The organism is Pseudacidovorax sp., assembly GCF_017991995.1.
In the GTDB taxonomy this organism is placed as follows: domain Bacteria; phylum Pseudomonadota; class Gammaproteobacteria; order Burkholderiales; family Burkholderiaceae_C; genus Xenophilus.
Genome location: NZ_JAGOPN010000031.1, coordinates 1 through 45926, shown reverse-complemented (window position 1 = coordinate 45926; position 45926 = coordinate 1). Strand labels below are relative to the sequence as shown.

Sequence of the window (45926 nt, the reverse complement as noted above, 5' to 3'; positions counted from 1 at the left end):
CGATGAGGGCGCTGTCGCCGATGTCGCCCTGCACGAAGACATGGCGCTTGTCGCCATCGAGCGAGGCGAGCGTCTGGAGGTTGCCTGCGTAGGTCAGCTTGTCGAGGTTGACGACCGGCTCGTCGGCACCAGCCAGCCAGTCGAGCACGAAGTTGGCGCCGATGAAGCCGGCGCCGCCTGTCACAAGGATCATGGAAGTAAGACGAAGGGTTGAGAGATGCGGGCCAGCACCCTGCGCCTTTGCACCGACTGCCGGAATGTTGAACATTATGAGGCAGGGTTTGCACTTACTCCAACTTACATGTGATTGTTGTTTTCCGAGGACGGTGGGTTGAAGGCGGTGCTTTCGTTTGTGACGCCGTATCGTTTTTATTTTTTATAAGTTTCGTTGTCCGTCCTGTCGTCAAAACGCCTGCTTTTTAAAAGCAGTGCGCATAGTGGTTGACGCATTATTCGTCTAGGATTACAAGTGAATGGCCCGTGAAGCCCGGCAGTGGCAAACCCCGTCAGGGAAGTGCCAAAAACCTGCAGGAATTTTTTTCGCACACTTGTTGGCAGCTACTGTATTCCTCGGGAAAGAAGATCACGAGAGCTTTGCTCGGCTTGGTTCTGCTTATATATTCTAGATATTCTCCCTGCCTGATTCCGGCTCATGTCCTCACCTCCAGGTATTCTCCTGTTATTTTTCCGTTGATAATTTCGACCCTCTTGATTTCATAGTTGCCTAGTTCTTCCTCCTGATCCGGAATCACCTTGGATTGCCAGACCGCAGGTATGTAGCTCCCTTCCTTGTACTGAACATTTGCAAAAAGTTCTTGCCCGGTCTTCGCGTCCCGATAGATGTGGAGCTTTAGCGCATATTGCTTTTCTCCCGGATTTCTAATTTGGTAGGGGTAGCAGCGCTTCTCTTCCAGCACTTCTGCGTGGGTTGCGCCGAGCGCGGCGCGCTGCCCTCTACTCGTTGGGTTGATGGAGCTTGCTCCGGCGCGGCTGGAGCGGAATGAAAATCTGCGATTACCTTGAATATCTTAGAAATGACTGACCCTTGAACTCGGGGCATTCTTCGTATTTCCCTTCAGTATCGAAATAGTAGTCATAGTTGATTTCAGAAGCTGTTCGAAGATCAATCACGACACCGTTTCCGGATTCGATATTGAGGCGTTGTCCATCCTTCAAAAAGCCAGCGCCGAAAATACCACTGCTTAGGCCAAATGTTCTGACAATCTTGTTTTTCTCCAGATCTATCAATGTCGCCTCACTGTCCTGGGGGTGATTGGCATTGAATTTAATTGGTTTTCCCCAAACCAGCGCCTTGGTTCTATCGCACTTGATCTGGTAGCCGTCTACCGTGTGTGTGTATTTGATGGCGCGGATCTGCCGTAATAATTGAGAAACAGATATTGGGTGCTGCGCTTCCGGCCTTCTCGCATCTGCGTGCGAATTGAGGGCAACGACAACCACGCATAGAGGCAGTAATATTCTAGTCATGCCGATATTCGCCAGCGCCACCTTGATTATTCGACAAGTTTATCTGCGCCAAGCACATATTTGAAAATCGGTTCCATTCCAGCAGCCCGTGTCCGCCTTGGAGCGAATTGCATCTCCCCAACCATTCTGTATACCGTCAGTGGTCATGCCACTTACCTTGGCTCTACCTCTGTCTATGACGAAGACGGTAATGGTTGACATGTCCTCAAATATTGGTGGATGGCTCTCAGGATGTGGCGCCCATAAGGTGAAGGTTCCACCGCCCTCACGGTGAATTTCGCAATCTCCCTTGTAAAGTGCGCGCTCTGGGGCCGTTATTTCGATTCTGCAGGCCACTGCTTTTTCATCGGGGAAACAGAAGAAAGACAAGCAATATAGAGAAAAGAAGAGGAGGGTCTTTGATTTATTGATCATTCCAACATTTTTAGCTTGAAACTTCGGATCGAGTGGCCTGAAAACCGTGCTTACCTATGAGCGGCAATCAGTTATCTACACTAAGCGAGTGGATAACGTTCATGATTGTTTGCTTATTAACTTCCTTGTTCCTGAATTCGCCCCCTCCTACAACTGTATGATCTGCCTTTGTAACGCAGAATCCTAAATAAGATGGGCCGGCGTTTTTGCGGGTTTGAGCAAAGAATATTCGACCCTTCATACCATCTCGACTGAACGAAGATTGAAGCGTATAAGTGGAAGGAATTCTCCAGTTTTTACGGCTACATGAGTCTCCTCCAATTGGGACGGGCAGACCCAAGGGATCGTCCGGCGGATCGCAAGAAATCCAGAGCCAATAAGAACGAAAATTTTTTGGCGATTCGATGGACCACGAAACTCGACTTTGCACAACAGTCGCATCCGCGGCTGAGATCTTCTTGCTTTTCTTCTGATCCATAAATATCGTCCAGCGCCCATCGAACCATAGGCGGGCGCTGTCAGGATTGCGGACCGACATCCTGCAACCGTCGAAACTTGCTTGCATTCTGTGAATTCCTACTTCAAAAGACGGTTGATATGCCTTCAAATCGAAGGCTTGCTGCCCGTATATCTGGTCGACAAGAGCAACACCCGTGATGAAACTCAGAACCAATCTAGGCGAACGTCGCGGTATATGGGGCTTCATGAATCAAAGATGATGTCGTATTTCGCCTCGATCCTGGACGTGATCGGCGGATTGGAGATTTGTGAGTTCAGCTATTTGTTTATTTCGAGATGGCGATTATTAATCGTTTTATAGAATCGTGATCTTTCTTCAAAAGGAAAGCATTCAGAAATGCTCATCGAAAATTCCTTTCCTTTTTTGAAGGAAGTTGCGCACATTAAAACGTATCCGGGGCCGTGGCGGGCGGAGCGGTACTGCACCTGATTTATTCCAGTGAGCCATCCATTCATAACAACGGTGCGTTGTTGGTAAGTTCTATATATTTCTTCCGGGAACGGAGGTTTGTTCACCGCCGACTCAATGGCATGATATTGATCTTTTCCACTAAAGCCGTTGATCTTTTTAATCCAGATGGGGTCTGGACCGCGTACCACTGCCAGTTTTCTGCGATCAAAATTAGTTACGTACGGTTCATTCGGAATGACCGCGCTTTGATAAATCTCAACGAAGGCCGTCCCGACAAGCTCACAACTTTCTATGGTCAGTCCTAGTTCTCTAACGCTTGGAGCTTCTCGGCACTCCGAGGCTGCAGCAGTTGCAGCCATGCTTAAAGACAATCCCGGAATTATCAGAATCGATAGAACGATAAGTCTCATTGCTTAGCGGCGTCCATGGCGGCGAAGAGAAATTGATGGTTTTCGACAAAGGCAACGTGGGGCGGATGCGTCCTATGGTGACTCCTAAATTCGCGTATCAAGCGCGGCTGTGGGATATGTTGCTCAGAATGATTTTCCTAATATTTTTCAAAGGTCTGCCAACGTGCTTTGCGACATTCCTCCCGGGGAAACCTTTCTAAGTTTCTATCTTCCGGGACGTATTCAAGTTTCCCATTCTCAAGATTGATCACTTCGCCTGAATTCGATGCTATAAAAGCATATTTTTTGTTTTTCAAGAACTCTATGTCCATAACTCCTTGCGCGAGGATCTTTCTTTTGGCGCCGAGCGGATTTTTACTGTCCACAATCGTTACAAATCCAATTTGTGGAGCATTGAAATTTAATTCATCGGGTACGCCCCAAGCCACTAGTTTTGTTTTTGAACAGTTGACCTTGTAGCCAATAATCGTTCCTCTAGTATTTACGGAAATAGCCGTTTCGGCAGTATCGGTCTGTATTTTCAGTCTTTTGCCGTCAATTGTTGCACCCAGTATTTCTGCTTTTGCGGTGCAAATGTAGACTGTAACTAAAGCGCATGCTATTCGGCTAAAATTTTCCCGAAGATATTTATACTTTGATTTTTTGCGGTTACCTTCAAGGCTTTGGGCGTAATTCATATGGACATTCTAGGACGACCCGATTGCGCGTCTTCTTAGATTGCGAGCGCAGAGTTGGCAGTCTGAGGAAAAAGCAATGAATGTGCAAAAACTAAATTTCTCAGCTTTTACAGATGTATTTCAGATGCTTTTGATATTTCAGGGGTATTTTTTTTATCTGTGACTCGCAATCCTCGTCGCCATTCCGTTCCATTAAAAAAGTGAAAGCTGGACGGGATTTAATTGAAGTTAGTTGATCATATAAGTTGATTCCCTCTAAGCAGCATCCAGATGACTCTCGCAGAATGTAGTAGCCGTCTTTGAATGTTATCGACATGTAGGTGCCCGAAAAAACAAGTTTATACTTGCCATTTATCATTTTGTAGATTTCGTGCTCGCAAGTTTGTGCGCAAAGACCTGTAGTTTCAATTTCGGGATACCCATCTTTTTCTAAATCGAGCAACGTAATGTCGGCAAATGGTTTTTCGTATCGACTGATTTTGAGAGAATATATTTTTGCGCCGTCCCGTTCGATGATTCCATAGATGAAGTTCGGAGTTCGCTTCGTCTTAAGATGGAACTCGGAAATGAAGCCGTCCTTTGATAATGAATTTGTTGAAGCACAGAATGCCAGAAGCGCAATAAATAATTTTTTCACGGCATATCATTGAAAAACTTGTAGATACTGTCAGAGTAGTTCTGTCGTCTATCCAGTGCGAGGATGCCTCCGTTTATCGCTAGTGTTACCTTCTCCACCAACGTGGAGGAGTATGAGGAGTTTTCGAGACAATTGATTGTGCTTCTGTCGCGTCCCTGCCTTTTTGCGCCCATACCGCGGTGAGGTGAGACTGTCCAATACCAACCGCCCGCATCCATTGAAGTCAAGGGGTCAGATGCAACAAACTGCGGATTGGTGATTTCCGGAGCTCTAGGCTTCCCATGGGGTAACCACCACGGATCATCGAAGCTTGAAAGCGAAATCCATCCTCGAAAAACCCAGTAGTATGCATAATTAAAACGCCCTGTTAGCTGCTTAAGTCCTCTACCTCGGAACTTTATGTGATCCCTACTATCTTTGTTTCCATTTTTTCTTATGTATTGATCGAAGTAATGCTCATTGGAATCGTCAAACCAATGACTGCTTTCGGGCTGATAACTGCCTTTGGTCTGGCCGCCTTCAACTATTAGGTTTAACTCCTGTGATTCAACCGCACCTTGTCCTAAAAAGAGCGTTAGTCGAAGGGGTGAGATAATTCCATATTTGCGTAAAGTCAAATTTAGTGGGATTAGATACATCGCCAAGTTCTGGCTTTTTATTCGAGAGTAGATCCGGCGCATTTCTGTAGCACCTAACCAGTGTCCGCCCCGCGCGTGTGAAATGAGGCGCTTAGGATGCAGGTGCCACTGTGCCTCCTTGTACTCCTGCGGCAGGTCATCGCAGCCGAGCGCTTCGCAGTGCGCCGCAAACTCTTCCCAGCCCTGGCCTTCAGACATCCGGAATTCCTCATCCGTCTTCAGCCATTCATAGCGCTGGGTGATCGTGGCCTTGTCCCATTCGGTCGGAAATCGGCAGATCGCGTACTCGAGCTTGGCGCGGACTTCCGGTACGTTCAGCCGTTTGGCCAGCGCGTCCCGATCTTTGAGGGTTTCGCGTTGCGCGGGGTCGCGGATCAGGCGCTTGAGTTCGACCGAATCGCAGCGCTGGTCCAACGGGTTGGTGTCGTCGTCAAAGCACTGCCAGCCGCGGAATGCCGGAAAGTCCGCATCGCTGAACTTGTAGGTGCCCGGCGCATTGAGGTCGGCCCACACATGGCCGCTGTCGGTGGGTATGGGCCGCCAGTGGGCGGCGTTGGCGGGCAGGGGGTCGGGCCCCAGGTTGCGGCCAAAGCGCAGTAGTTCGTACCAGCCGCTCGGGCTGCTGCGCGCCTGGTCGGCGGCGCTCAGGTCGTTGTGCCGGCGGTTGGCCTCCTTGTACATGTCGTACTCGAAGTCCTTTTCCACATGCGGCTGCCCGATGCGCTGGCCCACCAGCAGGCCGCCGGCCCCGGCGGTGGCGCGGTAGCTGGTGAGCGTGGCATCGCCGCCCTGGGCCGCTGAGCCTGAGGCGCCGTAGCGGATTTCGACCCACTGCGCCTCGTGCAGCGTGTCGGGCACGAAATGGTCTGTCGCGGCACTGGCGCCGGCCGTCGGCTTTTCATACAGATGCGACTTCGGCGCGCTGGTGCGCACGGGTGTGCCGGCGGGCAGGTAGACGTAGATGCTGCCGAACACGGCATCGGTTCTGCCGTTGTCCTTGGGTGGGGCGCCGGGGTCCGTCCAGCGCATCGGTCGGGCGGGGCCCAGCAGTTGCTGCAGGTTGCGGGCGTCCAGGCAGATCTCGAAGTGCAGCCGTCCTTCCTGACCGAACAGGCGCCCGGCGGTGCCGATGGCGTCCTTGCGCCAGATGGGTTTGCCCGGCCGCACGGCGGCCTCGATGCGGGCCAGGTGCATATACACGCTGTAGAAGGTGATCTGCGTCGGGGTGTCGCCTGTGGCGCCGATGTCGGTGGTGTGGCGCACGATCACGAGGCCGATGTCGGTCCAGGCCGCGTGTTCGCCGTAGGGGTTGTAGTTGAGTGGGTGCTTCGGATCGTCGCTGTGGGGCGCGCTGTCGCGCCGGTAGATCACGGTGCCGTCGGCAATCGCCCGCACGGGCAGCCGTTGCTTCTGGGCGTCGCACGGCGCGTCCAGGTGCATGCCGTTGTGCCAGGTGAGCTTGCTCACCAGCGGAAAGGAGCCTTGGGGTGCGCCCCGGGTGCCGTGGGAGGCATCGGTGCATTCGGGCATGGATGCATCGAGGAAGGCGGCTTCGTTGGCTTGCGGCGGCGGCAAAAAGGGCGGGCTGATGAGCATGGTGGGCGGCGACTGGAATGGCGGCTAAGCGGGCACGGAGGGGCGCGACGAAAGTGCGAAAAGAAGGCGCGTGGAGCGCGGCGCTGCGGCGATCGCCGCCGCGTCAGCTGGAGGGGCCGAAGCGGCGCCCCTGTCGCCGCTCGGGTGGGTAGTCGCCCTGCGCAAAGTCCTGGCTCTGCACGGGCCGGCTCATCGGCCCCACCTGCGCATGCAGCGCCGCATGCTCCTGCCAGGTGCCGGCGGTGCCGTGGCGGATGCCTTGGGCGCTCCACTCGGTGTAGCTGCCGCCGCCGATGACCACGACCTTCTTGCGTGCCTGGATGCGGATGCGTCCTTCGATGCTGGTGATGCGCACGTCCTTGTGCGCCAGCAGCACCATCTCGCCCTGGTGGGCCTGCACCTGGATGGGTCCGCGACTGGCGATCCAGCGCAGGCCGCCTTTGCGCACAAAGGCGCGCACGCCCTGGGCCGCGCTGGCCAGCCAGCGTTGCGCGGTGCTGATCGACAGGTGCTGGCCGGTGGTGACAGCGGTGTGCGTGCCGCTGTGCAGGTGAGCGCTCTCGGGCACGCTGGCCACGATGCCGGCCGGGCTGGCCAGCACCATGTGCGGGGCCTGGAGCGGATCGGGGTTCGGGCGCTCGCCGGTGTCGCCGGCGATCTGGTCGTTCTGCGTGCGTAGGGCTTTCTGGACCTCGTCCTGGTCCTCGCCGGCCTGCTGGGCGCCGTGCACCTGTGCGGCCTCGGCCAGCGCATCGTGCTGCTCATGCGCGCCGCGCAGGCGCTGCACCGTCTCGTCCATGTCGCGCATCGCGCCGAGCGCTTCGGGTCGTCCCTCAGTGGTGATGAGCATCCCGTCCTTGGCGCGCAGTACGCCGTGCCCATCGGTGCGCAGCTCGAAGCCCTCGCCGCGCGCGTCCTTTCGGCCCTGGTGGTCCTCGATGCGGGTGATCGCCCCCAGGCTCAGGCTGGAGTGCTGGTGGTCGCTCTTGAGTTGCGTCTGGATCTGCCCGGCCGTGTCGTCCATCACCAGGTGGTTGCTGCGTCCGGCCGCGCTATTGCCGCCGCCGTCGGTCAGCTCGCGGCTGCGAAAGCCGCTGAGTGCGGCTTGCTGCGGCAGTTGCCAGGGCGGCAGGTTCAGTTGGTTGTGCACCCGGCCTGTGCAGATGGGCAGGTCCGGATCGCCGCCGAGGAAGTCCACGACCACCTCCTGCCCGATGCGCGGGAGGTGCACGCCGCCCAGCTGGTTGCCCGCCCACGGGCTGGAGACGCGCAGCCAGCAGCTGCTGTGCGGGTTCTCCTGGCCTTGCCGGTCCCAGGGAAACTGCACCTTGATGCGGCCGAGTTCGTCGGTCCACAGTTCCTGGCCCGCGGGGCCGACCACGCGGGCGGTCTGCGGGCCGTGGGTGTGGGGCTTGGTGCGGGTGAGTGCCGGGCGCAGGGGCTCGGTGATCGGATGGGCGAGCAGGTCCACCTGCGCCCGCCAGCGTTGCTGGGCCTGGGGTTGAGTCACCGCGTTTAGCGCCGCCTGGCTGTCCTGCCCCACGTCCTCGATGAGGAATTCGGTTTCCAGGACCAGATATTCCGCATTGGCTGCCTCCCTTGGATGGCCCTGCAGCACGAAGCTGAAGCCAGGCACCATGCCGCGCAGGTTGCCGCTGGCCCGTGCGCGTGCACCCGCTGTGCGCAGCTGCTGCATGCGAAGCCGGGCGATCAGGTCGCCCTCGGCCAGCGGGTCGTTGGCCCCCGCGGTGCCGGCGCGTGGCTGGGCGTAGTGGCTGCCACCGAGGCTGGCATGCCAGGCGTAGACCTCCGCCTCCGCAAAGCCCGTCGGCCGGGGATCGCTGCGGCTGACCGTCAGGTCGGCCCGGGGGCGGGTGTAGTCGTGGTCGCGGCTGCTGTAGCGCCCGCTGGCGAGGCGGCTGGCGGGCATGAAGGCATGCAGATACTCGGCGTCGAGCTTCCAGCCGGGCGGGTGATAGCTCACCTGTCGGTAGGCCTCGCTGGGGTTGGGTGCAAAGGCGCCCAGATGGTCCGAGAGCACCAGCCGGTGGGCGCCCGCGTCGTGCTCGAAGTGGTAGCTGATGCCCCACTCCTGGCACAGGCGCTCGAAGAAGGCGAAGTCGCTTTCGTTGAACTGGGTCTGGTAGTCGCGCAGGGGGAAGGACTCGGCCAGGCGCTTGTCGACGGGGAAGGGGTAGTTCGCCAGGAGGGCGTCGAGGATGTCGACGACGGTGGCGTTCTGGAAGATGCGGCAATCGGCGTTGAGGGTGGCCAGGTGCAGCCAGGGGCGCAGCACGAGGCGGTAGCGCAGGTGTCGGCCATGCTCGCCCAGCAACTCTGCTTCGGTGATGAGGGCGTTGATCTGGCGGACGCCGGCGCCGAGGTGGTCCACGGCATCGCCGACACCGCCGGGCACGAAGGTGCCGGCACCATCGAGGTCGATCTCGCAATGGATCTCGCGGCCGATCAGCGCGTCCAGGTCGATGTCGGCGCAGGCATCGGCCAGGGCGCCGGGGTCCAGCGCATCGGGGGTCTGCAGGAGCAGCTCATAGGTGAAGAGGGCATTGACGCCCTCGTGGCCCGACAGCCGCACGGGCTGCAGCAGGGGCGTGCCGGCAAAGACCGGCAATGCGGGCGAATGCACCCGCAGCGTGTGTGACAGCGTGGACATGGAAGCCTCTCCCTTTGCGCCGCGCTTTCGCTTGCTTTGTTATGGGTGCGAAGGCGGCGCGGGGGAGGGTAAATGCGGGTCTTGGCGGTCCGCGGCACTCGGCGCGGACCACCGCAACTTTTGCCGCGATCCGTGGAATAGTTCCCCGGCTCAAACCTCCGCATCTGCGGATGGTCGGTCCTCACGCGGCCGGCAGAAAAAAGTTGTCCATTTGGAAAAAACGCGGCGATGCCCGAGGCATCCGGGCAATGTGCACGCTCCTTGCATCGCATGCCGGATCGCGCACAGGAGTCGGCATGAGTCACGCATCAGAACAGGTCCCCGTTCCCCAACCCGATCTGGCCGCACGGCTGGATGCGATTCACGCATTCCTGCGTTTGACTTCTTTTTTCGTATCCCGCGTGACGCTGGGCAATGCCATCGAGGGCTATGCGCGGGTGCACAAGCTGACGCCGCTCCAGGCGGCGTGCGAGGTGGAAGAGCGGCTGTCCGAATCCAGCCTGGCGCCTGCCCAACTGGTGGGCTATGCGGGGCAGGCGTGAGGACGGGGCGGTGCGCGGAGCCCCGTCGCGGTGCGGCTAACGGTGCCTGCGACGGGCGCGCCAGGCCAGCGTGGCGTAGTCCTTGAACAGCAGGTCGCGGTACAGCATGTGCAGGCCGCGCAGCAGGAACACCACGCAGAGCAACGCAGCGGACACCGTGACGACGATGTAGCCGCCGCTGCCCGCGCTGGCCGGTGCCGCCACAAAGATCGCGAGAAATACGACCAGAAAAAGCAGGATGGAATAAAGCAAAAGAACCAGCCCGCGCCATTTCCCAAGCCGGCGGGCCGCGTATTCGGGACTGAAAATGAATTTAAGCATTCGTCTTGCGCACCGGACCGGCAAAGCAATGGCAGATCACGCCCATTTGGGCTTCTTGTAATTGGCCGCGGCGCCAGGGTCCTTGCCCGCCTGCTGCTGTTGCTGCTGGTACAGTTTTCTCAGCGATTCCTGCGTTTCTCCAAAAAGGGTGTCGTATTCGTCGGATTCTTCCAATTGAATCGAATCGCCGCTTCTGCGCAATTGGCCGCGCTGCTCCAGGTCGTTGATGACCTTGTTGACGACGCCGCGCGACAGGCCGGTGTAGGAGGCGATGAGCGCCTGGGAGATGCGCTTGCTGAAGGCCCGGGTGCCCTGCGGTGCGAGTTGCGTCAATTCGTGCAAGACGCGTGCCACCATCTTCTCGGCCGACAGGGTGCTTCGGCGGCGCAACTGGCGCCGGAGCATGTTGGCGCGTTCCAGGCTGATGTCCACCAAAGCCATCGAGATCGAGGGGTACTGTGTACAGAGTCCGCGTACGATGTCCATCGGCAGCACGTACACCGCCGAGGGCAGGGCGGCCACCAGGGTGAGTTCGGAGATGTTGGGGCGGTCGGCCTGGGCAAGGGGGCCGCTCAGGTAGATGTCGTTGACGCGCAGGAAGTTGGTGGTGATGAGTTCTGCGCGGGCTGTGGCGTCGGTCGGCAGGCCCACCCGCAGCAGTCCCGAGGCAACGCAATACATCGAAAACGCAGGCTGGCCCGTAAGTAGAACTACGTCATTTTTGCGGAAGTGGCGCAGTTCCACGAACCGCATCAGTTGCTGGCGCACCCCTTGGGGCACCTCGGAAAGCAAAGGATGAATCAACATGCGCGTACAAGCCGGCCGCAGCCGAAATAATGAGTAGCGCCCAATGTGACGATTCGCTGCATGCGTTGCAAGGAGGCTGAAAGTAGTAACGCATGCTAGAAGCTGGGATGTGGGCTTGTGCGCACGAAATCATCGGAATTGAAGACTTGCTGACACTTTAGGCTTAATAAAAGTGAAGGAAATGAGAAAAAATCTCTACCTCTGCAAGATTTCTACTGAATTCAGCAACGATTAGCGGTTTGGTTGTAAAGGGGCTCCGCCAGCCCCAAGCAAGAACGCCCATGGCCCTGTGAAGGGGCCATGGGCGTTGTGCTTTGCGGGGTGGGGCAGGCCGCTGGATGGCTTGCCAAGGGCGGCCGCGGCGGCCGGGATGAGGTCAGGTGCCGCTGGCGGGCACCCACCCCTCGGGCCCATGCGTGAAGGCCTGGCGCAGCTGCAGGCTGCCCGCGCCCTGCACCACGCGCGCCACCATGGGAAACACGCGCTGCGCATCGGCGTCGGCGGCCCAGGGCGCGGGCTGCACGTGGTAGGTGTAGGTGACGACCACCGGGCCGCCGTCGGCCGCGGGGTGCCCGGGCTCGGGCGCCCAGCCGACGATGCGGTCGAGCGTGAGGTGGGCGGCGCAGAAGTCGGCCGGCGCCGCGGTGCCAGTGGCGGTCTTGCGGGCGATGAAGTACTTCTGGCCTTCGGGGGTGAGCGTGTAGCGCGTGGCGGCGGTGGCGGGCGCCTCGGCCGTGGCGGGCAGGGCGATGTCTTCGGCCTGCACCAGGCCCAGGTGCTGCAGCACGGGCATCTGCACAGCGTCGCGCGCATGGGCCCGGGCCTCGGCCGGGGTCACGTCGATGGGCCAGCGGGGCTTGCCCAGGCACAGGTCGCCGTGGCGGGCCAGGTACAGCTCGGTGGCGGCATGCAGGGCGCCGGGGTCCACGGTGGCTTCGTGCTGGCAGCCGGCCAGCAGGGCGGCGGCGCAGAGCAGCGCGGCGGCAGCGGTCACGGCCAGGCGGCTACGCGGGGCGACGGGGCCAGGGGCGGGAAGGGGCAGGGTGGTCGGGGTCATGGGGCGCGTCATTGGGCGCAGTCTTCGGGCTTGAGCGGTTGGGCGGCCGTGGTGTCGGCGTCGTCCAGGGTGTGCAGGAAGCAGATCAGGTCATGGATGTCCTGCTCCGACATGGGCGGGGCGGAGCCGGCCTTGCGGCCGTCCATGGGCATCTGCGGGTCGATGTTGGGCAGGTAGGCGCTGGGCAGGTCGTCGAACTTCCGGACGGTGCCGCCCGTGTACTGGGTGGTGATGAGCCCGTAGGTCGGAAAGGCCGGGTCGTTCTTGGCCTTGGGCTGGCCACCCACGGTGGGGTACCACAGCTCGGGGTTGGTGTCGCGCGTGTTGTAGAAGCGGATGACCTGCTCCAGCGTGTGCATCACCCCGTTGTGGAAGAAGGCGCTGCGCGTGGCCACGTTGCGCAAAGTGGGGGCCTTGAACATGCCGCAGAAGCTGTCGGCGGCGCCGGGGCGGACGGGCTGGTGGTCGGTGCGCAGGGGGCCGCATACGCCCATGTCGTAGTAGGTGGGGTCGGCATTGGCGGCAATGGCGGTGTTGCGCGGCACGCCGATGGCCTCGTACGAGAAGTCGGTGAACAGGGCCGAGCTGCCGTTGAGCCCCGCGCCCTGGTAGTGGCACGAGGCGCAGTTGCCGGTGGCGGGATCGGTGAACACCTTCAGGCCCCGCACCTCGGCCGGCGAGAGGTTGCCGCCCAGCTTGTTGCTGGCATAGCGGTCGAACTTGCTGGTGTAGGGGTGAAAGCTGGTGTCTTCCAGCTGGTAGGCCTGCAGGGCCTGCACCGCGCTGGCAAAGGCGGTGTCGGGGTTGTCGAACACATGCGCGCCGAAGGCCTGCGTGATGAGCGGCGCGTAGCTGGCGGCCTGCAGCTTGCGCACCACGTCAGCCGGGCTGGCATTGGCCATTTCGGCGGCGTTGAGCAGCGGCACGCGGGCCTGGTCGGCCAGGGTGTCGGCGCGGCCGTCCCAGGTGAAGCCGCCGCCGGGGCCCGGGGCGCTGATGCCGTCGGGGTTGTCCAGCAGGTCGGCGTAGGCGGGGGTGAATTCCTTGTAGCGCAGCGAGGGCACGGCGCGGGTGCCGGGCTGGTCCAGCCTGGGGCCGCCCAGTTGCACGGCCAGGTCGTTGGCGGGGGCGTAGGCATGGGCGGGGTCGTGGCACGAGGCGCAGCTCATCTGGCCCGAGCCCGACAGGGCCTTGTCGAAGAACATCTTCTGGCCCACCTGGGCGGCCAGGCTGAGCGGGCCGGAGGCTGGCGCGGGAGCGGGGGCGGCCGCAGGCGCCGCCGCCGCAGGGGCTGGCGCTGCCGCGCTGCCGCTGGCGCCCAGCCCCAGCGGCAGGGCGCTGCCGCCCCCGCCGCTGCCGCCGCCGCAGCTGGCCAGGCCCACCGCCACGGCAGCCGCCGCCACCACCGCGATGAGCGTGGCGCCGGCCGCCGGAGCGATGGTCCGCCTCATGGCTTGACGGCCCAGACGTTGGTCTGGTTGGCGTCGGGGCCGGTCTGCGCGGCTACGGTCACGTCGGCGGACTGCTTCTGCGTGTAGCCGGCGGGCGCCACGAAGGCGTGGTTGATGGGCCGCACGCTGTCGAAGTGCGTGTCGGCGCTGCCGGCGTACTCGGGCAGGTTCAGGATGTTCGCGGCGATGAAGGCCTCGGTGTACTTGGAGCGGTTCATGTACGAGGCATCGTTGCCCGGGTCGGCCAGGCCGAACATGTCCTGCAGCGTGCGCACGAAGGCGAAGTGGCTGTAGGCGTCGCTGTCGACCACGCCCTTGGGTGCGTTGGGCTGGTTGGTCAGGATGCCGAAGATGCTTTCGCCGTGGCCGCGGTTGCCCATCTGGTAGTTGTTGATGGTGGTGTCCTGCGACCAGCTGCCGTCCGCGTTCTGCTGCAGCGGGTTGGGCATGTTGGTCGTCTGCTTGACCTTCAGCGGGTTCCAGCCGCAGCAGGAGTTGAAGCCGGCGGTCGCATTGCCCTCGTCGAACATCAGCACGATGGCGACGCGCTTGTTGGGGTTCTGCCAGAGCGGCGAGGCCTGGATCTTCTTGACGACGTAGTCCACGTAGTTGTCGCCGCGCGTGATGATGGGCGACACGGCGCTGGTGGCCACGTTGTTGGCCACGCTGCTGCAATCGCTGGCCGATGCGGTGGTGCCGCCGCCATTGGTGCCCTTGACGCTGATGCCATGCATGTCGTCGCACTGGTCGGGCATCAGGAAGTTGAGGTTGCCGACGTTGCCGCTGGCCAGGTCGGTGCCCAGCTGGTCGATGTCGTAGCCGGTGGGCACGGTGTAGGCGCTGGCCTTGCTGAGGGCCGCATCCCACTGGCCGCCGCCCATCGTGCGGTTGCTGTACTTCCACTCGGGCGCGCTGCGCACGTTCTGGTAGGCCATGCCGGGGTGGTGCTTGGTCTTGTACAGGCCGGCGGGCATGGGCAGCGTGAGCGTGGCGTCGCCGATGGCGCTGGTGTTGGGGCCCAGGGTGCCGGGCGGGTACACATGGTCCTGCGCGGTGACGGCAGCGTCGGCCACGCTGTCGGTGCGGAAGTCCTGGCCCGGGTTCATCGACTCGCTGTAGGTGCGCCAGGTCATGCCCGCGGCGGTGATGGCGTTGAACAGGTTGGGCCGGCCCACGATGTTGTGGCTGACCGCGGCGGCCTGGGTACAGGTGGTCTTGAAGGGCGAGCTGGCCAGGCCGGGCTGGGTGTTGTCGGGCACGGGCAGGTCCTGCACGGCGGTGGGGCCGGTAGCGTTGCAGTTCCACTGGCTGTCGTCGGTGATGCCGAAGTCGTCGGCGCCGCCCAGGGCGGTGTAGTTGGGCTCGCTGGGGTTGCCGGTGGCGTAGTAGCTCACCAGCTGGTTGCCGGCCTGCAGGTAGGCGTTGATCTTGGGCGCGTAGGGCGAGTTGACGATCGACGAGGTCGCCTTGTTCTCCAGCATCACGATGAAGATGTTGTCGTAGCGCGGGATGCCTTCGACGTTGAAGGCGGCCTGCTGGGCCTGCGCAAAGGTGATGGGCTTGCGCGCGTCGGCCGTGTTGGCGGTGAGGGCCGTGACGCCGTTCTTGCCCGTCAGGCGCGGATCGCCGCCGGGCACGGCCAGCGCGTCGGGGTACAGGTCGCCGCGGTCGAGCTTGGCGGTGGCGTAGACGTAGCGGTTGTTCAGCGCATTGGCCTCGGCCAGCAGGGCGGCCTGGGCCTTGCCGCTGGCCTGGTTGAAGTCGCCCAGCACCGCGGTCTCGGCCACGCCCAGGCGGCTGGCGACGTTCTTGCGCTCGGTGGCATAGCTGCTGCCGTTGGCGTCGATCAGGCGGGCCACCTCGGCCGACAGCGGGCTGATGACGACCTGCGCGGCCTGCTGGTCGCTGACCTGGCCGGCGCTGATGCGCAGCGCCTCGCGGCTGGCCACGGCCTGGCCGGTGGCGGTGTTCCTGGCGCTGGTGCCGATGTCGGCCAGCAGGGCCGAGCCGGTGGGCACCGTCAGGCTGAACTTGCCGCTGGCGTCGGTGGTGGTGGCGGTCTCGCCGTCGTCGCAGCGGCCGTTGTTGTTGCTGTCGACGCAGACCTTAGCGCCTGCGAAGTAGCCGGCCGAGAAGACGGGGTCGGTGGCGCTGCCGGACTTGAAGGCCGTTGCCGCGACCACGCCGTTGACGGCCACGGTGTTGGCCGTGCTGCCGGTCTGGCCGCCGTTGCTGTTACTGCCGCTGCTGGTCGATGCCGGCAGGAAGGCGATGCCATCGTTGCCACCGCCGCCGCAGGCGGTCAGGGCCGCAGCGGCCAGCACGGTGAGGGCCGGGAGAAGAAGACGTGAAGTCGAAGGGGCGGTGGGTTTCAAGATGACCTCTTGATCGTGGGCTGGAAATGCAAAACCGCTGAATGTTGGTCAATGGCGGTGTCATGCCCGTGAAGGAAAGCTGAAACGATGCTGACTTCTGGCGCATGCAGCGGCGGCATTTCGTGGCCGCGCGCGATTCCTTGTTTTTGCTTAAACCAAGCTGACCAGGTCTGGGAAATATTCAGGTGAATTTGTCACTTGAATGTAAAGACGCGTCCCGATCATTTCGCCTTTTTCAGGCGCACTGCATTGCGCCGTTCCATCGAGGGTTCGAAATGAGTGAATACCAAAATACGCGCATTCCCGCGGCGTTGAATATCGACGAGCTCGCGCGCGTCAACGAGATCCAGCGCCGGCGCCTGCTCCAGCTGATGCTGGCAGGCTCCGCCGTGGGCGTGTCGGGCGTGCTGGCCGGCTGCGGCGGCGATGGCAGCACGCTGCTGCCGGCGTCCTCTTCCTCCTCGGGCAGCGGCACCGGTGCGGCGCCTGCGCCCGCACCGGCGCCCGCTGCCGCGCCGCAGACGCAACCCACGCCGGTGGTGCCGACGTCGTCGTTTTCGGTGATGGTGCTGCCCGACACGCAGTTCTATTCGCGCTATGCGTCGCAAAAAATGGGCATGCTCTACCAGAAGCTCTATGCCGATATCGATCCGCGCTACAACAATCCCTTCAAGGCGCAGACGCAATGGATCGCCAATAACGCGCAGCAATTGAAGACCGCATTCACCATGCATCTGGGCGACGTGGTCGACCAATCCTGGTATTACTCGTCGGAAAAATCCGCGCCTTGGAGCGCTTCCACCGACCTGGTGGGCAATGGGCAGATCGCGGCCAATACGGTTCAAAAGGAATGGGAATTGGCCAGCCAGGCCATGCAGGTGCTGGAGCAGGCCAAATGCCCGTATTCCATCTGCGCCGGCAACCATGACGTGGGCGCCATCGGCTCCGACATGCAATGGGGCCCCGACTGGGGCGTGGGCGTGACCGGCTTCGACAACACCGACGGCTACCAGGACGGCGGCAGCCACCGCGTGAACCTGTTCGAGCCCTACCTGCAGGTGTTTCCCACCGCGCGGGCCCAGCAGCAGTCCACCTTCGGCGGGCGGCATTCCTCCGGCTTCCACGAGTACCACGTGTTCCAGGCCGAGGGAAACCGCTTTCTGGTGCTCTCCATGTCGTGGCGCGCCTCCGACGACGCCATCGCCTGGGCCAACCAGGTGATCCAGAAGAACCCGACGCTGCCGGTCATCCTGATCAACCACCAGCTGATGGGCATCGGCCAGGACGGCGTGACCGCCGCCGACACGGCCTATTCCAACTACATGTGGGACAGGCTCATCAAGAACAACGACCAGATCTTCATGGCCGTGAACGGCCATTACCACGGCTCGTGCACCGTGACGAAGAAGAACGCCTTCGGCCACGACGTGTTCCTGATGGTGGTGGACTACCAGATGGCCTACATGGGCGGCAACGGCCTGATGCGCATGTACGAGTTCGACCTGACCCACAAGAAGATCGTGGCCAGTTCCTTCTCGCCGTGGGTGCCGGTCAAGCCGCAGGCCGAGCTGAACAACTTCGACTCGGCCTGGCTCACGGACGCCAACCAGGGCTTCACCCTCGACATCGACTTCGCGGCGCGCTTCGGCGGCTTCAACCCCGGCTTTGTCGTGCCGGCCGGCACGCGCACCAAGGCCATCACGCAGCAGGCCAAGGAGACGATCCTCACCAACTTCAAGAGCCCCACCGTGGCCTCGAGCCGGCCGGCGTCGGGTCCGGACGACTATCCCAAGGTGGCCAACACGCTGGCGCACTGGCGCTTCTACAGCAGCACGGCGGCCGAGGGCGACAAGTTTCCGTACCAGAACGGCCAGCAGATCGCCGACGTGTCCCCCGCGGGCGCCAATCCCATCTCGGTCAACACCTGGATGGGCAAGGACGGCGACCTGGTCTGGTCCAGGAGCCACCACCCGCTGTCGGCCGCGCCGGGCAGCCTGCGCTTTCTGAATGCCACCGGCAGCCGGGCCTCGTACTTCACCACCGACAAGACCTCGAAGCTGAACACCGAGCAGTTCCTGAACGGCTACACGGTCGAGGCCTTCGTCTACATCGACCCGGCCTTCGACGCCAACGTCAACGGCTGGATGGGCATCCTGTACCGGCTGGGCGCGCGCTCGCACCTGCAGGGCTTCGGCAGCGGCGAGGGCGACACCCCCATGATGTTCGCGCTGTCGAACCTGATGGAGTTCCAGTGGGAGATCGTGCCCACCGACCAGGCGACCAACCTGACCTGCTGGTCGGGCAGCATCTCGGCGGGCCAGTGGCTGCACGTGGCCATCGTCAACGACCCGGCGGACGGCTACGCGACCACGATGTACGTGGAGGGTGCGCCGGTGCTGCGCAACAACAGCAACATGCACGGCATCCAGTACGTGGCCGCCCAGCAGCAGATGGCCATCGGCTGCGGCCAGTGGGCCGACGGCATGTCCACCGGCTTCCTGGGCAGCCTGGGCGAGATCCGCATCGTCGGCGCGCCCCTGCCGCCGAGCCAGTGGCTGACGGCGCGGGCGAGCTGAGGCGCAGTGCCCCGCGCGGGCGGATGGGCTCCCGCTCCCCCTCGCGGGAGAGGGCTGGGGAGACGTGGCTGCCCCATCCCCACCCCCTCACGCCGAAAACAGAATGCGATCCAACTCGGGCGAGATGACCTCGGCCAGCTTGCCGTAGCCCCGCGCGGTGGGGTGGATCTCGTTGAGCCAGTCGCCATCCGCCCCGCTGGTTCCCAGCCGGGCGCGCTGCAGCACGCCCTTCGTCTTGCTGATCACATGGAAGTTGTCGATCTCGGCGCACAACTCCACAAGAAAGGAGCCCAGCGATTCGAAGATGTAGTCGGTGATCGGGATCCAGAAGTCCTGGGGCACCTGCCGCGTCATCAGTGCCGGATACAGCCAGGGGCCGGCCAGACTCAGGATGCCGGCCAGGTTCGCCGGCGCGTCGCGCGGCGTGGGGTAGTCGTACACGTGCGTCACGATGGGGATGCCGGCGTTCTTTTTGCTGGTGTCGCGCAACCGGGCCAGCCGCCGATGGTATTGGTGGACGTTCACACGCAGTCGCGTGAGTTCGATGCGGTCGATGTAGTCCAGAAAGTGCTGCCCCGCACCCACGGAGGGCGTGCAGATGATGTTCATCAGGTTGTCGATCAGGTCGTTGCCGCCACCGCTGATGAAGATGGCGTCCCAGCGCGTTTCGTTCAGGGTCTGCACCAGCGGCCGGTTGGCATGTGGGTCGGTCATGTTGAGCAGCGTGTCGCCCGGCCGGGCCAGGTTGATCAGCAGGGTCCTCTGACGAAAGTGCAGGGGCTCCAGGATGTTGGAAGAGGGCGCTCCGCCAATGGAGAACCACGATTCCCCCTCGCAGATGATCCGCTTGCCAAAGGCCGGATCGTCCGGGCCGGTGGCCGGCTTGCCGTTGTAGGCATCGGAGTCGTAGCCGTTGAAACTGACGACGCAGGCAGGGTTGGGAAGGGACATCGAGTGCTCCATGAAGGTGGTTGGGCGGGCAGGGACGGCGTGGCCGCCGCGCAGCGGCGCGGCGGGTTCAGCGGGGCGATGCCGGCGCGCCGGACGGCGCGGGGGGCGCGGCAGGCGGCAGGGCATTCATCTTTGCCAGCAACGGGTCGTTCGGTCTGACCCACAGCTCGACGACGCCCGGCGTGGCCCTGAGGGCGGGGGCGAGAGGTTCTGCGATCCATCGGCCCTCTCCGCCATCGCCGAATGCCGAGCTCATCCCCGCGGCGATGGCATAGGCACAGGCCCTGCCGCTGGTGTCGTGGTAGCGCAGCACGGTGGTGGTGACGGGGGCGGGGTTGGCCCGGCCGGTCCTGCGGGCGGCGTCGTAGACATCCTCGATGGGCGGAACGCTGGCGCCCCAGTTGCGCCACCAGTCGCGCAGACCCCGCACGCTGTCGCGTTGAGCCCCGCCGTAGATCTGCACATAGATCGTGATCCGCTTGCAGATGGTCTCGGCGCGCTTCCATGCCGCAGGGGTACTGGCTGTCATGGGCGCAGGCGTCTCCGCCGCGGCGGGGGCGGGCGGGGCGTCGGGAGAAGGCGCGGCAACGATGGCAGAGGTCGTCGCGGGCAATGGCAACCTGTGACGGGAGGCGGCCGGCGCCGGGCGGGGCGGGCACTTGCTGTCCCAGAGTTCGTCGAGCGCGCTCCGGGAGATGGAAGGATTGGTCCGGGTGTGGTCGTTCGACGCCTGGAACGCCTCTTCGGCCAGCACCATGGCTTCCCGGCGCGGAGAGCAGGGATGCAAGGCCTCCCAACTCGCACCCTGGCTGTAGTCGTGGCCCCAGTAGCGCACGGCCGGCAGCGCGTCGGGCTGCGTCATGCAGGTGGGAAAGGCCGACGGCATGGGGCCGTGGCTGGCGCTCAACAGCACATTGCAGGCGTTGCCCATCTGGCTGCCGAGTCGCTGGCAGGCCACCGAGGCGTCGCGCACGATGCGCACCCCGAGTGCGGACGTTTGCAGCCAGCGGGCCTCGTCGCGCTGGCAATAGGCATCGGCAGAGCGCACGACGGCCATGGCCAGGGCCGAGATGGCTTCGCTCCCGCGGCCGCTGTCCGCAGGCGCGGCCTGTACTTGTCGCTCCTCCCGTACCGGGCCGGGCGACCGCGGCAACTGTGCCCAGAGCTGGGCCAGTTCCTTCATGGCCGCACGTTCGCCCACGATCCGGCTGTTGATCGCATTGCGCAGACCCTCGGCCGCCTGCCACGCCGAGATGCCGATGGTGGCGAGCGCACCGGCACTCAGGGTGGCGCCGACGGCGGCCACGCCGATCCTCGGCGGAAGGCGGATGCCGGTCGACGCCGGGCTTGCTGTCGCGCTCTTGTCGGTCTGACTGGACGTCGCGCCTTTGGCGTGTTCGTCGGGTTCGAAGTACTGGCCAGGGTTCTGCAGGACGCTGTCGACGAAGCCGGTGGAGAGCTTGTCCGCCAGAAAGCGGCCCAGGTAGAAATAGCTTTCCCACTGGGCCTCGCTGAAGAACTGGTCGCTGGTCGGCTGCTGTGGAAAGCTCGGCGCCTTGAGCCGGTAGTTCTCGATGTCCATCGGAAGCCCGGCGCACATGTTCGGCTTGACGACGATGAGGATGCCGACGGGCGGGGCCGTGCCGTCGGCAGGCTGCGGATAGCGGATCGTGGCGAGGGCGAGGCAGGCGTTGCTGTCGCTGGATGCGAGTGCATTGAGCGAGCCGAAGTACTTCAGCGTCTCCCACCAGGCGGCGGGCGTCGCGGCGGGCTTCTGGAAGGTGATGTGCGTGTCCAGGTCGACGCGGGCCTTGCGCACCAGCTCCTCCAGGTCGCCGAAGCGGTAGTTGGGATCGGCGCCGCAGTCGGCGAGCAGGATGAATTGCGCCCGCGCAGCCAGCAGTGCGTAGCCACCGGTGTTCTCGAAATGCCCTCCGTCCGAGATGAACCAGTCGTTCTTCCCGGCGGCGGCGAACGTCCCGGTGGTCTCGTGGAGCAGCCCGATCGACTTGGCCAGGTTTCGGCGCCACCACCCGCCCTGCGCGCGGGTCCCTGGATGCCGGGCCGCACCGGTCAGCCAGTAGCCCAGCCGCACGCCCGCGAAGGTGAGCAGGGCCGACAGGCCGCGCTGGGTGCGTGCGCCAAGGCCCGGCGAGACGGCGGCGCCGGAGATGGCCAGCCAGGCACCCAGGCTGAGCTGGCCGATCCCTGGGATGCGGCGCCAGCCTTCCTGGCCGAGTTGCGACGCTCCGCCGGCCATCACGCTCAGCAGCAGGCCCTTGCGGTCGCGGTTGAACAGGCGGCCCTTGTCGTCCGCGCTCTGGTTGACGCAGCTGTTGATGAGGTGGACCGGCCCGCCTGCGCGATGGGGCGCGTAGGCCCCAAGGGGCACGTCGTCGTCGAAGGCGACCTCGCCCACGCTGACGGCGGGTTTGCCGGTACGCACGGCACTGGCAATGGGGCTAAGCGCGCTCACGTCGGGGCCGAAACGCGTGCCGTTGGCGGCACCCAGGTAGGCCCGTGTCAGGCGGGCCGCATAGAACGCGTGCAGCGACGACAGGTTGAGGAACTGCACATTCCTTCCGGTGAGAAGGGCATAGCCGAGCACCGGAACGGCCAGCAGGGCGAGGTGAATCCACCCTTGCGTGAACGCCATCTGGGTGACGAGGCGCGTACCGGCCTGCACGCCGGCATCGGAGTCGATGAACACCGGCCGCATCACCACCTTCATCACGAGCGCGACCCACCACACGACCATGCACAGGCTCAGCAGGTAGCCCATGCCTTGCAGCAGCCACATCCCGATGCCCCGCACCCAGCGCGGCGCCAGATGGCCTTCGGCGGCGAACAGGGGCGCGGCGCCCCGCAGGCCGACGGCAGCGACGCCCAGCGCCAGGCCGAGGTTGAGCGTGGAGATGCTGTCGAACGCCAGCACCCACGCCAGGCGCTCGACCAAGCCCAATCCCAGGCAGGCGCCGAACATCGACAGCCACCGGGAAAGCGCATGCGTCAGCGCGTTGCGGGCGGCGCCGACCGTGCCGCCCGGGCCACCAGCGATCCAGCGGGCGGTGAATGCCGCGCCGAGATTGAGCAACAGGAACAGCGCGGCGGCCGTCATGGCCACGGCATGCCAGCGCTGCGGCTGGATGTCGCCCAGTTGCCCCAGCCGGTACAGCGCGAATGCCGGCAAGCCTGCGGCCACGAGGATCGCCCCGGCGCCAAGCACGATGGCGCCGAAGCTCCTGGCGCGGACCCACTGGAGTTGCCAGTAGGCAAGCAGGAAGTTCAGGGCGGGCAGCAGTGCGATCGCCGCCAGCGGCCACAGCGTGGGCATCCAGGGCTGGATCCAGTCCGTCCAAGCGAACATCCGTGGCTCGTGGCTGCCGACGGTGGCCAGCGCTTGCCACGCAGTCAGGTCGACGGCGCACAGGCCCAGCGCCAGCAGCACGGCCAGGACGCCGAATTCCACATGGATGCCGATGAGGTTGCGCAGGTAAAGCGCAAGGGCGAACAGCGTGTCGCGGGCGCCGGCCGGTGTCAGGTAGCGGCCGTTGGTGCGCAGCCACCAGCCAAAGTGGGTCTTCTCCGCCTGTGCCAGCGCCCGGTCGACCTCATCCGCGCCCGGTCCCGTGCGCGCGCGGTCGAACAGCCGGCCGAGCATGCCGCCGATGTAGCCGCCGCCGGAGACCGTGGAGAGCAGATCGAAGCGCAGCAGCAGCCGGTTGGCCGCCAGCGAGCGCAGCAGCCCCAGGCAGAAGGTGGCGCTGCGGATCCCGCCGCCCGAGAGGGCCAGTCCCCAAAGCGGGGCCTCTGGCGCCGGTGGTGGCACGCCCAGGTCGGCGCCACGGGCCGCGGTGGCGCCCAGCGCGGCGCGACGCAGCGCCACGGCCTGCTGCAGTTCGCCCTGCCCGGGCGATGGCTCTTCGACTTTCATCTCGACCCCTCCTTCGGACCTGAGGTCCGACCTCGTTCATTGGCGAGGCATTCTTGGTGGGGGCCCGGAGGAGCACATCCTCCATCTGGGGTTTGCACGACACGGCGGTGGCCGAGGATGATGAAAGGTTGTCGAGAATTCTTGCCCGAATGAAAAAGCCCGCTGCGGTGTGCGCCGAGCGGGCTGTGCGGGTGGGGCGACGCTCAATGCCCGCCGTTCTTCTTCCCATGCGACGCCGTGCTGCTCATCAGCTTGTCGGTATAGGCAATCGCCATGGCCGAGAACAGGAAGGCGACGTGGATCACCGTCTGGGCGATCAGCACCTTCTCGGTGTAGTTGTCGGCATTGATGAAGGTCTTGAGCAGGTGGATCGAGCTGATGCCGATGATCGACATCGCCAGCTTGACCTTGAGCACCGAGGCGTTGACGTGGCTGAGCCACTCGGGCTGGTCGCGGTGGCCTTCGAGGTTCATGCGGCTGACGAAGGTCTCGTAGCCGCCCACGATCACCATGATCAGCAGGTTGCTGATCATCACCACGTCGATCAGCGCCAGCACCACCAGCATGATCACCGTCTCGTTCAAGGTGGTGATGGGCGCCGTGGTCTTGTAGCCGATGCTGTTGATCAGGGCCTGCAGCGCGTTCTGGTTGCCGAAGGCGGCCTCCACCAGGTGCAGCAGCTCGACCAGGAAGTGCACCACGTACACCGCCTGCGCCACGATCAGGCCCAGGTACAGCGGCAGCTGCAGCCAGCGGCTGGCGAAGATCAGGTTGGGCAGGGGGCGCAGGGGAGAGGTGCGCTTGACGGGCGCGGGCGGAGTCGGGTCGTTGAGGTCGGCCATGGAAAAAGCGGAAGAAAAGTCGGAGAGTCAGAGGGCGGTATTGCGCGGGGCGAACATTTTCACCACCCGTGCCACCTCGTCGCTCATGTTCATGGCGACGAGGTCCACCTGCGGATGGGCCAGCGCGAACACGCGGAACACTTCGTCGACGAAGCCCTGGCCGACGCCGGTGACACCCTCGAAGTCGAGGATGGCCCGGCGGAACTGGTCGATGCGCGCGGTGACCCACTTGCCCTGCGACCGCGAGACGAGGTCGCTGCCGAGCGCTGCAAGCCGCAAAGGCACTTCGGTGATGAGGAAGGCGTCCGGTCCGCTCTGGTCGGGATCGAAATAACGGTCGTACACGCTGGTGGAGGTCCGGGCCGAACGTCGTGCGATCTCCATCAGGACGGTGGTCCCGGTCTCTTGATGGTCAGCGTCGAGCCAGTCGAAGGTGAAGTCGTGGTCATGGGTGAAGACCAGGCCGTCGCTGTGGATGGTGAAGCGGTCGAACATGCGCGAACAGACGAAGACGCCCATGCCCGAGTGCCCTTCGGCCGCCGTGGTGAACTTGCCTTTCGCCAGCTCGAGGATGGCCAGGCGCTTGTCCGGCAGCGTCAGATGATCGGCGATGCGCCGGAAGATGCCCACGCCATCGTCGACCACGGCGATCTGCACCACTTCGGCATCGGCAAGCAGGCTGCAACTGATATGCGAGGACTGTGCGTGGTCGATGGCGTTGTTGAGCATTTCGGTGAACCCGATGTGCACGATGTTGCGCACGTTGGGTGGCAGTGCCGTGACGATCGGGGCCACGTGGGCCAGCCAGATTTCGCCTTCGCCGTCGGCCGCAAGCGCTTGGCGCTCCCATCGCTTTTGCCACCAGAGCTTGTCGCCAGCGCTGTAGGTCGGACGTGTGCCGGCGCCTTTGCGGCTGACGAAGCCCTGCTCGACCAGGCGGGCAAGGCGGCGCGAGATGGTGACGCGCGTCAGTCCGGTACGCTCGACGGCGCGTTGCGCGACAGGGCCGCCCGCGCGCACGGCTTCGATGATCTCGGAATCTGCCCAATCCATGGCGGCGATTGTATCGTCACTTGATCATTAGCCATTCTGTTTTGTATCGTCAGAGCCTCGTAAGACGCCCGCGGGACAGTACACCGCGTTCCCCTTCCGCCATTCAAGACCGGGCCATCCGGCCCTCAGGAGACATCACCATGAGCAGCAGCTCGGCTTCCACCATCCAGTCCGTGCTCGTCGAAAACCGCGTCTTCGAGCCCAGCGCCCAGGCGCAGCAGGGCGCCCGCGTGGCGGGCATGGCGGCCTACCAGGCGCTGTGCGACGAGGCCAATCGCGACTTCGACGGTTTCTGGGCCCGCCAGGCCCGCGAGCACCTGAACTGGAGCAAGCCCTTCAGCCGCACGCTCGACGAGTCCAATGCACCCTTCTACAAGTGGTTCGACGACGGCGAGCTCAACGCCAGCGCCAACTGCCTGGACCGCCACATCGGCACCCCGGTCGAGAACAAGACGGCCATCGTCTTCGAGGCCGACGACGGCACGGTCACCCACGTCACCTACAAAGAGCTGCTCTCGCGCGTGAGCCGCTTCGCCAACGCGCTCAAGGCGCAGGGCATCGGCAAGGGTGACCGCGTGATCGTCTACATGCCGATGGGCGTGGAAGGCGTGGTCGCCATGCAGGCGTGCGCGCGCATCGGCGCGACGCACAGCGTGGTGTTCGGTGGCTTCTCGGCCAAGGCACTGAACGAGCGGATCATCGACGCGGGTGCCGTGGCGGTGATCACGGCCAACTACCAGCTGCGCGGCGGCAAGGAGCTGCCGCTCAAGGCCATCGTCGACGACGGCATCGCCCTGGGCGGCTGCACCACGCTCAAGACGGTGCTGGTGTACGAGCGCACGCCCTCGGCCTGGAACAAGGTCGAAGGCCGCGACAAGACCTTCGCCGAGGTGCTGCAGGGGCAGGGCGACGACTGCCCACCGGTGGCGGTGGGCGCGGAGCATCCGCTCTTCATCCTCTACACCTCGGGTTCCACGGGCAAGCCCAAGGGCGTGCAGCACGCCACCGGCGGCTACCTGCTGTGGGCCAAGATGACGATGGAGTGGACCTTCGACATCCGCCCCGAAGACGTCTTCTGGTGCACGGCCGACATCGGCTGGATCACGGGCCATACCTACGTGGCCTACGGCCCGCTGGCGGCGGGCGCCACGCAGGTGGTGTTCGAGGGCATTCCCACGTACCCGAACGCCGGGCGCTTCTGGCAGATGATCGAGAAGCACAAGGTCAGCATCTTCTACACGGCGCCCACGGCCATCCGCTCGCTGATCAAGGCGGCCGAGTCGGACGAAAAGGTGCACCCGAAGAACTGGGACCTGTCGTCGCTGCGCATCCTGGGTTCGGTGGGCGAGCCCATCAATCCGGAGGCCTGGATGTGGTACCACCGGAACATCGGCCACGAGCGCTGCCCCATCGTCGACACCTTCTGGCAGACCGAGACGGGTGGCCATGTGATCACGCCGCTACCGGGCGCGACACCGCTGGTGCCGGGTTCCTGCACGCTGCCGCTGCCGGGCATCATGGCCGCCATCGTGGACGAGACGGGCAAGGACCTGCCCAACGGCGCCGGCGGCATGCTGGTCATCAAGCGGCCCTGGCCCTCGATGATCCGCACCATCTGGAACGACCCCGAGCGCTTCAAGAAGAGCTACTTCCCCGAGGAGATGGGCGGCACCATCTACCTGGCCGGCGACGGCGCCGTGCGCAGCGAGGACCGCGGCTACTTCCGAATCACCGGCCGCATCGACGACGTGCTGAACGTGTCGGGCCACCGCCTGGGCACCATGGAGATCGAATCCGCGCTGGTCGCCAAGACCGACCTGGTGGCCGAGGCCGCCGTGGTGGGCCGCCCGGACGACGTGACGGGCGAGGCGGTGTGCGCCTTCGTCGTGCTCAAGCGCGGCCGGCCGACGGGCGAAGAGGCGAAGCAGATCGCCAACGAGCTGCGCAACTGGGTGGCCAAGGAGATCGGGCCCATCGCCAAGCCCAAGGACATCCGCTTCGGCGACAACCTGCCCAAGACGCGCAGCGGCAAGATCATGCGCCGCCTGCTGCGCAGCATTGCCAAGGGCGAGGCGATCACGCAGGACACCTCGACGCTGGAGAACCCGGCGATCCTGGAGCAGCTGGCGCAGACCAACTGAGCGCGGCCGGCGGGGGCGGGCGCCGCGCCCCCACCGCTGCAACACGGCGACTGCAAAGATTTGTCACCGTGCTTACAACCAAAGTGCGGGTAGATGCGTATTGCGCGTCCGCTGGTCAGGAGCTGTTTAAGATCGGGCGCCATCGCGTTGCCTTTCGGTAGCGATTTTTCACAAAGCCCGACTCATGATCCTCGTCACCGGAGGCGCCGGCTTCATCGGCTCCCACACCTGCGTCGCGCTGGCGGCGGCGAACCGTCCCTTCGTCGTCCTCGACAACTTCGACAACAGCCGGCCCGACGTGCTCACCCGCGTGGGCCAGATCATCGGCCGCGAGGTGCCCTTCGTGGAGGGCGACGTGCGCGACGAGGCGCTGGTGCGGCGGGTGCTGGCGGAGCACGGCATCAAAGCCGTCATCCACTTCGCGGCATTGAAGGCGGTGGGCGAGTCGATGGCGCAGCCGCTGCGCTACTACGACAACAACGTCGCCGGCACCGTGACGCTGCTGCGGGCCATGCAGGCCTCGGGCGTGCGGCAGATGGTGTTCTCGTCCTCGGCCACCGTGTACGGCGACCCCGACACCGTGCCCGTGCGCGAGGACTTTCCCTTCCGTCCCGCCAACGTCTATGGCCACACCAAGGCCATGATGGAGCAGGTGCTGGCCGACCTGTGCACGGCCGAGCCCGACTGGCGGGTGGCGCGCCTGCGCTACTTCAACCCGGTGGGCGCGCACGAGAGCGGCCTGATCGGCGAAGACCCGCAGGGCATTCCCAACAACCTGATGCCCTATGTGGCCCAGGTGGCCGTGGGCCAGCGCACCGAGCTGAGCGTGTTCGGCAACGACTACCCCACGCCCGACGGCACCGGCGTGCGCGACTACATCCATGTCATGGACCTGGCCGAAGGCCATGTCGCCGCGCTCGACCACCTGGACCGCCAGGCCGGCTTGCTGACGGTGAACCTGGGCACCGGCCGTCCGGCCTCGGTGCTGGACCTGGTCAAGGCCTTCGAGCGGGCCTGCGGCAAGCCCATCCCCTACAGGGTGGCGCCGCGCCGCGCGGGCGACGTGGCGGAATACTGGGCCGACCCGGCGCTGGCAAGCCAATTGCTGGGCTGGCAGACCCGCCGCGACCTCGACACCATGTGTGCCGATGTCTGGCGCTGGCAAAGCGGCCGCGCGGCTGCCGCCTGATCCTTTTTCATTACCGACTCCTCTGCCACCATGATTCCAGTCATCCTCTCCGGCGGCTCCGGCACGCGACTCTGGCCTCTGTCGCGCGCGGGCTACCCCAAGCAGTTCCTGGGTCTCACTGAAGAGCAGACGCTGTTCCAGCTCACCGCGGCGCGCCTGGCGGGCCTGAACGGCAACGCGCCGGTGCGGCCGCTGGTGGTGTGCAATGAAGGCCACCGCTTCATCGTGGCCGAGCAGCTGCGCGAGAAGGGCCTGAGCGCCCATGCCATCGTGCTGGAGCCCGTGGCGCGCAATACGGCGCCGGCCATTGCTGCCGCCGCCGTGACCGCGATGGCCGATGGCCAGGACCCGGTGCTGCTGGTGCTGGCCGCCGACCATGCCATTCCCGACACCGCCGCCTTCCACGAGACCGTGCGCGCCGGCCTGTCCGCGGCCGAGGCGGGCAAGCTGGTCACCTTCGGCATCGTGCCGACGGCGCCCGAGACCGGTTACGGCTACATCAGCGTCGCCAACCGCATCGACGCCGCGGCGCCGGTGGCGCCCATGGCCGTGCAAGCCTTTGTCGAGAAGCCCGACCTGCAGACCGCCCAGGGCTACCTGGAGGGTGGTCGGCACCTGTGGAACAGCGGCATGTTCCTGTTCAAGGCCTCGGCCTACCTGCAGGAGCTGGAGCGCTTTGCGCCCGCCATCGCCAAGGCCGCACGCGAGGCCGTCGAGAAGGGCAAGAAGGACCTGGACTTCGTGCGCCTGGACGCCGAGGCCTTCGCCACCTCGCCCGAGGACTCCATCGACTACGCCGTGATGGAAAAGACCGACAAGGCCGTGGTCGTGCCGCTGCGCGCCGGCTGGAGCGACGTGGGCGCCTGGAACGCCGTGTGGGAAGTCAGCGCCAAGGACGCCCAGGGCAACGCCTTCCGCGGCGACGTGGTGGCCCACGAGGTGCGCAACAGCCATGTGCATGCCGAGCACCGCCTGGTGTCGGTGCTGGGCATCCAGGACGTGGTGGTCGTCGAGACCGCCGACGCCGTGCTGGTGGCCAGCAAGTCCAGAGTGCAGGACGTCAAGAAGATCGTCGAGAAGCTCAAGGCCGACGGCCGCTCCGAGGCCTCGGCCCACCGCAAGGTCTACCGGCCCTGGGGCGCCTACGACTCCATCGACCATGGCGACCGCTACCAGGTCAAGTGCATCACGGTGAAGCCCGGCGAGAAGCTGTCGGTGCAGATGCACCACCACCGCGCCGAGCACTGGATCGTGGTGTCGGGCACGGCCAAGGTGCAGATCGGCGACAAGGAGATCCTGCTCTCCGAAAACCAGTCCACCTACATCCCGCTGGGCGTGATCCACGCGCTGGAGAACCCCGGCAAGATCCCGCTGGAGCTGATCGAGGTGCAGTCCGGCGCCTACCTGGGCGAGGACGACATCGTCCGCTTCTCCGACCGCTACGGCCGCGTGGGCTGAGCGGGGCCGCCTTCGCCGACTGCGGCCGCCTGTTGCGCGGCCGGCCCACACCGGGCGGCGCCCGTGGCCGACACGGCCGCGCGGCCCGGCCGATGTACAACCCGGGGCTTTCCACATCGAAAAAGAGAGGAAGCCCCATGGGTGTGCGCTCCATCGTCCTGTTCGTCATTGCCATCGTCATCGCGGCCCTTGCCGCGCTGAACTGGGGCACGCTGTCGGCGCCCACCGCCATGTCGCTGGGTGTCACGACGGTCACGGCGCCGCTGGGTCTGGTCATGCTCGGCCTGACCGTGCTGCTGGCCGCCTTCTTCCTGGCCTATGTGCTGTGGCTGCAGGGCACAGTGCTGCTGGACGCCCGCCGGCACACCAAGGAACTGCAGGCCCAGCGCGAGCTGGCCGACAAGGCCGAGGCCAGCCGCTTCACCGAGCTGCGCACCTTCCTCGAATCGCAGGAAAACGCCCACATGGCCCGCAACGGCGAGCGCCACGCGGCCCTGCTGGCCCGCATCGAACAGCTCGAAGCCGCCCTGCGCCAGCGCGCGGAGCAGGCGGACAACACGCTGGCCGCGCACATCGGCCAGCTCGAAGACAGGCTGGATCGGCGGGCCGCTGCCGCCACCGCATCGACGCCCGTGGCCGTGACGCCGCTCAGCGCCGCGCCGGCGCCGGTGGCCTTCGACCCGCGTCCCTGAGGGCGTGCAGGCGGGCCGCGGCGACCGCCTCGGAGACAGGGGCGGACCAGAGGGGCCGGTACAGTGCTCGTTTCGCATTTCCGACGAGACAGCCCCGAAAGGACGCCCGCAATGACCACCCCCTCCCTCGACTTCAACGGCCGCGTGGCCATCGTGACCGGCGCCGGCGGCGGCCTGGGCCGCCAGCATGCGCTGGCCCTGGCGCGTCGTGGCGCCAAGGTGCTGATCAACGACCTGGGCGGCGCGGTGGACGGGCAGGGCGGCTCGGCCACGGCCGCGGAGCGCGTGGCGCAGGAGATCCGCGACATGGGCGGCGAGGCGCTGGCCAATGGCGCTTCGGTGACCGACTTCGCCGCCGTGGAGGCGATGGTGCAGCAGGCGGTGGACGCCTGGGGCCGCGTCGACGTGCTGGTCAACAACGCCGGCATCCTGCGCGACAAGAGCTTCAGCAAGATGGAGCTCGACGACTTCCGCCTGGTGGTGGACGTGCACCTGATGGGCGCCGTGCACTGCACCAAGGCCGTGTGGCCGATCATGAATGCGCAGAAGTACGGCCGCATCGTCATGACCAGTTCCTCTTCGGGCCTGTACGGCAACTTCGGCCAGAGCAACTACGGCGCCGCCAAGATGGCGCTGGTCGGCCTGATGCAGACGCTGAGCCTGGAAGGCGCCAAGAACAACATCCACGTCAACTGCCTGGCGCCCACGGCCGCCACGCGCATGACCGAGGGCCTGATGCCGCAGGAGGTGCTGGACGCCCTCAAGCCCGAGGCCGTGGTGCCGGCCATGCTGGTGCTGGCGCACGAATCGGCGCCCACGCGCACGGTGCTGTGCGCCGGTGCAGGCACCTTCGACGCCGCCCACATCACGCTGACGCAAGGCGTGCACCTGGGCCTGGGCGAGACGGTGCCCGAGCAACTCGCCGCGCGCCTGGCCGAGGTGACCGACCGCAACGGCGAGCAGGTGCCCCAGAGCGGCTCGGCCCAGGGCACCAACGAGGTCAGCCAGGCGATGGCGGCACAGCGCTGAGGCCCGCGGGCGCTCCGCACCGTTTGCGCTGAGCTTGTCGCAGCGCCTCCCCAGCCTCTTGACGAGCCGCGCGCGCCGCGGCGCATCACCCCCCTGGCGTCTGCACTGCGGCGGGCGCCGCGCCCGAGGGTACTGTCGCCGGCGGCTGCACGGCCTGCGGCAGATGCCGCTCGAGCCAGCCCGTGCGCCAGGCCCAGACCGTCAGCGCGCCGGCGACCACCAGCACGCCCAGCCCGACCAGCCAGCCGCTGCTGCGGTCGGCATATGGGTCCTGCAGCACACGCTTGGCGCCCGGCGGCAGCTTGGCCATCCGCGACAACGATCCGCCAAGCCGCACGCTCACCTTCATCCGGCCGTTGATGGCCCAGCCGCTCGCATCCAGGATCGGGCCCAGGCTGCGCTGGCGCAGCTTGATCCACGCGATCAGCATGCTCGGCCCCGAGATGGCCACCACCACGCCGACCAGCGCGATGGGAATCCACGGCCCCAGGTCGACGAATTTGGTGAACATGGCCACGAGCACCGCGCTGATGCTGCCCATGGCCACGCCCAGCGCGGCCACGGTGCCCACGTCGATGCGGCCGGGCAGCTTGGGCAGCGCGGCCGGCTGGCCGGCGGTGACCGGCGGCACGGCCTTGTCGGCCGTGGCCACGGTGGTCGCCACGCTGCTCAGGCTGGCCTGGGCCGTGGCCTCGCTGGCGGCGGCCCGCTTGGCCACCTGCTCCTCGACCAGTCGGATGAACTTCTTGTAGGGCGCCACGAAGGCCTGCGCCACGCTGGTCGGGTTGTCGATCAGCTGGGTGATGGTGGCGTCCCAGTCCTTGCCCTCGCGGTCGTAGAACACGCCGTTGCGTCCGACGAAGAGGAAGTCTGTATCGCCCGCCGTGAAGGCGGCCACGATGGTCTGCTTGTCCTTGCCGCGGGTGCATTCGCAGTAGGCCAGGCAGGTCTTGGCCAGGCCGGCCAGCATGGCGTGCTTCTTGGCATCGGCGACCCGCACCACCAGGTCGCAGCTGCGGCCGTCCAGGTACAGGCGCCCGGCCTGGAAGATCGCGCCCCGCCGCGCGTAGAAGTCCTCGAACGAGACGAAGTTGCGCAGCAGCCGGTACAGGTCGCGCTTGAAGCGCAGCAGCCGCTCCAGGTCCACCAGGCGTTGGTTGTGGGCCTCTTCCGCTTCGTCCTGGGTGAGCAGGGCCAGCACGGCGGCTTCGGCCGCGAGCCAGGTTTCGAGTTTGTCGGGCGGTGTGTCGGCCGCGCTGCCCAGCCGGGTCGGGGGGCGGCTGGCCAGCCAGCGGCGGCAGGGCGCCAGCCGCTCGCGCAGCAACGCCCACTGCCCCTCGTCGATGGCTTCGAGTGCCTCGCCCAGCAGCGGCGCGACGGCGCGCTCACGCAGCTGGGTCAGCGCCCCGGCCCAGGCTGGATTGACCCGGCCGGCCATCGGCAACGTACGGCCGGGCGCCACCGGTGCCAGCGGCAGGGCGGCCAGTGCCGGCGAATGCGTGTCGATGGCGCTGCCCGCCAGCGCGTCGTAGGCTGCGGCGGCCGGGTTGAGGGCCGGGACGGCCTGCGGATCGAAGGCCGCCACGCTGCAGCGGGCGAAGAAGTCGTCCACCTTGGCTTCGACGGCATCGAGCGCCGCCGCGGCCGCCAGCGTGGCCTCGCCCAGCGGCATGGTGGCGTCGTCGCTCACGGCCCTGGCCTGCCAGTCCGCCAGCGCGTGCGCCTGCTGGAAGAAGGCCTCGGCCTGGGCCCGCTGGATGCCCATGGCGCCGCTGCGGTCCGCGACGCCGCCCTGGGTCTGGATGATCCGCTCGATGACGGTGCGGACGCTGTCGTCCTCCGCCGTCGCAGGGGTGATGACGCCGTCGCCGTTGAACCGCAGGGACGCCAGCAATTCGCTGCGCCCTGTCACGTCTTCCAGCGTGAGCGCCGCGGCTTCGTCCTTCCCGACGATGCGCAGGATGCGCCGGGCCTCGGCCTGCAGCGTGCTGTGGTCGGCAATGTCGTCGGGGGAGAGGGTGTCGCCGCCCGTGATGAGCCGCTGCGCGTCGCGCAGTTCGCCGCAGGCCCATTCGCAGGCGGCGATCAGCTCGGGCGGACGGATGCGCCCGTCGTTGTTGGTGTCGATGAGGGCGAGGGTGCGGCTGTCGAATTCGAGGCCCTGGACCGGGCAGGCCAGGGCGACCCACAGCTTGCGGTCCAGCTGGCCGATGTGGGCGATGTCCTCGCCCCGGCGGATCAGGACCTGGTCGACGCCGCCGGTGCGGGCGAATTCCCAGACATGGCGCCCGGGGGCGGCCACGTCCGGCGCATCAGCGCTCAATCGCCCAGGCCGGTGTCGATGCCGGCCGTGCGGATGGTGGTGCGGTCGCGGTGGTCGGTGCGCTTGCCGATGGCGGTGTCCAGCGCGCGCTTGAGCTTGTCCAGGGCGCCGCGAAAGGCCTCGTCCTGGGTGGGCGCGTCCTGCGAGGTGGCGATCGGCGCATGGCCTGCGAGCCGGGCTTCCATGGTGCAGCGCTTGTCGGCCTGGCCGCCGCGGGCGGCGTTCTCGTCGCTCAGGTGCACCTCGACGCGGGTGACTTCCTCGGCGAAACGGTGCAGTTGCTGACGCAGTTCGGCGTCGGCCCAGCGCTCCAGCGACTCCTTGTTCTCGATGCCGTTGCCGGTGTTGACCTGGATCTGCATGAAATGGGCTCCTTTGTCGGTGAGGGCCGGTCGGCAGGGCTGCCGTGCCGGCCATGGGGACGAGCTTGCACTGTGCCCCAGCCCAGGGCGGGCCGGCGTAGGCCAAGGCCAATGCGTGGTTGCAGGCGAGGCCGGCGGTGAGCGGCGACAATCCGGCCCCTTCGCTGCCGTGGTGCGCTGCCGCGCCATGCCCCACGGCCCCGCCCCCGCGGCGGGCCGACGCGCCCTTGCCGCGCGCTTTCCTTCCCCTGTCTCCTCGCCCCGACTGCTGCCATGACGATCCAATGGTTTCCCGGCCACATGCATGCCACCCGCAAGGCCATCACCGAGCGGATGAAGACCACCGACGTCGTGATCGAGCTGCTGGATGCGCGCCTGCCCGGCTCCAGCGCCAACCCGGCCATCGCCGCCATCACGGCCAAGAAGCCGCGCCTGAAGATCCTCAACAAGCAGGACCTGGCCGACCCGGCCCGCACCGCCGAATGGCTGGCCCACTACCAGGCGCAGGAGGCCACCGGCGCCATCGCGCTGGACGCCAGCCAGACGCCGCCGGCCCAGCGCGCGGCCATCATCGAGGCCTGCCACCGCCTGTCGCCCAACCGAGGCGGGCTGGCCAAGCCGATGCGGGTGCTGATCTGCGGCGTGCCCAACGTCGGCAAGTCCACGCTGATCAACACCCTGAGCCTCAAGCGGCAGGCCAAGGCCGCCGACGAGGCCGGCGTGACCAAGCAGGAGCAGCGCATCCTGCTGGCCGACGACTTCTACCTGTACGACACGCCCGGCATGCTGTGGCCCAAGATCATCGTGCCCGAGAGCGGCGTGCGCCTGGCCGCCACCGGCGCCGTGGGCCGCAATGCCTACGACGATGAATCGGTGGCGCTGGACGTGCTGGCCTACCTCAAGGCCCAGTACACCGAGCTGCTGCGGGCCCGCTACAAGCTGCCGGCCGACAACGCCCAGCTGGCGCTGTGCACCCAGCCCGACGAGGACATCCTGGGCGCCATCGGCCGCAAGCGCGGCGCGCTCCTGGGAGGCGGTCGCATCGACATGCAGAAGGCCGCCGAGGCGGTGCTCACCGACCTGCGAGGCGGCGTGATCGGCCGCATCACGCTGGAGACGGTCAACCAGTTCCTGGGCTGGCTGGCGGCGGGCCGCAAGGCCGAGGCCGAACTCAAGCGCCAGCGCGCCGCGGCCCTGCGCGCACGGGGCCGCGGGCGCGATGCGGATGCCATCGAGCAGGACGAGAACTGGGGCGGTCCTTCCGAAGAAGAGGGCTGAACGCCTGTCCCTCCGCCGCGGCCCTCGCCGTTCGATGCCAGCGGCGCCCCGCCTTTCCTCGCCAGATACCCCATGTCCCGACACCCCCATCCCTTCCGCGCCGAATGGGCGCCCAGCATTCCGCGCGAGCTCATGGCCGGTGCCGTGGCCACCTTCGCGCTGATCCCGGAGGTCATCGCCTTCTCCTTCGTGGCGGGCGTCGATCCGGCCGTGGGCCTGTTCGCCTCCTTCGTCATCAGCATCGTGATCGCCTTCGCCGGCGGGCGGCCGGCCATGGTGTCGGCGGCTGCCGGCTCGGTGGCGCTGGTGGCCGCGCCGCTGGTGCATTCGCACGGCGTGCAGTACCTGTTCGCGGCTGGCGTGCTGGCGGGGCTGGTTCAGATGCTCTTCGGCTGGCTGCGGCTGGGCACGCTGATGCGCTACGTGTCGGGCTCGGTGCGCACCGGCTTCGTCAATGCACTGGCCATCCTGATCTTCTCGGCACAGATGCCGCACCTGGTGGGCGCCAACCTGCCGACCTGGGCCGCGGTGGGCGCAGGCCTGGTCATCATCTACGGCCTGCCGCGGCTCACGACGGTGGTGCCCTCGCCGCTGGTGAGCATCGTGGTGCTCACGCTGGCGGCCCAGTGGCTGAACCTGCCGCTCAAGACCGTGGCCGACCTGGGCCTGCTGCCCGACGGCCTGCCGAGCTTCGGCGTGCCGCAGGTGCCGCTGTCGTGGCAGACGCTGCAGCTGATCGCGCTGCCGGCGCTGGCCATCGCCATGGTGGGCCTGCTGGAGTCGCTCATGACCGCCAGCGTGGTGGACGAGCTGACCGACACGCCCAGCGCCAAGAACCGCGAGGCCACCGGCCTGGGCCTGGCCAACGTCGCGGCCAGTTTCTTCGGCGGCATCGCCGGCTGCGGGATGATCGGCCAGACCGTCAGCAACGTGCGTTACGGCGGGCGCGGCCGGCTGTCGACGCTGTTCGCGGGCGCCTTCCTGCTGGTGCTGATGGTGTTGCTCAAGCCCTGGGTGTCCAAGGTGCCGGTGGCGGCGCTGGTGGCCGTGATGGTGATGGTGTCGGCCTCTACCTTCGACTGGGGCTCGGCCCGGGCGCTGTGGCGGCATCCCAAGCTCTCCAGTGTCGTGATGCTGGCGACGGTGGTGGTCACGGTGCTCACCGACAACCTGGCCGCGGGCGTGGCGGTGGGCGTGCTGCTGAGCGGCGTGTTCTTCACCTTCAAGGTGGCGCGGCTGATCGCGGTCGAGCCGGCGGAGGAGGGCGGGGCGCTGGTTTACCGCGTCTCGGGCCAGGTCTTCTTCGCCTCGGCCGACATGCTGGTGGAGGCCTTCGACATCCGCGACATCGAGGGCCGGCCGGTGCGCGTCGACCTGACTGGCGCGCATTTCTGGGACATCACCGCCGTCAACGCCCTGGACAAGGTCTGCCAGCGCCTGCGCAAGCATGGCAGCGCGGTGGAGGTGGTGGGCATGAACGCGCAGACCCGCGCCCTGGTCTCGCGGATGGATCTGGCCATCGAGTGAGCGGCCACGGGCCCCGCGGCGCCGAGCAGGCTTCGGCCGGCTCGCCCACAATGCCCCGATGACCGCCCCACATCCCACCTTCGAGGTCCTGCCGCGCGACCTCTCCGCCTATCGGCAGGGCAACACCGGCATCGACTATGTGCACCGCTTCGACTCGGGCCAGCCCGGGCCGCATGTGCTGGTCAATGCCCTGACCCACGGCAACGAGATCTGCGGCATGGTGGCCGCCACCCATCTGCTCGACAGCGGCGTGCGGCCCGTCAAGGGCACGCTGACCATCAGCTTCTCCAACGTCGCGGCCTACGAGAGCTTCGACATCGAGCGGCCCTTCGACAGTCGCCAGCTGGTGCACAACATGAACCGCATCTGGTCCGCGGAGATGCTCGACGGCAGCGAGGACAGCCCCGAGCTGCGCCGCGCCCGCGAACTGCGCGCCGTGGTCGACGCGGCAGACCATGTGCTGGACATCCACTCCACCAGCCAGGACGTGCAGCCCTTCTGGGTCTACCCGGCCTATGCGCGCAATGCGGCCGTGGCCGTGGCGCTGGGCCTGCCGCCGGTGCACCTGGTCATGCCGCAGGGCCTGGGGTCGGGCACGCCGCTGATCCAGTACGGCCGCCATGGCGTGGACGGTGACGGGCCGCAGACGGCGCTGGTGGTGGAGTGCGGCCAGCACTTCGCGCAGTCCGCGGCGGACCTGGCCACGAAGGTGGCGCACGACTTCATCGCCCATTTCGGCCTGATCGCGCCCCGCGAGGGGCGCCAGCCGCCTGCGCCGCAGCGCCGCTTCGAGTTGCTGCAGACGCACATGGTGCACACGCCGGAATTCCGCTTCGAGCGGCCCCTGGTCGGCTTCGAGACCTTCGCCAAGGACGAGCTGATCGCCACCGACGGCGAGCGGCGCATCGTCTCGCCCTGCGACGGCTGCACCGTCTTCATGCCCACGCGCGACGCCATCGTGGGGCGCGAGGCGGTCTACCTCACGCGGCCGCTGGGCTGAGCACGCTCGGCCGGTGTGGCTGGGAGCGGCTTACTTCAGCGTCAGCACCCAGGCGGCCAGCTTCTTCGCATCGGCCTCGCTGACCTGCGTGTTGGCCGGCATGGGCACCGGCCCCCAGGCGCCCGAGCCGCCCTTGAGGATCTTGGCGGCCAGCATGTCCGCGGCGCCCTTCTGGTCCTTGTAGCGGGCGGCCACGTCCTTGAAGGCGGGGCCGATCACCTTGCGGTCCACCGTGTGGCAGGCCATGCAGGCCTTGCTGGTGGCCAGGGCCAGGTCGGCATGGGCCGCAGGCAGCAGGCCGGCCAGCGCCGCGGTGGCGATCAGCCCGGCGCGCAGCGCGGACGCGGAAGCTGCCATTCGCCCAGTGACGGCGTTACAGTCGTTTGCAATGTGGCTCGTGCGTCGCGCGGCGGGCTGTTGGAACGAGGAGCGGAACATGTGGCTGTTGGTCGTGGGATTGGTGGCAATCGGGTTGAAGTACTTCGCGGTCGGCTTCTTCGCCGGGCTCGCGTGGTGGATCGTACTGTTGCCCTTTCCGGCCGCGATGCTGTGGTGGGCTTTCGCGGATTGGTCGGGCTACACCGCACGCCGGGCGATGGAACGTGACGACGCGCGCAAGCAGGCGCGGATCGACCGCCAGCGCGATGTGCTGGGTCTCACGACGCGCGCCCGGAGCGCCGCGCGCCGCAAGCCCTGAGGAGGCCTTGATGGCCCGATCCTGGCTGCCGGGCTACGTCGGGTTTGTCCACACGCCGTGAAAGGATGGGGCACAGGCCTGCCGCGGGGTGCACGCGCGCCGCGGCGCCATCACCGTCCCGCGGGGTCGCCCTGGCCCACCACCGACAGGCGGGAGAGCAGCCGGATCAGTTCGGTCTGCCGCCGCAACTGGGTCTTGGCGAAGATCGACTTGAGCTGGGTGCGGGCCGTGGCGATGGAGATGCACACGCGCTCCGCGGCGTCCTGCATCGAATGCTCCTCGAACAGCAGTCGCGCCAGCCGGCTTTCCGCCGGCGAGAGGCCGAAGAGGTCGCGCAGCACGCCGTCGAGGTGGACCGTCGCCCAGCGCGGTCCCTGGATGACCAGCAGGCACAGCGGCGTGGTGCCCGCGCCATCGCGCTCCTGCAGCGGAATGGCCAGCGCATGGTCGGGTCCGGTGCCATCGGGTCCGCGCCGGCCCAGCACGACGCCCGATGGGCGCCGCCGCCCCTCCACCCCGCAGGCGCTGCGCAGCACCTTGACCAGGCGCTGTCGGTCGGGTGACTGGGTGCTCTTTCGCAGTGCGCACTCCGGCGTCTCCAGCCAGGTTCGGCCCAGGCTGTTGCACAGCGCCGGTGCGCCGGCCGCGTCCACCACCAGTACCGGAAAGCTCAGCCGGTCCAGCGCGGCGGCGCTCAGGCGGGCCTGGTCGTCCAGGCGGCTGAACTCCAGCCGCAGCCGGGCCGCGCGGATCAGGTGCGGCATCACCTCGAGCAGCACGGCCTCGTCGCGCGGCCGGTAGTGGCCGTGCAGGCGTTCCCGCTGGAACGAGAGCACGTATTCGATGTCGTCATGCTTGGCCAGCCGCGACGCCATGTTTGCGTGCAGGCCATAGCGGTGGAAGAAGTCGCCGTAGAAGGGTGATTTGTCGATGACGAAGCGGCCGAGGTTGCGGTGGTCCTGGTAGACCGTGCCTTGCGCGACGCGGTCCGCCACCAGCTTGGACGGGTCGATGGTCTGGAACTCGGCGTTGTATTCCGTCAGGAACCGCAGCCGGGCATCGGGGTCGTCGCAGAAGCCCTCGCAGATGCGGAAGCGGTTGTCCCGGTGGTCCCAGACCAGCAGGTGCGACTGGGCCGAGCCCGTGAGCTGGGCGAGCCGCCGCAGCGCGTCGGTCCAGCCCCTGGCCGAGATGGCGCCCTCGTAGAGCAGGGCGATCAGTTCGATCTGGGCCGCAGGCGACAGCGCATCGGCCGTGCCGGTGTCGGGGCAATGGGTGGCGGAGGCTGGCATGGGAGTGGGCCGCGCGGTGCTTCGAGGTGCCCGAAGCTTTGCAGCCATCCCATGCGGTGCCATCCCTCATATGGAGGATGCCCGTCCCGCGGCGCCTCTCCGGCGCGGGCGCAGGGGCGTGGTCAGAACCGGTCGAGCACCGCGCCCAGGCTGGCGCTGGACGCGTTGAAGGCGAACTTGGCCTGCACGCCGCGGGTGTAGCGCGGCGCCGGCGCCTTCCAGGCGGCGCGGCGGCGGGCGATCTCTTCCTCGGGCACGTTCAGTTCCAGGCGCAGCGTGGTGGCGTCGATGGTGATGGAGTCGCCCTCGTTCACCAGTGCGATGGTGCCGCCGGCCGCGGCCTCGGGTGCCACGTGGCCCACCACCATGCCCCAGGTGCCGCCGGAGAAGCGGCCGTCGGTGATCAGGCCCACGCTCTCGCCCAGGCCGGCGCCGATCAGCGCGCCGGTGGGCGCCAGCATCTCGGGCATGCCGGGGCCGCCCTTGGGGCCCAGGTAGCGCAGGACCATCACGTCGCCCGCCTGGATCTTGCCGGCCAGGATGGCCTGCAGCGCCGACTGCTCGTCCTCGAACACGCGGGCCGGGCCGGTGATGGCGGGGTTCTTGAGGCCGGTGATCTTGGCGACAGCGCCCTCGGGGCTCAGGTTGCCCTTCAGGATGGCCAGGTGGCCCTGCGCATACAGCGGCTGGTCGATGGGCCGGATCACCTCGGGGTTGGGCGGCACGTCGGGCACGTCCTTGAGCGTCTCGGCGATGGTCTTGCCGGTGATGGTGATGCAGTCGCCATGCAGCAGGCCGGCGTTGAGCAGCAGCTTCATGACCTGCGGAATGCCGCCCGCGCGGTGCAGGTCGACGGCCAGCCAGCGGCCGCTGGGCTTGAGGTCGCAGATGACCGGCACGCGCTGGCGGATGCGCTCGAAGTCGTCGATGGTCCATTCCACGCCGGCCGCATGCGCGATGGCCAGGAAGTGCAGCACCGCGTTGGTCGAGCCGCCCGTGGCCATGATGACCGACACGGCGTTCTCGATGGCCTTGCGGGTGACGATGTCGCGCGGCTTGAGGTCGCGCTTGATGGCCTCGATCAGCACCTTGGCCGATTCCCTGGCCGAGTTCTGCGTCTCGTCGTGCGGGTTGGCCATGGTCGACGAGTAGGGCAGGCTCATGCCCAGCGCCTCGAAGGACGAGCTCATGGTGTTGGCCGTGTACATGCCGCCGCAGGAGCCGGTGCCGGGGATGGCGCGGCGCTCGATCTGCAGCAGGTCCTCGTCGCTCATGTTGCCCGCGGCGTTCTGGCCCACGGCCTCGAAGACGCTCACGATGTTCAGGTCCTGGCCCTTGTAGTGACCGGGCAGGATGGTGCCGCCGTAGACGTAGATGGCCGGCACGTTGGCGCGCAGCATGCCCATCATGCCGCCGGGCATGTTCTTGTCGCAGCCGCCGACCACCAGCACACCGTCCATCCACTGGCCCTGCACGCAGGTCTCGATGCAGTCGCTGATGACTTCGCGACTGACCAGCGAGTACTTCATGCCCTCGGTGCCCATGGCCATGCCGTCGGAGATGGTGGGCGTGCCGAAGATCTGGGCGTTGCCGCCGGCTTCCTCGATGCCGGCCACCGCCGCGTCGGCCAGCTTCTGCAGGCCGGCATTGCAGGGCGTGATGGTGCTGTGGCCGTTGGCCACGCCGACCATGGGCTTGGCGAAGTCGTCGGCCTCGTAGCCGATGGCGTAGTACATCGAGCGGTTGGGCGCGCGGCTCTTGCCTTCGGTGATGTTGGCGCTGCGACGGTTGATCTTGATCGGTTGGGTGGCCATGGGGCGTGTCTCCGCGGTTCGTGGGTGGCGGCGATTCTCGACCGGGCGTCTGATTGCTTCCAATCCTATTTGGCGAGCAGATTGATATGCTGGCCGAATGAAGGAAGAGGCTCCGATCGAGTTGCGCGCCTGGCGGCAGTTCCTGGCCGTGGCCGACGAACTGCACTTCGGCCGCGCGGCGCAGCGGCTGCACATGACCCAGCCCCCCGTCACCCAGGCCATCGCCCAGCTGGAGCGCACGCTGGGCGTGCAGCTCTTCGACCGCACGCGTCGGCGCGTGGCGCTCACGTCCGCGGGCGAGGCGCTGGTGCCCGAGGTGCGGGCCCTGCTGGCCCAGGCGCGGTCGTTGCCCGCACGGGCGCGTGCGGCGGACTCGGGCGAGGCTGGACGGGTGCGCCTGGCCTTTGTCTCCACCATCGGTTTCGACCGGCTGCCCGGCTGGGTGCGCGACTTTCGCGAGCACAGCCCGCAGGTGGCGCTGGAACTGGTCGAGGCCACCGGCGACGTGCAGCTGGAATCCCTGGCGCGCGGCGACATCGATGCCGGCCTGCTGCTGCATCCGCCCGGCACCGCGCCCGCCGGGCTGGCGCGGCTGGCGGTGGCGCAGGAGCCGCTGGTGCTGGCGTTGCCGGCGGGCCATGCGCTGGCACAGCAGGCCCGTCCGGCGCTCTCGGCGGTCATGGAGGAGCCGTTGGTGCTGTTTCCCCGTCGCATCCTGCCCGGCGTGCACGACGCGGTGATCGAGCTCTACGCCGCCCATGGCCGCCGCCCGCGCGTGGCGCAGGAGGCGATCCAGATGCAGACCATCGTCAACCTGGTCTCCGGTGGCCTGGGCGTGGCCTGGGTGCCGGCCAGCGTGACGGCGTTCAGCCGCGCCGGCGTGGTCTACCGGCGGGCGGAGGAACTGAAGGAGCGGGGAGGGAAGAAGGTGAGGCTGCCGTCCTGCGAAACCAGCCTGGTGTGGCTGGCGGAGCGGCAGCCACCGGCCCTGGCGCGCTTCGTCCGCTTCCTGCGGACGCGGGCCGAGGCCGGCGGGGCGGGCTGATCAGCCGGCCGAGGTGGCGGAGTCGCCTTCGCCCATCTGCGACTGCAGGTAGTTGGGCAGGCCGATCTTGTCGATCAGGCCCAACTGCTTCTCGAGCCAGTAGGCGTGGTCTTCTTCGGTGTCGTGCAGCTGCGAGACCAGGATGTCGCGGCTGACGTAGTCGCCCACGCTCTCGCACAGGGCGGCGCCCTTGCGCAGCGCGTCGCGTACCTCGTACTCGGTGTCGAGGTCCTTGCGCAGCATCTCTTCGACAGTCAGGCCGGGGGTGAAGGCCTTGGGGCTCATGTCGGGCCTGCCGCCGAGCATCAGGATGCGGCGCATCAGCGCGTCGGCATGCTCGGTCTCTTCCTGCATCTCGTGGTTGATGCGCTCGTAGAGGCGGCCGAACCCCTGGTCTTCGTAGTTGCGGGAGTGGATGAAGTACTGGTCGCGGGCGGCGAGCTCGCCGCGCAGCAGGTCCTTCAGGTAGTCGATGACTTGGGGGTTGCCCTGCATGGTGTGTGATTCTTCGAAGACAAAAACGCCGCGAGTATCCGCCCGGCCCCCGCTTTGGCGAAACGCCCGCGGGCAATGCCCCCCACGCCGCGTTCTGCATGCGGATGCGGCAGCCGATCAGACGCATTCGCAACGGCGCGTCACCGCCTCGCCATGGGGCGGCGGGCACAATGCGCGCCATGCTGATGTACCCCCATATCGACCCGGTCGCCCTGCAGATCGGCCCGCTTGCCGTGCACTGGTACGGCCTGACCTACCTCGCGGCATTCGGCCTGTTCTTCTTCCTGGGCACACGGCGGCTGCGCCACGAGCCCTTCGCCTCGATGACGGGCAGCGCGGCCTGGACGCGCAAGGACGTGGAGGACATCCTCTTCTTCGGTGTGCTGGGCGTGATCGTGGGCGGCCGGCTGGGCTACTGCCTGTTCTACAAGCCGGGCTACTACCTGTCGAACCCGCTGGAGATCTTCATGGTCTGGCGCGGCGGCATGAGCTTCCATGGCGGCCTGATCGGCGTGATCGCGGCCATGGCCTGGTTCGCACGGGCGCGTGGGCGGCGCTTCTGGCAGCTGATGGACTTCGTGGCACCCTGCGTGCCGACGGGCCTGGCGGCCGGCCGCGTGGGCAACTTCATCAACGGCGAGCTGTGGGGCCGCTTCGCGCCGCCGGAGCTGCCCTGGGGCATGGTGTTTCCGCAGAGCGGCTCGATGCTGCCCCGGCACCCGTCGCAGATCTACCAGTTCCTGCTGGAAGGGCTGCTGCTGTTCGTGATCCTGTGGCTGTATGCGCGCAAGCCGCGGCTGGAGCGGCGCGTGTCGGCGGTCTTCCTGATGGGCTACGGCGTGATGCGCTTCGTGGCCGAGTACTTCCGCGAGCCAGACGACTTCCTGGGCCTGCTGGCGCTGAACATGAGCATGGGCCAGTGGCTGTGCGTGCCGATGATCCTGGCCGGCATCGTGTTGTACGCCACGGCGCCGAAGCCGCCGCGCGTGGCCCACGCCTGAGCCGGTTCAGGCCGGGCGAAGCAGCGCCGGCCGGGTCGACCACAGCAGCCAGGCGGCCCCGGCCAGCATCGGCAGCATCGCGGCATTGATCGCCGTCCAGCCGATGCCCGCCTGCAGCGCACCTGAGGCGAAGGACATCGCCGCCGCCGTGCCGCCGTTGGCGAATTCCATCAGCGACTGGGCGCCGGCCCGCTCCGCAGGCGCATGTGCCTCGGTCAGCAGCGTGGTGCCGGCCACGATCATCAGGCTCCAGCCGATGCCCAGCAGCAGCGAACTGGCCACGAACTGCGCCAGCGCCACGCCCGAGAGCGCGAGCGCCGCGCTGGCCACCAGCACGGCGATGCCCACGGCCGCCACCCGGCGGCTGCCATGCCGGTCCACCAGGCCGCCGGCGAAGAAGGCGGGCAGGAACATGCCCAGCACATGCCACTGGATCACCCGTGCCGACGATTCGACGGCGAAGCCGCAGTCCGCCATGGCCAGCGGCGTGGCGTTCATCACCAGGATCATCAGCCCGTGGCCGACGCCGGTCATGACGATGGCGGCGCGCAGTGCGGGCCGCGAAAGCAGGGTGCGCCAGCGGGTGGCGGGCGCATGGCTGGCCGTGCGGGTGGCCGATGCGCCCTCAGGCAGTCGGGTCAGCAGCAGGGCGGCGAAGGCGGCCAGCCCGGCGATCGCCAGGTAGGCGCCGGCGAAGGGCGTGATCAGCCACTGCCGCGCGGCCAGCGCCAGTGACGGGGCGAACAGGGCCGCGCACACGCCGCCGGCCAGTACGCAGGCGGCGGCGCGGCCGCGCCATTGGGCCTCGACGGCCTCCAGCGCGACATAGCGGTAATAGGCCGACGAAGCCTGGTACACGCCCACGCCCGCAGTGCCAAGGCCGAACAGCACGAAGCTGTCCGCCACGATGGCCAGGCAGGCCGTGAGGCCGCCCGCCACGCCGACCAGCGCACCGGCCACCAGCACCCGCCGCCGGCCGTGGCGCTGCATGGCCGCCGCCAACGGTCGCACGGCGACCAGGTTGCCGGCCACCAGCAGCGCCAGCGGCAGCGTCGCCAGCCAGGGCAGCGGCGCCAGCCTGGCGCCGACCAGCGCGGTCAGGGCGATGCCGATGATGGAGCAGGACCAGTAGAGCGCCTGGCCGATGAAGAGCAGGCGCAGGCTGGCGTGGGTGCGGAGCAGGGCGAACATGGTGGGCGGTGGGCGGTGGGC

38 protein-coding genes are annotated in these 45926 nt (G+C 66.4%); 13 read left to right on the top strand and 25 right to left on the bottom strand.

The annotated features are described in order from the left end of the window. The 9 genes from KBC94_RS28045 to tssI all read right to left on the bottom strand — a co-directional run. A partial coding sequence (locus tag KBC94_RS28045) for a GDP-mannose 4,6-dehydratase (RefSeq protein ID WP_294368388.1) occupies nt 1-193 on the bottom strand: 193 nt, incomplete at its 3' end. Between the two features lie 457 nt (nt 194-650). Next, the gene (locus KBC94_RS28040) at nt 651-917 is read right to left on the bottom strand and encodes a hypothetical protein (RefSeq protein WP_294378577.1); all 267 of its coding nucleotides are present in this window, start codon (nt 915-917) and stop codon (nt 651-653) included. Nucleotides 918-1014: 97 nt separating this feature from the next. Next, on the bottom strand, nt 1015-1509 hold the full coding sequence (locus KBC94_RS28035) for a hypothetical protein (protein ID WP_294378575.1): 495 nt from the start codon (nt 1507-1509) through the stop codon (nt 1015-1017). A gap of 460 nt (nt 1510-1969) precedes the next feature. Beyond that, a complete protein-coding gene (locus tag KBC94_RS28030; protein WP_294378573.1) occupies nt 1970-2608 on the bottom strand; it encodes a hypothetical protein in 639 nt (212 codons plus the stop codon). A 71-nt stretch (nt 2609-2679) separates the two neighbouring features. Further along, nucleotides 2680-3192 (bottom strand): hypothetical protein, encoded by a 513-nt coding sequence (locus tag KBC94_RS28025; protein WP_294378571.1) that lies wholly within the window; start codon nt 3190-3192, stop codon nt 2680-2682. Nucleotides 3193-3380: 188 nt separating this feature from the next. Beyond that, nucleotides 3381-3920, bottom strand: coding sequence for a hypothetical protein (locus KBC94_RS28020; protein ID WP_294378569.1), 540 nt, complete (start codon nt 3918-3920; stop codon nt 3381-3383). 100 nt (nt 3921-4020) lie between these two features. Next, the gene (locus KBC94_RS28015) at nt 4021-4557 is read right to left on the bottom strand and encodes a hypothetical protein (protein ID WP_294378567.1); all 537 of its coding nucleotides are present in this window, start codon (nt 4555-4557) and stop codon (nt 4021-4023) included. After that, nucleotides 4554-6791, bottom strand: coding sequence for a hypothetical protein (locus tag KBC94_RS28010; protein WP_294378565.1), 2238 nt, complete (start codon nt 6789-6791; stop codon nt 4554-4556). The genes KBC94_RS28015 and KBC94_RS28010 overlap by 4 nt, the downstream gene beginning before the upstream one ends. Nucleotides 6792-6894: 103 nt before the next feature. Next, nucleotides 6895-9462, bottom strand: a complete 2568-nt coding sequence (gene tssI, locus KBC94_RS28005; RefSeq protein ID WP_294378563.1) for a type VI secretion system Vgr family protein — start codon at nt 9460-9462, stop codon at nt 6895-6897. Between the two features lie 401 nt (nt 9463-9863). Between tssI and KBC94_RS28000 the strand changes: the two genes are divergently transcribed. After that, a complete protein-coding gene (locus KBC94_RS28000; RefSeq protein WP_294378561.1) occupies nt 9864-10004 on the top strand; it encodes a hypothetical protein in 141 nt (46 codons plus the stop codon). A gap of 36 nt (nt 10005-10040) precedes the next feature. Here the strand turns inward: KBC94_RS28000 and KBC94_RS27995 are convergent, their stop codons facing one another. The 5 genes from KBC94_RS27995 to KBC94_RS27975 form a co-directional block, all read right to left on the bottom strand. Beyond that, nucleotides 10041-10325 (bottom strand): hypothetical protein, encoded by a 285-nt coding sequence (locus KBC94_RS27995; protein ID WP_294378559.1) that lies wholly within the window; start codon nt 10323-10325, stop codon nt 10041-10043. A gap of 36 nt (nt 10326-10361) precedes the next feature. Then, a complete protein-coding gene (locus KBC94_RS27990; RefSeq protein WP_114804004.1) occupies nt 10362-11132 on the bottom strand; it encodes a Crp/Fnr family transcriptional regulator in 771 nt (256 codons plus the stop codon). Nucleotides 11133-11508: 376 nt separating this feature from the next. Next, the gene (locus KBC94_RS27985; RefSeq protein WP_294378556.1) at nt 11509-12189 is read right to left on the bottom strand and encodes a hypothetical protein; all 681 of its coding nucleotides are present in this window, start codon (nt 12187-12189) and stop codon (nt 11509-11511) included. Nucleotides 12190-12197: 8 nt separating this feature from the next. Next, on the bottom strand, nt 12198-13640 hold the full coding sequence (locus KBC94_RS27980) for a cytochrome c peroxidase (protein WP_294378554.1): 1443 nt from the start codon (nt 13638-13640) through the stop codon (nt 12198-12200). Continuing rightward, a complete protein-coding gene (locus KBC94_RS27975; protein ID WP_294378551.1) occupies nt 13637-16015 on the bottom strand; it encodes a phosphoesterase in 2379 nt (792 codons plus the stop codon). Before KBC94_RS27975 ends, KBC94_RS27980 begins: the two co-directional genes overlap by 4 nt. 275 nt (nt 16016-16290) lie before the next feature. On the opposite strand from KBC94_RS27975, the gene KBC94_RS27970 reads away from it, so the two are divergent. Next, nucleotides 16291-18591, top strand: coding sequence for a LamG-like jellyroll fold domain-containing protein (locus KBC94_RS27970; RefSeq protein WP_294378549.1), 2301 nt, complete (start codon nt 16291-16293; stop codon nt 18589-18591). Between the two features lie 87 nt (nt 18592-18678). On the opposite strand, the gene KBC94_RS27965 is transcribed toward KBC94_RS27970, so the two are convergent. The 4 genes from KBC94_RS27965 to KBC94_RS27950 all read right to left on the bottom strand — a co-directional run bounded on the left by KBC94_RS27965 (nt 18679) and on the right by KBC94_RS27950 (nt 25338). Continuing rightward, nucleotides 18679-19542: a hypothetical protein gene (locus tag KBC94_RS27965; protein ID WP_294378546.1), complete on the bottom strand. Its 864-nt coding sequence runs from the start codon at nt 19540-19542 to the stop codon at nt 18679-18681. 67 nt (nt 19543-19609) lie between these two features. Then, the gene (locus tag KBC94_RS27960; RefSeq protein WP_294378544.1) at nt 19610-23476 is read right to left on the bottom strand and encodes a hypothetical protein; all 3867 of its coding nucleotides are present in this window, start codon (nt 23474-23476) and stop codon (nt 19610-19612) included. Between the two features lie 203 nt (nt 23477-23679). Further along, entirely contained in the window at nt 23680-24318 is a 639-nt protein-coding gene (locus KBC94_RS27955) for a TIGR00645 family protein (protein WP_017758740.1), read from the bottom strand. Nucleotides 24319-24345: 27 nt separating this feature from the next. Next, nucleotides 24346-25338: a DUF4325 domain-containing protein gene (locus KBC94_RS27950; RefSeq protein WP_294378538.1), complete on the bottom strand. Its 993-nt coding sequence runs from the start codon at nt 25336-25338 to the stop codon at nt 24346-24348. Nucleotides 25339-25511: 173 nt separating this feature from the next. Here KBC94_RS27950 and acs point away from each other — a divergent pair, with 173 nt between their 5' ends. The 5 genes from acs to KBC94_RS27925 all read left to right on the top strand — a co-directional run bounded on the left by acs (nt 25512) and on the right by KBC94_RS27925 (nt 31880). Continuing rightward, complete coding sequence (acs, locus tag KBC94_RS27945) at nt 25512-27512, top strand: acetate--CoA ligase (RefSeq protein ID WP_294378535.1); 2001 nt, start codon at nt 25512-25514, stop codon at nt 27510-27512. Between the two features lie 184 nt (nt 27513-27696). Beyond that, on the top strand, nt 27697-28701 hold the full coding sequence (galE, locus tag KBC94_RS27940; protein WP_294378532.1) for a UDP-glucose 4-epimerase GalE: 1005 nt from the start codon (nt 27697-27699) through the stop codon (nt 28699-28701). A gap of 30 nt (nt 28702-28731) precedes the next feature. Next, nucleotides 28732-30159 carry a mannose-1-phosphate guanylyltransferase/mannose-6-phosphate isomerase gene (locus tag KBC94_RS27935; RefSeq protein ID WP_294378529.1) on the top strand — a complete coding sequence of 476 codons (1428 nt, stop codon included), beginning with the start codon at nt 28732-28734 and terminating at the stop codon, nt 30157-30159. A 137-nt stretch (nt 30160-30296) separates the two neighbouring features. Next, nucleotides 30297-30851 carry a LapA family protein gene (locus KBC94_RS27930; RefSeq protein ID WP_294378526.1) on the top strand — a complete coding sequence of 185 codons (555 nt, stop codon included), beginning with the start codon at nt 30297-30299 and terminating at the stop codon, nt 30849-30851. A gap of 111 nt (nt 30852-30962) precedes the next feature. Further along, on the top strand, nt 30963-31880 hold the full coding sequence (locus tag KBC94_RS27925) for an SDR family oxidoreductase (RefSeq protein WP_294378524.1): 918 nt from the start codon (nt 30963-30965) through the stop codon (nt 31878-31880). Between the two features lie 85 nt (nt 31881-31965). Here KBC94_RS27925 and KBC94_RS27920 read toward each other — a convergent pair whose 3' ends face one another. Then, nucleotides 31966-34203 (bottom strand): hypothetical protein, encoded by a 2238-nt coding sequence (locus tag KBC94_RS27920; protein WP_294378521.1) that lies wholly within the window; start codon nt 34201-34203, stop codon nt 31966-31968. Next, entirely contained in the window at nt 34200-34565 is a 366-nt protein-coding gene (locus tag KBC94_RS27915; protein ID WP_294378518.1) for an HPF/RaiA family ribosome-associated protein, read from the bottom strand. The genes KBC94_RS27920 and KBC94_RS27915 overlap by 4 nt, the downstream gene beginning before the upstream one ends. A gap of 273 nt (nt 34566-34838) precedes the next feature. Between KBC94_RS27915 and ylqF the strand changes: the two genes are divergently transcribed. The 3 genes from ylqF to KBC94_RS27900 all read left to right on the top strand — a co-directional run bounded on the left by ylqF (nt 34839) and on the right by KBC94_RS27900 (nt 38370). Then, a complete protein-coding gene (gene ylqF, locus KBC94_RS27910; RefSeq protein WP_294378516.1) occupies nt 34839-35843 on the top strand; it encodes a ribosome biogenesis GTPase YlqF in 1005 nt (334 codons plus the stop codon). 72 nt (nt 35844-35915) lie between these two features. Beyond that, nucleotides 35916-37370, top strand: coding sequence for a SulP family inorganic anion transporter (locus KBC94_RS27905; protein ID WP_294378513.1), 1455 nt, complete (start codon nt 35916-35918; stop codon nt 37368-37370). A gap of 58 nt (nt 37371-37428) precedes the next feature. Continuing rightward, complete coding sequence (locus tag KBC94_RS27900; RefSeq protein WP_294378511.1) at nt 37429-38370, top strand: succinylglutamate desuccinylase/aspartoacylase family protein; 942 nt, start codon at nt 37429-37431, stop codon at nt 38368-38370. 30 nt (nt 38371-38400) lie between these two features. Here KBC94_RS27900 and KBC94_RS27895 read toward each other — a convergent pair whose 3' ends face one another. Beyond that, nucleotides 38401-38727: a c-type cytochrome gene (locus KBC94_RS27895; protein WP_294378508.1), complete on the bottom strand. Its 327-nt coding sequence runs from the start codon at nt 38725-38727 to the stop codon at nt 38401-38403. A 79-nt stretch (nt 38728-38806) separates the two neighbouring features. On the opposite strand from KBC94_RS27895, the gene KBC94_RS27890 reads away from it, so the two are divergent. Further along, entirely contained in the window at nt 38807-39067 is a 261-nt protein-coding gene (locus tag KBC94_RS27890) for a TIGR04438 family Trp-rich protein (RefSeq protein ID WP_294378505.1), read from the top strand. A gap of 110 nt (nt 39068-39177) precedes the next feature. Here KBC94_RS27890 and KBC94_RS27885 read toward each other — a convergent pair whose 3' ends face one another. Together KBC94_RS27885 and ilvD are read right to left on the bottom strand one after the other, a co-directional pair. Then, entirely contained in the window at nt 39178-40359 is a 1182-nt protein-coding gene (locus KBC94_RS27885) for a hypothetical protein (protein ID WP_294378503.1), read from the bottom strand. Between the two features lie 122 nt (nt 40360-40481). Next, entirely contained in the window at nt 40482-42173 is a 1692-nt protein-coding gene (gene ilvD / locus KBC94_RS27880) for a dihydroxy-acid dehydratase (protein WP_294378500.1), read from the bottom strand. 97 nt (nt 42174-42270) lie between these two features. Here ilvD and KBC94_RS27875 point away from each other — a divergent pair, with 97 nt between their 5' ends. Continuing rightward, entirely contained in the window at nt 42271-43218 is a 948-nt protein-coding gene (locus tag KBC94_RS27875) for a LysR family transcriptional regulator (RefSeq protein ID WP_294378496.1), read from the top strand. On the opposite strand, the gene bfr is transcribed toward KBC94_RS27875, so the two are convergent. Further along, nucleotides 43219-43713 (bottom strand): bacterioferritin, encoded by a 495-nt coding sequence (gene bfr / locus KBC94_RS27870; protein WP_294378493.1) that lies wholly within the window; start codon nt 43711-43713, stop codon nt 43219-43221. Nucleotides 43714-43892: 179 nt separating this feature from the next. On the opposite strand from bfr, the gene lgt reads away from it, so the two are divergent. Next, a complete protein-coding gene (gene lgt / locus KBC94_RS27865) occupies nt 43893-44714 on the top strand; it encodes a prolipoprotein diacylglyceryl transferase (RefSeq protein ID WP_294378490.1) in 822 nt (273 codons plus the stop codon). A gap of 6 nt (nt 44715-44720) precedes the next feature. On the opposite strand, the gene KBC94_RS27860 is transcribed toward lgt, so the two are convergent. Beyond that, on the bottom strand, nt 44721-45926 hold a 1206-nt coding region (locus KBC94_RS27860), incomplete at its 5' end, for an MFS transporter (protein WP_366934744.1).

Excerpts from the sequence above, each read along its gene's own strand:
- KBC94_RS27915 (WP_294378518.1), bottom strand. The coding sequence starts at position 34,565 with ATGCAGATCCAGGTCAACACCGGCAACGGCATCGAGAACAAGGAGTCG.
- KBC94_RS27935 (WP_294378529.1), top strand. The coding sequence starts at position 28,732 with ATGATTCCAGTCATCCTCTCCGGCGGCTCCGGCACGCGACTCTGGCCT.
- KBC94_RS27930 (WP_294378526.1), top strand. The coding sequence starts at position 30,297 with ATGGGTGTGCGCTCCATCGTCCTGTTCGTCATTGCCATCGTCATCGCG.
- KBC94_RS27900 (WP_294378511.1), top strand. The coding sequence starts at position 37,429 with ATGACCGCCCCACATCCCACCTTCGAGGTCCTGCCGCGCGACCTCTCC.
- ylqF (WP_294378516.1), top strand. The coding sequence starts at position 34,839 with ATGACGATCCAATGGTTTCCCGGCCACATGCATGCCACCCGCAAGGCC.
- KBC94_RS27965 (WP_294378546.1), bottom strand. The coding sequence starts at position 19,542 with ATGTCCCTTCCCAACCCTGCCTGCGTCGTCAGTTTCAACGGCTACGAC.
- KBC94_RS27925 (WP_294378524.1), top strand. The coding sequence starts at position 30,963 with ATGACCACCCCCTCCCTCGACTTCAACGGCCGCGTGGCCATCGTGACC.
- KBC94_RS27985 (WP_294378556.1), bottom strand. The coding sequence starts at position 12,189 with ATGACCCCGACCACCCTGCCCCTTCCCGCCCCTGGCCCCGTCGCCCCG.
- KBC94_RS27875 (WP_294378496.1), top strand. The coding sequence starts at position 42,271 with ATGAAGGAAGAGGCTCCGATCGAGTTGCGCGCCTGGCGGCAGTTCCTG.
- KBC94_RS27970 (WP_294378549.1), top strand. The coding sequence starts at position 16,291 with ATGAGTGAATACCAAAATACGCGCATTCCCGCGGCGTTGAATATCGAC.
- KBC94_RS27895 (WP_294378508.1), bottom strand. The coding sequence starts at position 38,727 with ATGGCAGCTTCCGCGTCCGCGCTGCGCGCCGGGCTGATCGCCACCGCG.
- bfr (WP_294378493.1), bottom strand. The coding sequence starts at position 43,713 with ATGCAGGGCAACCCCCAAGTCATCGACTACCTGAAGGACCTGCTGCGC.
- KBC94_RS27885 (WP_294378503.1), bottom strand. The coding sequence starts at position 40,359 with ATGCCAGCCTCCGCCACCCATTGCCCCGACACCGGCACGGCCGATGCG.
- KBC94_RS27955 (WP_017758740.1), bottom strand. The coding sequence starts at position 24,318 with ATGGCCGACCTCAACGACCCGACTCCGCCCGCGCCCGTCAAGCGCACC.
- KBC94_RS28030 (WP_294378573.1), bottom strand. The coding sequence starts at position 2,608 with ATGAAGCCCCATATACCGCGACGTTCGCCTAGATTGGTTCTGAGTTTC.
- KBC94_RS28025 (WP_294378571.1), bottom strand. The coding sequence starts at position 3,192 with ATGGCTGCAACTGCTGCAGCCTCGGAGTGCCGAGAAGCTCCAAGCGTT.
- KBC94_RS28020 (WP_294378569.1), bottom strand. The coding sequence starts at position 3,920 with ATGAATTACGCCCAAAGCCTTGAAGGTAACCGCAAAAAATCAAAGTAT.
- KBC94_RS27890 (WP_294378505.1), top strand. The coding sequence starts at position 38,807 with ATGTGGCTGTTGGTCGTGGGATTGGTGGCAATCGGGTTGAAGTACTTC.
- KBC94_RS27980 (WP_294378554.1), bottom strand. The coding sequence starts at position 13,640 with ATGAGGCGGACCATCGCTCCGGCGGCCGGCGCCACGCTCATCGCGGTG.
- KBC94_RS27905 (WP_294378513.1), top strand. The coding sequence starts at position 35,916 with ATGTCCCGACACCCCCATCCCTTCCGCGCCGAATGGGCGCCCAGCATT.
- KBC94_RS27960 (WP_294378544.1), bottom strand. The coding sequence starts at position 23,476 with ATGAAAGTCGAAGAGCCATCGCCCGGGCAGGGCGAACTGCAGCAGGCC.
- KBC94_RS27990 (WP_114804004.1), bottom strand. The coding sequence starts at position 11,132 with ATGTTGATTCATCCTTTGCTTTCCGAGGTGCCCCAAGGGGTGCGCCAG.
- acs (WP_294378535.1), top strand. The coding sequence starts at position 25,512 with ATGAGCAGCAGCTCGGCTTCCACCATCCAGTCCGTGCTCGTCGAAAAC.
- galE (WP_294378532.1), top strand. The coding sequence starts at position 27,697 with ATGATCCTCGTCACCGGAGGCGCCGGCTTCATCGGCTCCCACACCTGC.
- tssI (WP_294378563.1), bottom strand. The coding sequence starts at position 9,462 with ATGTCCACGCTGTCACACACGCTGCGGGTGCATTCGCCCGCATTGCCG.
- KBC94_RS28010 (WP_294378565.1), bottom strand. The coding sequence starts at position 6,791 with ATGCTCATCAGCCCGCCCTTTTTGCCGCCGCCGCAAGCCAACGAAGCC.
- KBC94_RS27995 (WP_294378559.1), bottom strand. The coding sequence starts at position 10,325 with ATGCTTAAATTCATTTTCAGTCCCGAATACGCGGCCCGCCGGCTTGGG.
- ilvD (WP_294378500.1), bottom strand. The coding sequence starts at position 42,173 with ATGGCCACCCAACCGATCAAGATCAACCGTCGCAGCGCCAACATCACC.
- lgt (WP_294378490.1), top strand. The coding sequence starts at position 43,893 with ATGCTGATGTACCCCCATATCGACCCGGTCGCCCTGCAGATCGGCCCG.